57 protein-coding genes are annotated in these 55867 nt (G+C 61.4%); 44 read left to right on the forward strand and 13 right to left on the reverse strand.

Going from position 1 to position 55867, the window contains the following annotated elements; translation table 11 throughout:
• Positions 1-863: 863 nt before the first annotated feature.
• The 4 genes from AB4Z20_RS21255 to AB4Z20_RS21270 all read right to left on the reverse strand — a co-directional run bounded on the left by AB4Z20_RS21255 (position 864) and on the right by AB4Z20_RS21270 (position 4255).
• Positions 864-1133 (reverse strand): DUF3613 domain-containing protein, encoded by a 270-nt coding sequence (locus AB4Z20_RS21255; RefSeq protein WP_013694011.1) that lies wholly within the window; start codon positions 1131-1133, stop codon positions 864-866.
• A gap of 22 nt (positions 1134-1155) precedes the next feature.
• Positions 1156-1869: a tetratricopeptide repeat protein gene (locus tag AB4Z20_RS21260; protein WP_214509698.1), complete on the reverse strand. Its 714-nt coding sequence runs from the start codon at positions 1867-1869 to the stop codon at positions 1156-1158.
• A 56-nt stretch (positions 1870-1925) separates the two neighbouring features.
• Complete coding sequence (locus tag AB4Z20_RS21265) at positions 1926-3149, reverse strand: type II and III secretion system protein family protein (protein ID WP_253476892.1); 1224 nt, start codon at positions 3147-3149, stop codon at positions 1926-1928.
• A gap of 479 nt (positions 3150-3628) precedes the next feature.
• Positions 3629-4255, reverse strand: coding sequence for an alanyl-tRNA editing protein (locus AB4Z20_RS21270; RefSeq protein ID WP_253476889.1), 627 nt, complete (start codon positions 4253-4255; stop codon positions 3629-3631).
• Between the two features lie 90 nt (positions 4256-4345).
• Here AB4Z20_RS21270 and AB4Z20_RS21275 point away from each other — a divergent pair, with 90 nt between their 5' ends.
• Positions 4346-5344, forward strand: coding sequence for a LysR family transcriptional regulator (locus AB4Z20_RS21275; RefSeq protein ID WP_253476886.1), 999 nt, complete (start codon positions 4346-4348; stop codon positions 5342-5344).
• A 643-nt stretch (positions 5345-5987) separates the two neighbouring features.
• On the opposite strand, the gene AB4Z20_RS21280 is transcribed toward AB4Z20_RS21275, so the two are convergent.
• Complete coding sequence (locus AB4Z20_RS21280) at positions 5988-6395, reverse strand: PA2817 family protein (protein ID WP_018604120.1); 408 nt, start codon at positions 6393-6395, stop codon at positions 5988-5990.
• Between the two features lie 103 nt (positions 6396-6498).
• Complete coding sequence (locus AB4Z20_RS21285) at positions 6499-8946, reverse strand: acyl-CoA dehydrogenase (protein WP_442090541.1); 2448 nt, start codon at positions 8944-8946, stop codon at positions 6499-6501.
• Between the two features lie 260 nt (positions 8947-9206).
• On the opposite strand from AB4Z20_RS21285, the gene AB4Z20_RS21290 reads away from it, so the two are divergent.
• The 4 genes from AB4Z20_RS21290 (at position 9207) to AB4Z20_RS21305 (ending at position 12385) form a co-directional block, all read left to right on the forward strand.
• Complete coding sequence (locus AB4Z20_RS21290; protein ID WP_442090542.1) at positions 9207-9866, forward strand: transglutaminase-like domain-containing protein; 660 nt, start codon at positions 9207-9209, stop codon at positions 9864-9866.
• 44 nt (positions 9867-9910) lie between these two features.
• A complete protein-coding gene (locus AB4Z20_RS21295; RefSeq protein WP_320389267.1) occupies positions 9911-10534 on the forward strand; it encodes a glutathione S-transferase family protein in 624 nt (207 codons plus the stop codon).
• A gap of 136 nt (positions 10535-10670) precedes the next feature.
• Entirely contained in the window at positions 10671-11603 is a 933-nt protein-coding gene (locus AB4Z20_RS21300) for an ABC transporter ATP-binding protein (RefSeq protein ID WP_442090543.1), read from the forward strand.
• 2 nt (positions 11604-11605) lie between these two features.
• Entirely contained in the window at positions 11606-12385 is a 780-nt protein-coding gene (locus AB4Z20_RS21305; RefSeq protein WP_003204300.1) for an ABC transporter permease, read from the forward strand.
• A 93-nt stretch (positions 12386-12478) separates the two neighbouring features.
• Here the strand turns inward: AB4Z20_RS21305 and AB4Z20_RS21310 are convergent, their stop codons facing one another.
• Complete coding sequence (locus tag AB4Z20_RS21310) at positions 12479-12994, reverse strand: DUF2062 domain-containing protein (RefSeq protein ID WP_003204298.1); 516 nt, start codon at positions 12992-12994, stop codon at positions 12479-12481.
• Positions 12995-13138: 144 nt separating this feature from the next.
• On the opposite strand from AB4Z20_RS21310, the gene AB4Z20_RS21315 reads away from it, so the two are divergent.
• From AB4Z20_RS21315 to AB4Z20_RS21370, 12 genes are all read left to right on the forward strand, one after another.
• Entirely contained in the window at positions 13139-15385 is a 2247-nt protein-coding gene (locus AB4Z20_RS21315; RefSeq protein ID WP_442090544.1) for a DNA internalization-related competence protein ComEC/Rec2, read from the forward strand.
• Between the two features lie 95 nt (positions 15386-15480).
• Positions 15481-16116, forward strand: coding sequence for a MotA/TolQ/ExbB proton channel family protein (locus AB4Z20_RS21320; RefSeq protein ID WP_170845976.1), 636 nt, complete (start codon positions 15481-15483; stop codon positions 16114-16116).
• On the forward strand, positions 16113-16541 hold the full coding sequence (locus AB4Z20_RS21325) for an ExbD/TolR family protein (protein ID WP_214509707.1): 429 nt from the start codon (positions 16113-16115) through the stop codon (positions 16539-16541). The genes AB4Z20_RS21320 and AB4Z20_RS21325 overlap by 4 nt, the downstream gene beginning before the upstream one ends.
• Positions 16541-17551, forward strand: coding sequence for a tetraacyldisaccharide 4'-kinase (lpxK, locus tag AB4Z20_RS21330; RefSeq protein WP_442090545.1), 1011 nt, complete (start codon positions 16541-16543; stop codon positions 17549-17551). Before AB4Z20_RS21325 ends, lpxK begins: the two co-directional genes overlap by 1 nt.
• A gap of 23 nt (positions 17552-17574) precedes the next feature.
• Complete coding sequence (locus tag AB4Z20_RS21335) at positions 17575-17760, forward strand: Trm112 family protein (protein ID WP_003174668.1); 186 nt, start codon at positions 17575-17577, stop codon at positions 17758-17760.
• Positions 17757-18521 carry a 3-deoxy-manno-octulosonate cytidylyltransferase gene (kdsB, locus tag AB4Z20_RS21340; protein ID WP_442090546.1) on the forward strand — a complete coding sequence of 255 codons (765 nt, stop codon included), beginning with the start codon at positions 17757-17759 and terminating at the stop codon, positions 18519-18521. The genes AB4Z20_RS21335 and kdsB overlap by 4 nt, the downstream gene beginning before the upstream one ends.
• The gene (locus AB4Z20_RS21345) at positions 18521-18985 is read left to right on the forward strand and encodes a low molecular weight protein-tyrosine-phosphatase (protein WP_014339516.1); all 465 of its coding nucleotides are present in this window, start codon (positions 18521-18523) and stop codon (positions 18983-18985) included. Before kdsB ends, AB4Z20_RS21345 begins: the two co-directional genes overlap by 1 nt.
• On the forward strand, positions 18982-20001 hold the full coding sequence (murB, locus tag AB4Z20_RS21350) for a UDP-N-acetylmuramate dehydrogenase (RefSeq protein WP_442090547.1): 1020 nt from the start codon (positions 18982-18984) through the stop codon (positions 19999-20001). Before AB4Z20_RS21345 ends, murB begins: the two co-directional genes overlap by 4 nt.
• Positions 20002-20267: 266 nt before the next feature.
• Positions 20268-20738, forward strand: coding sequence for a (2Fe-2S)-binding protein (locus tag AB4Z20_RS21355; RefSeq protein ID WP_003204280.1), 471 nt, complete (start codon positions 20268-20270; stop codon positions 20736-20738).
• Entirely contained in the window at positions 20735-23050 is a 2316-nt protein-coding gene (locus AB4Z20_RS21360) for a molybdopterin cofactor-binding domain-containing protein (protein WP_442090548.1), read from the forward strand. The genes AB4Z20_RS21355 and AB4Z20_RS21360 overlap by 4 nt, the downstream gene beginning before the upstream one ends.
• The gene (locus AB4Z20_RS21365; protein WP_253476861.1) at positions 23050-24021 is read left to right on the forward strand and encodes an XdhC family protein; all 972 of its coding nucleotides are present in this window, start codon (positions 23050-23052) and stop codon (positions 24019-24021) included. Before AB4Z20_RS21360 ends, AB4Z20_RS21365 begins: the two co-directional genes overlap by 1 nt.
• Before the next feature lie 20 nt (positions 24022-24041).
• Entirely contained in the window at positions 24042-24632 is a 591-nt protein-coding gene (locus AB4Z20_RS21370) for a nucleotidyltransferase family protein (protein WP_442090549.1), read from the forward strand.
• Positions 24633-24977: 345 nt separating this feature from the next.
• Here the strand turns inward: AB4Z20_RS21370 and rne are convergent, their stop codons facing one another.
• The gene (gene rne / locus AB4Z20_RS21375; protein WP_442090550.1) at positions 24978-28178 is read right to left on the reverse strand and encodes a ribonuclease E; all 3201 of its coding nucleotides are present in this window, start codon (positions 28176-28178) and stop codon (positions 24978-24980) included.
• Between the two features lie 699 nt (positions 28179-28877).
• Between rne and rluC the strand changes: the two genes are divergently transcribed.
• The 3 genes from rluC to sppA are packed head-to-tail and all read left to right on the forward strand — an operon-like array spanning position 28878 to position 31496.
• Complete coding sequence (gene rluC, locus AB4Z20_RS21380; protein ID WP_214509714.1) at positions 28878-29834, forward strand: 23S rRNA pseudouridine(955/2504/2580) synthase RluC; 957 nt, start codon at positions 28878-28880, stop codon at positions 29832-29834.
• Positions 29824-30486 carry an HAD-IA family hydrolase gene (locus AB4Z20_RS21385; protein ID WP_253476843.1) on the forward strand — a complete coding sequence of 221 codons (663 nt, stop codon included), beginning with the start codon at positions 29824-29826 and terminating at the stop codon, positions 30484-30486. Before rluC ends, AB4Z20_RS21385 begins: the two co-directional genes overlap by 11 nt.
• Before the next feature lie 20 nt (positions 30487-30506).
• Complete coding sequence (gene sppA, locus AB4Z20_RS21390; RefSeq protein ID WP_442090551.1) at positions 30507-31496, forward strand: signal peptide peptidase SppA; 990 nt, start codon at positions 30507-30509, stop codon at positions 31494-31496.
• A gap of 151 nt (positions 31497-31647) precedes the next feature.
• Here the strand turns inward: sppA and AB4Z20_RS21395 are convergent, their stop codons facing one another.
• Entirely contained in the window at positions 31648-32226 is a 579-nt protein-coding gene (locus AB4Z20_RS21395; RefSeq protein WP_258689024.1) for a Maf family protein, read from the reverse strand.
• A gap of 105 nt (positions 32227-32331) precedes the next feature.
• On the opposite strand from AB4Z20_RS21395, the gene AB4Z20_RS21400 reads away from it, so the two are divergent.
• The 23 genes from AB4Z20_RS21400 (at position 32332) to araH (ending at position 52698) form a co-directional block, all read left to right on the forward strand.
• Positions 32332-32859 (forward strand): YceD family protein, encoded by a 528-nt coding sequence (locus tag AB4Z20_RS21400; protein ID WP_018613526.1) that lies wholly within the window; start codon positions 32332-32334, stop codon positions 32857-32859.
• Positions 32860-32872: 13 nt separating this feature from the next.
• On the forward strand, positions 32873-33055 hold the full coding sequence (gene rpmF / locus AB4Z20_RS21405) for a 50S ribosomal protein L32 (protein ID WP_003179396.1): 183 nt from the start codon (positions 32873-32875) through the stop codon (positions 33053-33055).
• Between the two features lie 4 nt (positions 33056-33059).
• Positions 33060-34070 (forward strand): phosphate acyltransferase PlsX, encoded by a 1011-nt coding sequence (gene plsX / locus AB4Z20_RS21410; RefSeq protein WP_214509718.1) that lies wholly within the window; start codon positions 33060-33062, stop codon positions 34068-34070.
• Positions 34071-34193: 123 nt separating this feature from the next.
• Positions 34194-35132, forward strand: coding sequence for an ACP S-malonyltransferase (gene fabD / locus AB4Z20_RS21415; RefSeq protein ID WP_258689022.1), 939 nt, complete (start codon positions 34194-34196; stop codon positions 35130-35132).
• A gap of 15 nt (positions 35133-35147) precedes the next feature.
• Complete coding sequence (gene fabG / locus AB4Z20_RS21420; RefSeq protein ID WP_018613558.1) at positions 35148-35891, forward strand: 3-oxoacyl-ACP reductase FabG; 744 nt, start codon at positions 35148-35150, stop codon at positions 35889-35891.
• A 191-nt stretch (positions 35892-36082) separates the two neighbouring features.
• Complete coding sequence (gene acpP / locus AB4Z20_RS21425; RefSeq protein ID WP_003175607.1) at positions 36083-36319, forward strand: acyl carrier protein; 237 nt, start codon at positions 36083-36085, stop codon at positions 36317-36319.
• A 108-nt stretch (positions 36320-36427) separates the two neighbouring features.
• Positions 36428-37672 (forward strand): beta-ketoacyl-ACP synthase II, encoded by a 1245-nt coding sequence (gene fabF, locus AB4Z20_RS21430; protein ID WP_253476834.1) that lies wholly within the window; start codon positions 36428-36430, stop codon positions 37670-37672.
• The gene (gene pabC, locus AB4Z20_RS21435) at positions 37672-38487 is read left to right on the forward strand and encodes an aminodeoxychorismate lyase (RefSeq protein ID WP_320389261.1); all 816 of its coding nucleotides are present in this window, start codon (positions 37672-37674) and stop codon (positions 38485-38487) included. The genes fabF and pabC overlap by 1 nt, the downstream gene beginning before the upstream one ends.
• Positions 38488-38490: 3 nt before the next feature.
• The gene (gene mltG, locus AB4Z20_RS21440; RefSeq protein WP_442090552.1) at positions 38491-39651 is read left to right on the forward strand and encodes an endolytic transglycosylase MltG; all 1161 of its coding nucleotides are present in this window, start codon (positions 38491-38493) and stop codon (positions 39649-39651) included.
• Between the two features lie 19 nt (positions 39652-39670).
• Positions 39671-40303 (forward strand): dTMP kinase, encoded by a 633-nt coding sequence (gene tmk, locus AB4Z20_RS21445; protein ID WP_253476830.1) that lies wholly within the window; start codon positions 39671-39673, stop codon positions 40301-40303.
• On the forward strand, positions 40296-41282 hold the full coding sequence (locus AB4Z20_RS21450; protein ID WP_253476829.1) for a DNA polymerase III subunit delta': 987 nt from the start codon (positions 40296-40298) through the stop codon (positions 41280-41282). Before tmk ends, AB4Z20_RS21450 begins: the two co-directional genes overlap by 8 nt.
• A 42-nt stretch (positions 41283-41324) precedes the next feature.
• Positions 41325-41681: a PilZ domain-containing protein gene (locus AB4Z20_RS21455; protein WP_253476826.1), complete on the forward strand. Its 357-nt coding sequence runs from the start codon at positions 41325-41327 to the stop codon at positions 41679-41681.
• Positions 41682-41692: 11 nt separating this feature from the next.
• On the forward strand, positions 41693-42487 hold the full coding sequence (locus tag AB4Z20_RS21460; RefSeq protein WP_077505178.1) for a TatD family hydrolase: 795 nt from the start codon (positions 41693-41695) through the stop codon (positions 42485-42487).
• Positions 42488-42871: 384 nt separating this feature from the next.
• The gene (locus AB4Z20_RS21465) at positions 42872-43510 is read left to right on the forward strand and encodes a TetR/AcrR family transcriptional regulator (RefSeq protein ID WP_003204240.1); all 639 of its coding nucleotides are present in this window, start codon (positions 42872-42874) and stop codon (positions 43508-43510) included.
• A 153-nt stretch (positions 43511-43663) separates the two neighbouring features.
• On the forward strand, positions 43664-44632 hold the full coding sequence (locus AB4Z20_RS21470; RefSeq protein WP_072344211.1) for a GTP 3',8-cyclase MoaA: 969 nt from the start codon (positions 43664-43666) through the stop codon (positions 44630-44632).
• Between the two features lie 256 nt (positions 44633-44888).
• On the forward strand, positions 44889-45494 hold the full coding sequence (locus AB4Z20_RS21475; RefSeq protein WP_442090553.1) for a DUF4823 domain-containing protein: 606 nt from the start codon (positions 44889-44891) through the stop codon (positions 45492-45494).
• A 16-nt stretch (positions 45495-45510) separates the two neighbouring features.
• On the forward strand, positions 45511-46071 hold the full coding sequence (locus AB4Z20_RS21480) for a DUF1285 domain-containing protein (protein WP_442090554.1): 561 nt from the start codon (positions 45511-45513) through the stop codon (positions 46069-46071).
• Positions 46072-46245: 174 nt separating this feature from the next.
• Positions 46246-46992 carry a FadR/GntR family transcriptional regulator gene (locus AB4Z20_RS21485; protein ID WP_003204233.1) on the forward strand — a complete coding sequence of 249 codons (747 nt, stop codon included), beginning with the start codon at positions 46246-46248 and terminating at the stop codon, positions 46990-46992.
• Complete coding sequence (locus AB4Z20_RS21490) at positions 46989-47864, forward strand: SMP-30/gluconolactonase/LRE family protein (protein ID WP_442090555.1); 876 nt, start codon at positions 46989-46991, stop codon at positions 47862-47864. The genes AB4Z20_RS21485 and AB4Z20_RS21490 overlap by 4 nt, the downstream gene beginning before the upstream one ends.
• A 236-nt stretch (positions 47865-48100) precedes the next feature.
• The gene (locus AB4Z20_RS21495; protein ID WP_442090556.1) at positions 48101-48919 is read left to right on the forward strand and encodes an SDR family oxidoreductase; all 819 of its coding nucleotides are present in this window, start codon (positions 48101-48103) and stop codon (positions 48917-48919) included.
• Between the two features lie 175 nt (positions 48920-49094).
• The gene (locus AB4Z20_RS21500; RefSeq protein ID WP_442090557.1) at positions 49095-50099 is read left to right on the forward strand and encodes a substrate-binding domain-containing protein; all 1005 of its coding nucleotides are present in this window, start codon (positions 49095-49097) and stop codon (positions 50097-50099) included.
• A 75-nt stretch (positions 50100-50174) separates the two neighbouring features.
• Positions 50175-51719: an L-arabinose ABC transporter ATP-binding protein AraG gene (araG, locus tag AB4Z20_RS21505; RefSeq protein ID WP_253476814.1), complete on the forward strand. Its 1545-nt coding sequence runs from the start codon at positions 50175-50177 to the stop codon at positions 51717-51719.
• Positions 51720-51729: 10 nt separating this feature from the next.
• Positions 51730-52698, forward strand: coding sequence for an L-arabinose ABC transporter permease AraH (gene araH, locus AB4Z20_RS21510; protein ID WP_442090558.1), 969 nt, complete (start codon positions 51730-51732; stop codon positions 52696-52698).
• Positions 52699-52981: 283 nt separating this feature from the next.
• Here the strand turns inward: araH and AB4Z20_RS21515 are convergent, their stop codons facing one another.
• From AB4Z20_RS21515 to AB4Z20_RS21525, 3 genes are all read right to left on the reverse strand, one after another.
• On the reverse strand, positions 52982-53362 hold the full coding sequence (locus AB4Z20_RS21515; RefSeq protein WP_442090559.1) for a Rho termination factor N-terminal domain-containing protein: 381 nt from the start codon (positions 53360-53362) through the stop codon (positions 52982-52984).
• Positions 53363-53394: 32 nt separating this feature from the next.
• Positions 53395-53739, reverse strand: coding sequence for a hypothetical protein (locus AB4Z20_RS21520; RefSeq protein ID WP_258689010.1), 345 nt, complete (start codon positions 53737-53739; stop codon positions 53395-53397).
• Between the two features lie 84 nt (positions 53740-53823).
• Positions 53824-54480 carry an HD domain-containing protein gene (locus tag AB4Z20_RS21525; protein WP_442090560.1) on the reverse strand — a complete coding sequence of 219 codons (657 nt, stop codon included), beginning with the start codon at positions 54478-54480 and terminating at the stop codon, positions 53824-53826.
• A gap of 117 nt (positions 54481-54597) precedes the next feature.
• Here AB4Z20_RS21525 and AB4Z20_RS21530 point away from each other — a divergent pair, with 117 nt between their 5' ends.
• Positions 54598-55080, forward strand: coding sequence for a GNAT family N-acetyltransferase (locus tag AB4Z20_RS21530; RefSeq protein WP_442090561.1), 483 nt, complete (start codon positions 54598-54600; stop codon positions 55078-55080).
• A 5-nt stretch (positions 55081-55085) separates the two neighbouring features.
• Here AB4Z20_RS21530 and AB4Z20_RS21535 read toward each other — a convergent pair whose 3' ends face one another.
• Positions 55086-55718 carry a glutathione S-transferase family protein gene (locus AB4Z20_RS21535; RefSeq protein WP_214509731.1) on the reverse strand — a complete coding sequence of 211 codons (633 nt, stop codon included), beginning with the start codon at positions 55716-55718 and terminating at the stop codon, positions 55086-55088.
• Positions 55719-55867 lie beyond the last annotated feature (149 nt).

Raw genomic sequence — 55867 nt, forward strand, 5'->3', positions numbered from 1 at the left:
GCCGCGAAGGGCCATCCATGGCCCAGCGCGGCTATCCCGGCATCCATGCCGGGATGCCCACTGCGCAATGCCTGCGTTCGGCCAGCGTGGTTAACGGGGCGCCCGAGATCAACGTCCACCGCGAGGCGGCCTAGTAGCCGACCTGGCTCTCCCGGTCGTACACCCCACAGATCTGTGGGAACCATCAGATCTGTGGGAGCAAAGCTTGCTCGCGAGGCGGCCTGACAGCCGACCTGGTTCTCCCGGTCGTACACCTTATCAGATCTGTGGGAACCATCAGATCTGTGGGAGCAAAGCTTGCTCGCGAGGCGGCCTGACAGCCGACCTGGTTCTCCCGGTCGTACACCTCATCAGATCTGTGGGAGCAAAGCTTGCTCGCGAGGCGGCCTGACAGCCGACCTGATTCTCCCGGTCGTACACCTCATCAGATCTGTGGGAGCCATTAGATCTGTGGGAGCAAAGCTTGCTCGCGAGGCGGCCTGACAGCCGACCTGGCTCTCCCGGTCGTACCCMGATCCATTGTGGGAGCGAGCCTGCTCGCGATAGCGGTGGGTCAGCTTGCATGGATGTTGGATATGAAGGCCTCTTCGCGAGCAAGCTCGCTCCCACAGGTGATCTGTGATGTTCATGGGTTTTGTGTTCACTGCAGACCCCATGTGGGAGCGAGCTTGCTCGCGATGGCGGTGGGTCAGTCAATGAAGGTGTTGAATGTCAGTCCGCCTTCGCGAGCAAGCTCGCTCCCCCAGGTTTACGCCTTTAGTCAGCCGACCGTTCAAGCCAAAAGACCGCAGCCTCCGGAAGTACCTACATCGGATCAAATGTAGGTACTTCCAGAGGCTGCGGTCTTTCGTTTGCCGCGTGTTTCATTTGCTGCTGGTGATTTCTCCTGCCGAGTCCTGGTCAAAGAATTCCGGGATCGGGTAGTTGAAGCTGTTGAGCCAACGCTGCATGGCCATCTCGCGTTCGGCGGCCGAGGCGGTTTGCAGGTTGGTGGAGGCCACCACGCCGCGAATCTGCAGTTGCATCCAGCTCTCGGTGCCTTGCTGTGCGGGCGAAGAGGGGCCCGGGTCAATGGCCCAGGCGCTGCTGGAAAGGCTCACCATGCATGCAATCATCAATTGTTTGGTCATCATTTCTTGGACTCCTCGTAACGCTCTACTTGACCGCGCCAGTTGAGGCGTCGACAACCTCGGTCAGGCGGTTGGCTTGTGACGTCACGGCGTTAGCGGCCGAACCCCTGATTTTTTCCGCACGGGCTTGGGCATCTGCCACTTGTTGGGGGCTCAGCTTGGCCATGTTCGCGAGCTCGGCGGCCTGCTTCCAGTTGTCCTGGTAGATCAGCAGGGTCACCATGTTGAGCGCTGCCAGCGTGTCTGACTGCTGGAGCTCCATCGCGGTCATGAACTCGAAGCGGGCTTCTGAAATGCGTCGTTGGTTGAGGTAGACGACCCCCAGGTCGTTGCGAATCTTGCCTTCGGTCGGGGCCATTTTCGCTGCGCGTTCGAGGTATTGCGTAGCCGTCGCATTGTCATTTCTGGCAGCCGCCAACTGCCCAAGACCATGTTCACCGTCTGCGGCCAGGCATGTCCCGAGCAGGCTTTTGTACAACGGTTCGGCCTCGTTGCGACCCATCAGGCGCAGCACCCGAGCCTTGCGCAGGCGGACCTGGACCAAGTCATCGGGCAAGCGTTCGAGGTTCGCCAGGCTGGCGTACAAACGACCTTCGTTGGCCATGTCTTCGGCCATGTTCAGGGCCAGTTCCTGGTCGGATTCGGGCTTGGCGCACTGGGTCGAGCGTGAAGCCACTACGCCGTTGCTGGCACAGCCGGCGAGCATCAAGGTCGCCGCTATTGCGATCACTGCTTTCATTGAATGCCCCTTGGCAAGCCGTTGGACAATAGGTGCTTCGCACGTCTGGCGCCGGCTCATTGGGAAAGCCCGCTGCGGTTGTCGAACTCGCCATGTTCGAGGAAGTACATGCGGTAGAAATTCGGGTCGTAATTACGCAGTTGCTCGCCCGGCAACGTTGGCAGTTGCGCGTCGGCGGCCAACGGTTGGACCAGGTGCGGCGTGACGATCATCAGCAGCTCGCGCTCTTCGCGGTTGATGGAGTTGTCGCGAAAGAACGCGCCGAGAATCGGTATATCGCCCAGCCCCGGAAACTTGTTCACCTGGGAGCTGTTGCGGGTGCTGATCAGGCCGCTGATGACGAAGCTTTCGCCATCGGCCAAGGCGATGCTGGTGTCGGTACGACGCACCGTGAGTGCAGGCACCAGTGTCCCGGCGATGTTCACCGCGTTGGTGAAGTCCAGCTCACTGACTTCCGGCGCCACCTTCAGCGCGATGCGATTCTTGCCGATGACGGTGGGGGTCAGGGTCAGGCGAATACCGAATTCCTTGTACTCGATGGACACGTTGTCGCTGCCGGCACTGGGCACCGGGATCGGCACTTCGCCGCCAGCCAGGAAGCTCGCACTCTGACCGCTGAGGGCCACCAGGCTCGGCCGCGCCAGGGTATAGGCGAAACCACTGCCTTCCAGTGCGTTGATCATCAACAGCGTTTTACCGGTGGCAAAAGACAGGTTGAACATGTCGTTATTGACCGGCAATGAAGGCCGGACAATACCGCCGACGGTGGGCAAGGTCCTCGGCGAGCCGAACAGGAAGTTGCCACGGCTGCCAAAAATCGACGTCGAGGCTTCCTTGAGTTTGGTCCGGCTGACTTCAACGAAACGAATGTCGGTCTGTACCTGGGCAAGCAGCATCGGATCTTCGGACGGGATGCTCGCCGCGCCGGTCAGCGCCTCGGTGGCCCGGCCTTTGACAAAGACCATGCTCTGGCGCGGTATTTTCGAACAGTCGGTCCAGACCATCAGGCTGGTGGCGCCGGGCGCCAGGCCCGTGAGAATAAAGGCATCGTTGCCACTGGGCTGCACATCGGCAATTTTTGGGTCGCCGACGGCCAACTTCGTCACGGGGGCGAGGATGCGCAGTTCGCTCTGGAGCCCTTGGCCGACCTCGAAGGTTGCCGGCAAATTGTCCAGCTGCGAACAATTTGCCGCTGCGGCCTGGGCCGCATCCAAGCCAAGACCCATCCAGAACAGGCCATGAAGGAAATGTTTTAGAACGGGAGCAGTACGATGGGTCATGAAGTGATCCTCGATGAAGAGACCATCCCTAGGCTTAACTATTTGCCGCGGATCACTTAAGAGGCCCGGGCTACCCCTTTCCATCTAACCTGATCGTTCATTGGTTCCGGTTTCAGGCCGCGTCGCTTACCAGCAAACGGGCGCATTTCACCGGCCTGACTGAACGACAGGCTGCTTGCAAACAACGTTTCGGTACCCGGGGGATCCGGGATTTACGAAGGCAAAGACGGTGTCGATCAGGTCGCTTCAGGAGCGTTTTGCCGACCCTGTCATCGCTTCTGTTTGACGGTAGTTCAAGCATGGCAAAGCGCCACGCCTTAAATAAAAAAAATGACTAAAAAGTGACGGAAGGGAAAAACTCGCGCAAGCGGGCGTCAATAATCTGTCTTTTTGTGTTGTGAAGGGGATTTGCAGGAGCCAGACCTGACAGGGGGAGGCGAGGCCTGCGAGCCATTGCGGGTCGCAGGGGCTGGCGGATATCAGGCCACGTGGTAGTGCACTGACAGTGTTCCTTTCTTTTGCGAAAGCGAGGAGATGGTGACGGTTCCCAGTTCCTGCAGGTGCTGCACGTGAGTGCCGCCGCAACCGTAGGCGGCCAGCTCACCGAAACCGACTTCGCGCAGGCCCTCGCGCAACGTGATCAAGCGCGACAGGTCGTTGGCAATCCATTCGTCGATGCCTTGCTGGATGATCGAGATGTCCAGTTCCTGAGGATTTTCCCCTGGCTGGAACTGCACGCGGCTTTCACCGGGCCAATGATGGGCCTTGATCGGCGTCCAGCCACGGGTCTCGGCGAAATGGCCGATCAGATGCCCAGCCGAGTGCAGGCGCGCATTCAACTGTCGGCGCTGCGCATCCACGCGGATCGCAGCCGTGCCCAAGGCCACCGGGCGGTCGACGTAATGGACGATCTGTGGCCCTTCCTGGACCACGCGCAGCACCTGGCTTTCACCAATCCATCCGGTGTCGCAGGGCTGACCGCCACCCTGGGGATGGAACAGCGTGGCGTGCAGCACCACGGCAAATTCATGTTCCCGGGGGCTGCAATCCAGGACTTCCACGTTGGCCTTGAGGTCATCGCTATGGAAAAAGAGGCGAAGCGTCATGTGCCATACCCACATCAGAAATTGTGACGGGATTATAGGTAGGGCATAAAAGGGTGATAATCCGTTCAAATTTCAAAGGACTGTTGCGCCATGAGCACAAATCTACCATTGCCGTTGTTGGCCGAAATGGCCATCTTCGTCAAGGTCGTGGAGACCGGCAGTTTCTCCGAGGCGGCCCGCCAGTCAGGTTCATCACCATCGGCCATCAGCCGCAGTATTTCTCGCCTGGAGAAAGCCCTGGCGACCCGTTTGTTGCAACGTACCACCCGCAAGTTGCGTTTGAGCGATGGTGGGGAAGAGGTGTTCAAGCGCTGTCAGGAAATGGTCGCCGCCGCTCGGTCGGTGATGGAAATCAGCGGGCAGTTCACCCAGGAGGCTGAAGGCCGCATCCGCGTCAGCGTACCCAAGGCGGTGGGGCGTTTCGTGATTCATCCGCACATGCCCGAATTCTTGCGTCGTTATCCGAAGGTCGATGTGGAGCTGTTCCTGGAGGATCGGCAGGTTGACCTGATCGACGATCATGTCGACCTGGCCATCCGGATTACCGATCAACCTCCGGTCGGGCTGGTGGGGCGTCAGTTGCTGACCATTGATCACCTGCTCTGCGCCACGCCGCAATACCTGGCCGAACACGGTACGCCTACGCATCCTCACGACTTGTTGGAACACAGCTGCATTTACCTGGGGGCAACCCCGAACGACGCGCGCTGGAAATTCAAGAAAGGCAGCAAGTCCGTCACCGTCGGCGTGCATGGGCGCTACGCGGCCAATCACACGGGCGTGCGGTTGGGGGCCGTCTTGCAGCACATCGGCATTGGCAGCCTGCCGTACTTCACCGCCCGTCATGCCTTGGAGCAAGGCTTGATCGTGCAGGTATTGGCCGACTGGACGTTCCTGGCTTCCTACCACGGTGGCTTGTGGTTGCTGCATTCACCGACTCGTTACCTACCGCCCAAGCTGCGGGTGTTCATTGATTATCTGGTGGCGTGCCTGGAGAAGGAACCGACCTTGAGCACGGTGGGCGGCGGGAGTGGCCCCAGCCAGGTCGCGACGGGTTATGAGTTGCCGGAGAGTGATGGGTTGTTTTGACCGGCCTCATCGCGAGCAAGCTCGCTCCCACAGAAGCCGCTGCGTACATGAGTTTTATGATCAACCACAAACCAGTGGGGAGCTTGCTCGCGATGGCGGGGTGTCAGTCAACATGGATTTTGTTGACCAGGTACATATCCGTTGCTGCGGTAACGGCTACTTAGGGTTCCGCCCTTACGGCGGCTCACTTTTTTCAGGCGCCAAAAAAGTAAGCAAAAAAGGCTTGCCCCACCACTCGGTGCCTCGCCTAGGCTCGGCATTCCTGAACGAAGGCATTGCTCCGTGGGCCCGCCGCGAAGGGCCATCCATGGCCCAGCGCGGCTATCCCGGCATCCATGCCGGGTTGCCCACTCCACAATGCCTGCGTTCGGCCATCGTGGTTAACGAGGCCTCCAGATCAAAAGCAAAAGCGAGGCGGCCTGATAGCCGACCTGGCTCTTGCGGTCGTACACCCTTCCGATCTGTGGGAGCAAAGCTTGCTCGCGAGGCGGCCTGGCAGCCGACCAGGCTCTCTCAGTCGTACACCGATCCAACTGTGGGAGCGAGCTTGCTCGCGATGAGGCCCGTCCAGGCAACACACTTTGGCAAGGCAAAAAAAAGCCCGCCGGGTTAACCGTGCGGGCCTTTGCATGACGGATCGCAATCAGTGCTTGCTGTCCTGCTCCGACATCGCCAGCAATTGCTTTTCCTGGTTCCAGTCGAAAGGCTCGTCGTTTTGCTCGGCTTCGAAACGACGCTCCTCCAGGGCCTGGTACAGGGCGATTTCTTCGTCGGGCATGTAGTGCAGGCAGTCGCCGGCGAAGTACCAGAGCAGGTCGCGAGGCACCAGGTGGGCGATTTGTGGATAACGGACGATCACTTGGCACAGGAGATCCTGGCCCAGGTACTGGCTTTCGATCGGGTCGACGGGCAGTTGCGCGCGCAACTCGTCGAAGCGCTCCAGAAACAGGGCGTGGCTTTCTTCGGGCACCTGTTCGGCCTCACCCACGGCGACCAGGATGCTGCGCAAGTGGTCAAGCAAGACAAGGTGATCGGCAACGACATTGGACACGAGATAAGTCCTCAAGAGCAAAACGGGCGCAGGAGTATAAAGCCCTTGCGCCGGCTTTTACAGGTGAAGAGCTATAGGTCACGAGCGTAGCCTGTCGTCAGGATCAACGGACCTTGTCCTGCGCCAGCGTCAACTCCTCCTTATCGAAGTCATCCACATCGATGACCTTGCGCCGCGCCGCCTCGGCCGCGCGCAAGGTCTGCGCTTCACCGGCTTGCAGCACACCCGCTTCCAGGGCTGCGTCGATGAGTGGTTCGCCCGGCGCGGGGTTGAGCTGACCCTGCTTGAGCGCCACGTGCAGTTTCTTGTGCAGCGGATGGGCGGCGGCCAGCAGGTCGGCGGCGTGTTGCAGGGCGCCCACCGGATCATCGGCGGATTGTGGGCGATAGCAGCCCTGCAGCAACTCTTCGAGGGTCGGGTCACCCTTGGGCCGACCAATGACCGCCGCCACCTCGGCGTCGAGCCTGTCGCTCGGGCCCTTGTGACGACGACCGAAGGGGAACACCACCAGGCGCAACAGGCAGCCCAGCACCCGGTTCGGAAAGTTGCTCAGCAGTTCATCCAGCGCACGCTCCGACTGGCCCAGGCTTTCCTCCATGGCCCAGGTGAACAGCGGTGTCATGTGGTCCGGCGAGTCCAGGTCGTGATAGCGCTTGAGCGCTGCGGACGCCAGGTACAGGTTGCTCAATACGTCGCCCAGGCGGGCCGACAAGCGTTCCCGGCGTTTGAGTTCACCCCCCAGCAGCATCATGCTCAGGTCCGCCAGCAGGGCGAACGCCGCAGCCTGCCGGTTGAGGGCGCGGAAATAACCCTGGCTCAAGGCATTGCCGGGAGCCTTCTCGAAATGCCCCAGGCCGAGGTTGAGCACCAGGGTGCTGGCGGCGTTGCTCACGGCAAAACCAATGTGCTTGAGCAGCAAGGCGTCGAACTCGACCAGCGCCTGGTCCTTGTCTTCACGGCTTGCCAGGGCCATTTCCTTGAGTACGAACGGATGGCAGCGAATGGCGCCCTGGCCAAAGATCATCAGGTTGCGCGACAGGATGTTCGCGCCTTCGACCGTGATGAAGATCGGCGCACCTTGCCAACTGCGACCCAGGTAATTGTTCGGGCCCATGATGATGCCCTTGCCGCCATGCACGTCCATGGCGTGGCTGATGCACTCGCGGCCGCGTTCGGTCAGGTGGTACTTGAGAATGGCCGACAGCACCGAAGGCTTTTCCCCCAGGTCCACGGCGTTGGCGGTCAGCATGCGCGCAGCATCCATCATCCAGGCGTTGCCACCGATGCGCGCCATGGCTTCCTGGATACCTTCGAACGCCGACAACGGTACGTTGAACTGTTCGCGCACCTGGGCGTACTGGCCCGTCACCAGGCTGGTGAACTTCGCCGCACCGGTGCCCACCGCCGGCAGGGAAATCGAGCGCCCGACCGACAGGCAGTTCATCAGCATCATCCAGCCCTTGCCGAGCATGTCCTGGCCGCCAATGAGGAAGTCCAGCGGGATGAACACGTCCTTGCCCCAGTTCGGCCCGTTCATGAACGCGGCGCCAAGGGGCAGGTGACGGCGGCCGATATGCACGCCAGGGGTGTCGGTGGGAATCAAGGCGAGGCTGATGCCCAGGTCTTCTTCCTCACCCAGCAGGTGGTCGGGGTCATACGCCTTGAAGGCCAGGCCCAGGAGGGTGGCTACCGGACCGAGGGTGATGTAGCGCTTTTCCCAGTTCAGGCGCAGGCCCAATGTTTCCTGGCCTTCCCATTCACCCTTGCAGATGATGCCGGTGTCGGGCATCGCCCCGGCGTCGGAACCGGCCAGCGGCCCGGTCAGGGCGAAGCAGGGAATATCGTCGCCACGGGCCAGTCGCGGCAGGTAATGGTCGCGTTGCTCATCAGTGCCGTAGTGCAACAGCAGTTCTGCCGGGCCAAGGGAGTTGGGGACCATCACGGTGGAGGCCAGGTCGCCGCTGCGCGTGGCCAGTTTCATTGCCACCTGGGAATGGGCGTAGGCAGAAAAGCCTTTGCCGCCGTATTCCTTGGGAATGATCAACGCGAAGAACCCGTGCTCCTTTATATGAGCCCAGGCTTCAGGCGGCAGGTCCATGGCCTGGCCGATCTGCCAGTCGCTGACCATTGCGCAGAGGGCTTCGGTGGGGCCGTCGAGGAACGCCTGCTCCTCCTCGGTCAGTTGCACCTTGGGGTAGGCCAGCAGCAAGTCCCAGTCCGGGCGGCCGCTGAACAGTTCGCCGTCCCACCACACCGTGCCGGCGTCGATGGCGTCGCGCTCGGTCTCGGACATGGGCGGCAGGGTTTTCTGGAACCACTCGAACATCGGTGCACTGAAGTATTTGCGGCGCAGGTCCGGTAGCAGCAGCGGGGCGGCGACAGCCGCGAGTACCACCCAGAGGATCAGCAGCAGCCAGCCGGGCGCATGGCTGAAAATGCCCATGGCCAACAGATAGACCGCGACGATACCCAGCGCGGGCAGCGGGTCGGTGCGCCGATGCGCCAGCCAGGCGATCCCGACGACCAGGACCAGTATCCACAACAACAGCATATGTAATCCTCCGTGAACCAAGGCAAAACCGACCTTCAGAGCTTAGACGGCATCTGCAAAACCGGCGGTCAGCGCGATGTGATTGATTTCGTGGGAAACCCTGGGTGCATTGCGCCAGTCTGGTTGGCAACAGCCGTGGGAAATCGTTCGTTAACAAGGTGAGAAAACGCCATTGTTTGGCCGGAATGCCGTTATCGTTGGCTGAGGGCTGTGGATAAACTCGAGGCAAGCGGTGATGTTTCTCCAGAGGCCTTCCTTTTATGCAGCAATACCTGAACCCCGGCCCCTTCATCGACAGCGATCACCTCGCGGTCATCGACTTCGCCGAAACCCACCGCGGCACCGACCGCGACCCGCTGGCCCAGGCGGTCAGCCTGTATTACGCCGTGCGCGAGGCAGTGCGCTACAACCCCTACACTTTCAGTCGCGACCCGGCGACCCTGCGCGGCAGTTACGCGCTGGCTGTCGGCGAAAGCTATTGTGTGCCCAAGGCCACCTTGCTGGCCGGCTGCGCCCGGCATTGCGGCATCCCGGCGCGCATCGGCCTGGCGGATGTCCGCAATCACTTGTCCACACCGCGCTTGCTGGAATTGCTCAGGAGCGACGTGTTCGCCATGCACGGTTATACCGAGCTGTACCTGAACGACCGCTGGGTCAAGGCAACGCCGGCATTCAACCAGGGGCTGTGCGAGTTGTTCGACGTGGCCCCGCTGGAATTCGACGGTCGCCACGACAGCGTGTTCCACCCGTTCAATCGGCAAGGGGCAAAGCTGATGGAGTACATCACTGACCACGGCCAGTTCGTCGATGTGCCCGAAGCGTTCTTCTTCGAACACCTGGAGAAATGCTACCCGCACCTGTTCGGCGCGCAGGTGCCGCGCTTGCTCGGCGACCTGCAGGGCGATTTGAGTCGCGCCTGATCCGGCGTATGCTGCTGCGGCATTTATCCATCGAGGACGCCGTGATGCTGAAGATATGGGGCCGGAAAAATTCATCGAATGTGCGCAAGGCGTTGTGGTGCGCAGAAGAGTTGGGGCTGGCCTACGAGGCCATTGATGCGGGCGGGGCATTCGGTGTGGTGGACACGCCCGAGTACCGTGCGAAAAACCCCAATGGCCGGGTGCCGATGATCGAAGACGACGGCTTCGTGCTCTGGGAATCCAACACCATCGTGCGTTACCTGGCTGCTCGCCATGCGTCGGGTTCGGCCTGGTATCCCGCTGACGTACAGGCACGTGCCCAGGCTGAAAAATGGATGGACTGGACCACCTCCAGTTTTGCCGCACCGTTTCGCACGGTGTTCTGGGGCGTCTTGCGCACCCCGGCCGAGCAACAGGACTGGGCGGCCATCGACGCGGCGATCAAAGAGTGCGACGGCTTGCTGGCGATGGTCGAGCAGACCTTGAGTGAGCAGCCCTACCTGTCGGGTGCTGAAATCGGCATGGGCGACATTCCCCTGGGCAGTTTCATTTATGCCTGGTTCGAGATGCCCATCCAGCGCGCCGAGCTACCTGGCGTGCAGGCCTGGTACGCGCGGTTGCAGGAGCGTGCGGCCTACCGCAAGGCTGTCATGACCGCGTTGACTTAATACTTACTATCGACACACTTGACTGTACTTGTGCGGCGACGCCAAGCACCATTGCCTTCGTGCGCCGTGGTTGCATTGCTCGCCGCCCGCCCTTATCTATTCTTTTCCTCCCTCCCTTCTTGGTGCGTAATCCGATATGAGTTCCGCTCTGTCCATCCGGCAGCTAACCAAAACCTACGGCAACGGTTTCCAGGCCTTGAGTGGTATCGATCTGGACGTCGCCGAAGGTGACTTTTTCGCCTTGCTCGGCCCCAACGGTGCCGGCAAATCCACCACCATCGGTATTCTTTCCACGTTGGTGAACAAGACCAGCGGCACGGTGAATATCTTCGGCCATGACCTGGACCGCGAGCCTGCCGCCCTCAAGCGCTGCATTGGCGTGGTGCCCCAGGAATTCAACTTCAACCAGTTCGAAAAGACCTTCGACATCGTCGTGACCCAAGCCGGTTACTACGGCATCCCGCCGAAGATCGCCAACGAGCGCGCCGAGCAGTACCTGACCCAGCTGGGCCTGTGGGATAAGCGCGACGTGCCGTCCCGTTCATTGTCCGGCGGCATGAAGCGTCGCCTGATGATCGCCCGCGCGCTGGTGCATGAGCCGCGTCTGCTGATCCTCGACGAACCGACTGCCGGCGTGGACATCGAACTGCGTCGTTCGATGTGGACCTTCCTCACCGAGCTGAACCAGAAAGGCATCACCATCATCCTCACCACCCATTACCTGGAAGAGGCTGAGCAGTTGTGCCGCAACATTGGCATCATCGACCACGGCACCATCGTCGAGAACACCAGCATGCGCCAGTTGCTCAGTCAACTGCATGTGGAAACCTTCCTGCTGGACCTGAAAAACGACCTGGCGACGGTACCCCAGCTCATGGGTTATCCGGCCCGCCTGGTAGACAGCCACACCCTGGAAGTCCAGGTGGACAAGGCCGTGGGGATCACCGGGCTGTTCGCCCAACTGGCCCTGCAGAACATTGAAGTGCAGAGCCTGCGCAACAAAACCAATCGCCTCGAGGAGTTGTTCGTGTCCCTGGTGGAGAAAAATCTGGCGAAGGTGGCGGTATGAGCATGAGTTCCGAATTGCGCCCCAACCTCATCGCCCTCAATACCATCGTTTACCGTGAGGTTCGGCGTTTCATGCGGATCTGGCCGCAGACGCTGCTGCCGCCCGCCATCACCATGGTCTTGTACTTCGTGATCTTCGGTAACCTGATCGGCCGGCAGATCGGCGATATGGGCGGCTTCACGTACATGGACTACATCGTGCCGGGGCTGATCATGATGTCGGTGATCACCAACTCCTACGGCAACGTGGTGTCGAGTTTCTTCGGCAGCAAGTTCCAGCGTTCGATCGAAGAACTGATGGTCTCGCCGGTGTCCCCCCATACGATCCTCATCGGCTACACCCTGGGCGGTGTGCTGCGCGGCCTGGCGGTGGGTCTGATCGTGACCCTGCTGTCGTTGTTCTTCACCCATTTGCAGGTGCATCACCTGGGGGTGACGGTATTGGTGGTGGTGCTTACGGCCACGATCTTTTCGCTGCTGGGTTTCATCAATGCCGTGTTTGCGCGCAACTTCGATGACATCTCCATCATCCCGACGTTCGTGCTCACGCCGCTGACCTACCTGGGCGGGGTGTTCTACTCGATTTCCCTGCTGCCGCCGTTCTGGCAGACCGTGTCCTTGGCCAACCCGGTGCTGCACATGGTCAACGCCTTTCGCTATGGCATTCTCGGGGTGTCGGACATCAAGATCAGCATCGCCATTACCTTCATGCTGGTGGCGACCTTGGTGCTTTACATCGGTTGCGCGCGGTTGCTGGTCAGCGGGCGCGGGATGCGTACCTGACCCCATCCCCCTGTGGGAGCGAGCTTGCTCGCGATGGCGTCAGTACGAACTCCACAAAAAAAGGCCTCCATTCCCAGGAGGCCTTTTTGCATTTCACATCCGGCTTTTCTTGCGCCGCTTCCACTGTCGGGCCACCCACCAGCGCCAGTAACTCATGGTGACGAAGTAGGCGAGGGCGCCGAGTACCAGGCCGGTCACAACCGAGCCGAGCAGGAACGGCTGCCACAAGGTGGACAACTGGCCGCTGATCCATTCCCAGGTCAGCTCTTCGGGTAGCGTCCGGGCGGGCACGTCCATCAGCCAGGCGCCGGTCTGGTAAGTGCAGAAGAACACCGCCGGCATGGTGATCGGATTGGTCAGCCACACCAGGCTCACCGCAATCGGCATGTTGCCGCGCACCGTGATGGCCAGTGCGGCGGCCAGCAACATTTGCAACGGGATCGGCAAGAAGGCGGCAAACAGGCCAACAGCCATCGCCCGGGCGACCGAGTGCCGATTGAGGTGCCAAAGGTTGGGATCGTGCAGCAGGGTGCCGAGAAAACGTAAGGATTTATGTTCCCGAATGCTCTCTGGGTCTGGCATGTAACGTTTGAAAAGGCGCCGGGGCATAAGGCTTCTCGGTCGGTTCAACGCAGTAAGGCCGCAAGTATGTCCGGATTCTACGGCTGACAGATTCAGACTTTGTGACAATTGATAACGCCAGCGGTGCCGTAGACCGTCTATGCCTGAAGAGGGCACTCTCAAGGACGGGTTATGCGCACAGGGTTAGTCGCGCTTGCACTGGGGCTGTTGGCCCCGATTTTTTTGCCGGCACTGCCGCCGTTGTGGCTGATTGCAGCCATGCCGGTGCTGGCGCTGATGGCGTTGCCGTTTCGAACCTATCCGCTGGGTTTTTTCCTGTTCGGGCTGGCCTGGGCCTGCCTGTCGGCGCAGTTTGCGCTGGACGACCGGTTACCCATCGCGCTCGACGGCGAAACCCGCTGGGTCGAGGGGCGAGTGGTCGGTTTGCCGCAACAGGGCGAAGGCGTGGTGCGCTTCGAACTGGCCGATGTCCATTCACGCCGTAGCCGTCTACCGACGGCGATGCGCCTCGCCTGGTTCGGTGGGCCGCCGGTCAACAGCGGCGAACGATGGCGATTGGCGGTGAAGCTCAAGCGGCCCAGTGGGCTGCTGAACCCGCACGGTTTCGACTATGCCGCCTGGTTGTTGAGCCGCGGCATCGGCGCGACTGGTACGATCAAGGATGGCCATCTCCTGCAAGCGGCCCGGGGGGCCTGGCGCGATGAGGTGCGCCAGGCCCTGGCACAGGTCGATGCCCACGGCCGCTCCGGTGCGCTGGCGGCACTGGTCCTGGGCGACGGCGGCGGGTTGAGTCGCGAGGATTGGCAGGTCCTGCAAGACACCGGCACCGTCCACTTGCTGGTGATCTCCGGGCAACACATCGGCCTGCTTGCCGGCCTGGTGTACCTGTTGGTGGCCGGTGCGGCGCGTTATGGCCTGTGGCCGGTGGGTCTGGCCTGGTTGCCTTGGGCCTGTGGGCTGGCCTTCTGTGCCGCCCTGGGCTACGGCTTGCTCGCCGGCTTCGAGGTGCCGGTGCGGCGGGCCTGCGCGATGATCGGCCTGGTGTTGCTGTGGCGCTTGCGTTTCAAACAGCCAGATCCGTGGTGGGCATGGCTGCTGGCCTTCGTCGGGGTGCTGGTGTTCGACCCGCTTGCCAGCTTGCGGCCGGGGTTCTGGTTGTCGTTTGCAGCCGTGGCCATATTGATGTTCACCTTTGGCGCTCGCCTGGGGCCCTGGCGCTGGTGGCAAACCTGGACCCGTGCCCAGTGGCTGGTTGCGCTTGGCCTGTGTCCGTTGTTGTTGATCGTGGGCTTGCCGGTCAGCCTCAGCGGGCCGTTGGTGAACTTGCTGGCGGTGCCCTGGATCAGCCTGTTGGTATTGCCGCCAGCGCTGCTTGGCACGGCATTGTTGCCGGTGCCGTTCATGGGCGAAGGCCTGCTGTGGATCGCCGGCGGGCTGCTCGATCTGCTGTTCAAGGGGCTGACGCTGGTTGCCGGACGAATGCCAGCCTGGGTTCCTGCCGCGGTTCCGCCTTGGGCCTTGGGTATCGCCGCCTTCGGTGCTTTTTTGCTGCTGTTGCCCAAAGGTGTGCCGCTACGCGTACTGGGGTGGCCGATGGTGTTGCTGATGGTTTTTCCACCGCAAGAACACCTGCCGCAAGGGCACGCCGAGATCTGGCAGTTGGACGTGGGCCAAGGGCTGGCGGTGCTGGTGCGGACCCGGCGGCACAGCCTGCTTTACGACGCCGGGCCGCGCTTTGGCGAGGCTGACGCGGGCGAGCGGGTCGTACTGCCGACCTTGCGCAAACTGGGTGTGCGCCGCTTGGACCTGATGTTGCTAAGCCATGCCGACGCCGATCACGCTGGCGGTGCCCGCGCCGTGCGCAATGGGCTGCCGACGATGGAGGTGATCAGCGGCGATCCCGACGCGCTGCCCGCCGAGCTGCTGGCCGGGCCTTGCGACAGTGGCAGACGCTGGGAATGGGACGGGGTCAGGTTCGAGCTGTGGCGGTGGGCCTCTGCTGTCGAGAGCAACCAGAAGTCCTGCGTCTTGCTGGTGGAGGCCGGCGGTGAACGCCTGCTCCTGACCGGCGATATCGACACCCCGGCCGAGCGCGCCTTGCTCGACGAGGTCCTGGCGGTGCCGATCCAGTGGCTGGCCGCGCCGCATCACGGCAGCCGCAGTTCGTCGTCGATGGCGTTGCTGTCGCGTCTCCAGCCGCATTCGGTATTGATCTCCCGAGGGCAGGGCAACGCGTTCGGCCACCCTCATCCCCAGGTGATGGCTCGGTATCGACGCTCGGGCCTGGCGGTCTACGACAGCGCCGAGCAGGGCGCCATTCGTCTGCAACTGGGCGCTTTCGAACTGCCGCGCACCGAGGCCGGGCATCGCCGCTACTGGCGTGATCCGCCAGCCGTCGGGCCAGCGGGGCAATATTGATCCAGCGCAATCGGCTGATGCGCTTATCGGTGGGGCGGGTCTGCAAGGCGAGTCTGTGTGATAAAGTGGCGCACTTTTTCGAGGGGGCAGTCACTGTGTGGGAATTGGTCAAATCCGGCGGCTGGATGATGTTGCCGATCATTCTGAGTTCCATCGTGGCACTGGGTATCGTTGCCGAACGCCTGTGGACCCTGCGGGCCAGCCGCGTGACCCCGGAGCATCTGCTCGGGCAGGTCTGGGTCTGGATCAAGGACAAGCAGCTGAACAAGGACAAGCTCAAGGAGCTGCGAGCCAGTTCGCCCTTGGGGGAAGTCCTCGCCGCCGGCCTGGCGAACTCCAAGCATGGTCGCGAGATCATGAAGGAGTGCATCGAGGAGGCTGCCGCGCGGGTCATCCATGAGCTGGAACGCTACATCAATACCCTGGGCACCATCGCCGCCATGTCCCCGCTGCTGGGCCTGCTGGGTACGGTGCTGGGCATGATCGACATCTTCAGTGCGTTTACCGGCTCCGGCATGACCACTAACGCCGCAGTACTGGCGGGGGGTATTTCCAAGGCTTTGATCACCACCGCCGCCGGCCTGATGGTGGGTATTCCGGCCGTGTTCTTCCATCGGTTCCTGCAACGCCGCGTCGACGAGTTGGTGGTCGGCATGGAGCAGGAAGCGATCAAGCTGGTCGAGGTGGTGCAAGGTGACCGTGACGTGGACCTGGCTGGGGGCAAGAAGTGAAATTCCGCCGCAAGCCACGGGAAAACATCGAGATCAACCTCGCGTCGCTGATCGACGTGGTGTTCATCCTGCTGCTGTTTTTCGTCGTGACCACTACGTTCACCCGGGAAACCCAGCTCAAGGTTGAATTGCCGCAGGCCATCAGCGGCTCGCCGGCCGAAGACCAGCAACTGAAGAACCTGGATATCACCATCAGCGCCGAAGGGGCGTTCTCGGTGAACAACCAATTGCTGCCCAAGAGCGACCTGGCGAGCCTGATCGATGCCTTGCAGAAAGAGTCTGGCGGCGACACCAGCCTGCCGCTATCCATCAGCGCCGACGGCAAGACCCCTCATCAATCAGTGATCACTGCCATGGACGCGGCCGGCAAGCTCGGTTTCAGCCATCTGCGCATGACCACGGTCGAGGCGGCCCCCGCACCCTGATGGCCATGTCCGATCGATTGCTTGCCGCGTGGTATGAAGGTCACCCGGCGCTGACCTTGCTACGGCCGCTGGAGTGGTTGTACCGCCGGGTGGTGGTGGGCAAGCGCGAGCGTTTCCTGGCGGGTGAAGGCCAGATCTACCAGCCTCCCGTGCCGTTGGTCGTGGTCGGCAATATCACGGTTGGCGGCACCGGCAAGACGCCGTTGATCCTGTGGATGATCCAGCACTGCCAGCGCAGTGGCCTGCGGGTCGGGGTGGTCAGCCGGGGTTACGGCGCCAAGCCGCCGCAACTGCCTTGGCGGGTAACGGCCGAGCAGGGCGCCGACGTCGCGGGTGATGAACCGCTGTTGATCGTCCAGCGCACCGGTGTGCCGTTGATGATCGACCCTGATCGCAGTCGCGCGATCCAGGCGCTGCTGGAGGCCGAGCCGCTGGACCTGATCCTGTCCGACGACGGCATGCAGCATTATCGGATGGCCCGCGACCTCGAGCTGGTGTTGATCGACAACGCCCGTGGCCTGGGCAACCGCCGTTGCCTGCCTGCAGGGCCATTGCGCGAGCCGGTCGAGCGTCTGCAATCGGTCGACGCCGTGCTGTACAACGGCGCCAGTGCCGACCGCGAAGACGGTTTCGCCTTCCAATTACGCCCCACCGCGCTGGTGAACCTGGCCAGCGGCGAGCGGTGCTCCCTTGAGCATTTTCCACCCGGCCAGGCCCTGCATGCCGTGGCCGGAATCGGCAATCCCCAGCGTTTCTTCAAGACCCTCGAAACGCTACACTGGCGGCCAATACCGCATGGGTTTGCCGACCACGCCGAATACAACGCCCAGGCCTTGAATTTCACGCCATCGCTGCCGGTGGTCATGACGGAAAAGGACGCAGTCAAATGCCGTGCCTTCGCCGCACCCGACTGGTGGTACCTGGCGGTAGACGCCGCGCCGTCGCCGGCCTTCGCGGCCTGGTTCGATACGCAGTTGATGCGCCTGTTGCCGGATCGGCTTTTGCCTTAAAACCTTTTATCCAGGGGAATTCCATGGACACCAAATTGCTCGATATTCTGGCCTGCCCGATCTGCAAAGGCCCGCTCAAGCTCAGCGCCGACAAGACCGAGCTGATCAGCAAGGGTGCCGGCCTGGCTTACCCGATTCGCGACGGCATCCCGGTGATGCTCGAAAGCGAAGCTCGCACCCTGACCACCGACGAGCGCCTGGATAAATGACCGCAGCCTTTACCGTTGTCATTCCGTCGCGTTTCGCTTCGACGCGCCTGCCCGGCAAGCCGTTGCTGTCGATTGCTGGCAAGCCGATGATCCAGCATGTCTGGGAGCAGGCCTGCAAAAGCAGCGCCCAGCGTGTGGTGGTGGCGACTGACGATGCGCGCATCGTCGAGGCCTGCAAAGGCTTTGGCGCCGAAGTCGTGCTGACTCGTGAAGACCATAATTCCGGCACTGACCGCCTGGCTGAGGTCGCGGCGAAACTCGGTCTTGCCGCCGACGCTATCGTGGTCAATGTGCAAGGTGACGAGCCGTTGATCCCGCCGAGCGTGATCGATCAGGTCGCCGCCAACCTCGCGGCCCACACCGAGGCGCGCATGGCCACCCTGGCCGAGCCTATCGAGGATGTGCAGACCCTGTTCAACCCCAACGTGGTCAAGGTGGTCAGTGACCTCAATGGCCTGGCGTTGACCTTCAGCCGCGCGACGTTGCCCTGGGCGCGGGACGCATTCGCCCAAAGCCGTGACGTGATGCCGGAAGGCGTGCCATACCGCCGCCACATCGGCATCTATGCCTACCGCGCCGGCTTCCTCCAGGACTTCGTCGCCTGGGGCCCGTGCTGGCTGGAAAACACTGAAGCCCTGGAACAGCTGCGGGCCCTGTGGCACGGCGTGCGGATCCACGTCGCCGATGCGCTGATCGCCCCGCCGACCGGTGTCGACACCTCCGAAGACCTCGAGCGCGTTCGTCGCCTGCTGGAGGCTTGATGCGGGTCCTGTTTGTCTGCCTCGGCAACATCTGCCGCTCGCCCACCGCCGAAGGTATCCTGCGCCACAAGTTGCGTGAGGCCGGGCTGGCCGGGCAGGTGGAAGTCGCTTCCGCCGGCACCGGTGACTGGCACGTCGGCAAGGCCCCGGACAAGCGCAGCCAGGCGGCGGCCCTGAAGCGTGGCTACGACTTGTCGGCCCAGCGTGCGCAACAGGTGACCCGCGCTGATTTCGCTGCCTATGACCTGATCCTGGCGATGGACAGCAGCAACCTGCGCAACCTCAAGGCCCTGCAACCGGCCAATGGCAGGGCCGAGCTGGACCTGTTCCTGCGGCGCTACGAAGCCGAGCTCGACGATGTGCCGGACCCGTACTACGACGGCGAACAAGGCTTCGAGCAAGTGCTGGACTTGATCGAACGCGCTACTGATCGCCTGGTGATCGAATTGAAGGGGCGGTTATGACCTTGCAGGTTCGGGCGGGCGTCAGCCTCAAGCCCTTCAACAGTTTCGGTGTGGACGTCACTGCCCGGTTGTTCGCCGAAGCCCGTAGCGATGGTGATGTTCGCGAGGCGTTGGCTTATGCCACCGAACATGCCGTGCCATTGTTGGTAATCGGCGGCGGCAGCAACCTGCTGCTGACCGGCGACATCGACGCGCTGGTGCTGCGCATGGCCAGCCACGGTATTCGCCTGCTCAGCGATGACGGCGAATGCGTAGTGGTCGAAGCCGAAGCAGGGGAGCCGTGGCACCCGTTCGTCCAGCACACGCTGGCGCAGGGCTGGTCCGGGTTGGAGAACCTCAGCCTGATCCCCGGCACTGTGGGCGCGGCACCGATGCAAAACATCGGCGCCTACGGTGTGGAGATCAAGGACGTCTTCGCCGGCCTCACCGCACTGGATCGCCAGACCGGTGAACTGCGCGATTTCAGCCTTGAAGACGGTCGGTTCGCTTATCGCGACAGCCTGTTCAAACAGCAAGCGGGTCGCTGGTTGATCCTACGGGTGCGCTTCGCCCTCAGCCGCGCCGCACACTTGCATCTGGAGTACGGTCCGGTTCGCCAGCGGTTGACCGAGCAGGGCATCGAGCAGGCGACACCCACCGATGTGAGCCGGGCCATTTGCAGCATCCGCAGCGAGAAACTCCCGGACCCGGCCGTGCTGGGCAATGCCGGCAGCTTCTTCAAGAACCCGCTGGTGCCGGCCGCGCACGTAGCACACCTCAAGCTGCAATACCCTGACCTGGTGGCTTATCCACAGCCTGAAGGGCAGATGAAAATCGCTGCCGGCTGGCTGATCGAGCGCGCCGGCTGGAAGGGCTTTCGCGAAGGTGATGCCGGGGTGCACAAGTTGCAGGCGTTGGTGCTGGTCAACTACGGCAACGCCACGGGCCCGCAACTTCTGGACCTGGCCCTGCGCATCCAGAAAGACATTGCCGAGCGTTTCCAGGTCGAGCTGGAAATGGAACCCAATCGGTACTGAGCGACTTTCACGCAAGCGTCTGAAAAAACGCCCTGCACACCCTGCACACAAGCATTTGTGCAGGATTGTGCAGGGCGTTTTGCGTGATCCTGGGTTAATTTAGCTTCCTAACGATGCGACCATTGCATCCTAAAGGCCCGATGCAGACGCCTGCGTGCGCCGGCATAAGAGAGCCCGATCAGCCTGAGCCAGTCTGCGACAACCGAACCGTCAACCCGGCGGCAGATTGCTCGACCCCATAACTCGATCACTATGCGGGCGTGCCCATGATTACCCTGAAACTCAATGGAAAAGACCATCAACTGGATGTGACCGAGGACATGCCGCTGCTGTGGGCTATCCGGGATGTGGCCGGTTACAACGGCACCAAATTCGGCTGCGGCATGGGCCTGTGTGGCGCCTGCACCATCCACATCGACGGCGCCCCGGCGCGCAGTTGCATTACGCCAATCGGTTCTGTGAATGGGCAAAATGTCAGCACCATCGACGAACTTCATGTCGATCCGGTTGGGCAAATCGTCCAGAAGGCCTGGCTCGACACGGCGGTGGCCCAGTGCGGTTACTGCCAGGGCGGGCAGATCATGTCGGCGACCGCCTTGCTCAAGACCAACCCCAACCCGAGTGATGAGCAGATCGAAGAAGCCATGGTCGGCAACATCTGCCGTTGCGGCACCTACAACCGGATCAAGACCGCGATCCGCCAGGCCTCCACTCACCTGAAGGAGGCCAAGGCATGAGCCGCTTGCCCAATGATTTTGTCCTGAGCAACCTCAGCCGTCGCGGCTTCCTCAAAGGCGCGAGTGCCACCGGTGTGCTGGTGCTGGCGGCCACGTGGGGCCTGCCGGAGGCCTTTGCCGAGGAAAAGAAATTCGGTGCCGAGGGCATGCCCCATGGCGCGGTCGACGACCCGAAGGTGTACGTCAGCATTGCCGCCGATGGCAGCGTGACCGTGATCTGCAACCGTTCGGAAATGGGCCAGGGTGTGCGCACCAGCCTGAGCATGGTCGTGGCCGATGAGCTGGAGGCCGACTGGGCGCGTGTGAAGGTGCAACAGGCGCCGGCCGATGAGGCGCGCTTCGGCAACCAGGACACCGACGGCTCGCGCAGCATGCGTCATTGGTACGAGCCGATGCGCCGTTGCGGTGCCGCTGCGCGGACCATGCTGGAACTGGCCGCCGCTGCGCAGTGGAAGGTGCCAGTGAGTGAATGCCATGCCCAACTGCACAAAGTGCTGCACCAGCCTTCGGGGCGTGAACTGGGCTATGGCGAATTGGCCGCTGCTGCCAGTGCCTTGCCGGTACCGGGGCGTGACAGCCTGCGCCTCAAGTCGCCATCGGAGTTCCGCTACATCGGCAAGGAGGCGAGCCGGGCCATCGATGGCGCGGACATCGTCAATGGCCGTGCTGTGTTTGGTGCTGATGTGCATTTCGACGGCATGCTCTATGCCGTCATCGCGCGTCCGCCGGTCTATGGTGGCAAGGTCAAGAGCGTGGACAGCAGCGCGGCGCTGAAAGTACCGGGTGTGGTCAAGGTGGTGCAGATCGAAGGGCGCCCGCTGCCCTCGGAATTCCAGCCGTTGGGCGGCGTGGCGGTGGTGGCGAAGAACACCTGGGCGGCGATCAAGGGCCGCGAAGCACTGAAAATCCAATGGGACGACGGCCCGAATGCCGGTTATGACTCCATTGCCTATCGCAAGGAGTTGGAAGCGGCGGCCCTCAAGCCCGGAAAAGTCGTGCGCAGCAGCGGCGATCTCGACGACGCGCTGGCCAAGGCTGATTCGACGTTGGAAGCATCGTATTACCTGCCGCACCTGTCCCAATCACCGATGGAACCGATGGTTGCCGTTGCCCGCTTCAAGGACGGCCAATGCGAGGCCTGGGCACCGAGCCAGGCCCCGCAGGTAACCCGTGAACGTGTCGCTGAACGCCTGGGCATTCCTTTCGAGAAGGTCACGGTGAACATTACGCTGCTGGGCGGCGGTTTCGGACGCAAGTCCAAACCCGACTTTGTCGTCGAAGCGGCGGTGCTCGCCAAGGAGTTTCCTGGCCAGGCCGTACGGGTGCAGTGGACCCGCGAGGACGACATCCATCACTCGTATTTCCACACCGTGTCGGCCGAATACCTCAAGGCCGGCCTGAACCAGGACGGTATGCCGTCCGGCTGGTTGCACCGCACCGTAGCGCCGAGCATCACCGCACTGTTTGCGCCGGGCATGACCCACGAGGCGCCGTTCGAAATAGGCATGGGCGTGACCAACATGGCCTACGCCATCCCGAACCTGCGCCTGGAGAATCCCGAAGCGGTGGCCCATGCCCGGGTGGGTTGGTATCGCTCGGTGTCGAACATCCCCCATGGTTTCGCGATCCAGAGTTTCATCGACGAATTGGCCCACAAGGCCGGCCAGGATCCGCTGAAGTACCAGGTCAAATTGCTCGGGCCGGACCGTAAGATTGATCCGCGTACCTTGAGCGAAGAATGGAACTATGGCGAATCCCCCGAGCGTTATCCGATTGATACCGCGCGGATTCGCACGGTGCTGGAAACCGCTGCCAAGGCCGCCGGTTGGGGGCGGGAGCTGCCCAAGGGCCGTGGCCTGGGGTTGGCGGTGCACTACAGCTTCGTCACTTACGTGGCGGCGGTGATCGAAGTGGAGGTCAAGGACGACGGCACGGTGATCGTGCACAAGGCGGACATCGCCGTGGATTGCGGTCCGCAGATCAACCCAGAGCGCATCCGTTCCCAGTTCGAGGGCGCCTGCGTCATGGGCCTGGGCAATGCCATGGTAGGCGAAATCAGCTTCAAGGACGGCAAGGTGCAGCAGGACAATTTCCATATGTACGAAGTGGCGCGCATGTCCCTGGCGCCCAAGGAAGTGGCGGTGCATCTGGTCACGCCGCCGGGTGAGGTGCCGTTGGGCGGTGTCGGCGAGCCGGGCGTGCCGCCGATTGCGCCTGCGCTGTGCAACGCGATTTTCGCCGCCACTGGCAAGCGTATTCGTAGCCTGCCTGTGCGCTATCAGCTGCAGGGCTGGCAGCAGGCGAAGGCCTGATGGACAGCGTTGATCTGAACGTCCTGCGCAGCGTGCTCGAGTGGCGCCGCGCCGGGCAGCGGGTGGTGCTGTTCACTGTGGTCCAGACCTGGGGCACAGCGCCAAGGCCGCCGGGGGCGATGCTGGCCCTGCGCGAAGATGGCGTGGTGATTGGTTCGGTGTCGGGCGGTTGTGTCGAGGATGACCTGATCGCCCGGCTGCACGACGGTCGCATTCCGGCGGACGGTCCGCCGGTGCAACTGATCACCTATGGCGTCACCCGCGAAGAAGCGGCGCGCTTCGGCCTGCCGTGCGGCGGCACCCTGCGCCTGACCGAAGAGCGGGTGGGCGATCCACACTGGGTTGCGCAATTGCTGGAACGTTGCGAAGCCCATGAGATTGTTGCCCGTGAGCTGACGGTGACCAGCGGCAACGTGGTCCTGACCCCCGCCAGCAAGACCGACGCCCTGGTGTTCGATGGGCAGGTCCTGCGGGCCATATACGGTCCACGTTGGCGGCTGCTGCTGATCGGCGCCGGGCAACTGTCGCGCTACGTGGCGGAAATGGCCCGGTTGCTGGATTTCGAAGTGTTGATCTGCGATCCGCGCAAGGAGTTTGTCTACGGTTGGGAAGAGCAGCATGGCCGCTTCGTCTCGGGGATGCCCGACGAAGCGGTGCTGAGCATCCAGACCGACGAGCGCACCGCCATTGTGGCCTTGACCCATGACCCACGCCTGGACGACATGGCGCTGCTCACGGCCCTGGACTCCAGGGCTTTTTATGTCGGTGCCCTGGGCTCGCGAGTCAACAGCCAGAAGCGCCGGGATAACCTGGCTCAGCTAGGCTTGTCAGCAGAGGCCATTGAACGCTTGCATGGACCCATCGGCTTGCACATTGGCAGCCACACCCCGGCGGAAATCGCGTTGTCGCTGCTGGCCGAAATCGTGGCCATCAAGAATGGCGTTGAACTGCGGCAGAAAAAGTCGCTGTAAGCCGTGGGCGAGGAGGGCGTATGAGTGAGTCGATTGGCGTGATCATTCTGGCGGCCGGATCGGGCAGCCGTTTCCGCCGTATTGCAGGTCCGGACAAGGATAAATTGCTGGCTGATTGCACAGGGCGTGACGGTGCCGTGCGGTCGGTGATCGAGCAGGTGCTGGTGAATCTGCCTGCCTCCCTGGAAAAGCGCGTGCTGGTGACGAGCAGGGACCGGCCGCAAGCCATTCGCATGGCCCAGGCCTATGGCTGCGATTTCGTGGAACTGGACTCGCCCGGCCTGGGCGACAGCATTGCCGTAGGCGTCCAGGCCTGCCCGGACCTTGATGGCTGGCTGATGGTGTTGGGCGACATGCCCTTCATCCTGCCGTCGAGCATCGAACAGGTGGTGGCGGGGATCCGTGCGGACGGCATCAGCGTGCCGGTCCTTGCAGGGGAATACGGGCATCCGGTGGGATTCGGTCGTGGGTTTGGGCCGAAACTGATGGCATTGACCGGGGATCGCGGCGCTAAGGTACTGTTTGCCGGGGCGCAGGTAGTCGAAGTACCCGTGGATGACCCGGGCGTGACGTGGGATGTCGATGTGCCTGAGGCTCTAACCTTCAAATAACAGACGACGCAGAACCCTGTGGCAGCGAGCTGGCATTCAACACTGATGCAAGCTGACCCGGCGCCTTCGCGAGCAAGCCCGCTCCCACACTGGATCTTCAGCGGGCATAAAACTTGTGCCCGCCCCCAGATCCAGTGTGGGAGCGAGCTTGCTCGCGAAAGCGGTCTGACATTCACCATTGATGCAAGCTGACCCGGAGCCATCGCGAGCAAGCTCGGCTCCCACATTGGATTTTCAGTTGGCATAAGTCTTGTGCCTGGGCTCAGACCCACTGTGGATAAGTATGAAGGCATAAAAAAGCCCCGCCTGGCATGACCAGGCGGGGCTTTTTACTGGGCGGTGGAATTAGGCGTGAGGTTTAGGCTCGTGCTCTTTTTCCAGGGCTTCAGTGTGACGCGGCGCGACTTCTTCAGCGGTGTGCTGAGGTTCGTCGAATGTCGGAGTCGATTCAGTCGAGGTCTCGGCGACCGGGGCAGGGGCTGCCTCGGCGACTTCTTCCACGGCTGGAGCTGGCTCGGCAGCAGGCGCTTGAGCGGCAGCTTGTTCGGCTTCCTTCTGCAGACGCTCGGCTTCACGCTTGCGACGACGCACTTCACGCGGATCGTTCGGCGCGCGGCCATTCGCGGTCAAGGCGCTGGCAGGTTCTGGCTCTTCAACCTGGGCAGGTGCTTCGACAACCACGGGTGCCTCGACCACTGGAGCAGGCTCGACCACTTCAGGCTCGACCGCTTTCACGGGTTCTGGTGTCGGTTCTGGCTCGACAACAGGTGCCGGTGCAGCTGGCTCGGCGGTCCAGTTGAACGCAGTCTGCTCCTCGCGGGCAGGCTCTGGGGCCTTTTCCTCGGTCGGTGCTTCGAAGGCCGGCTCAGCGGCTACCACTGGCTGCTCGACGACCGGTGCAGGCTCGGCGACCACTTCAGTTTCAGCAACCTGGGCTTCACGGGCTGGGGCGACTTCCACTTCTGGCGAAGCAGTGGCTTCTACCGGGGTAGTGGCTTCGACCACAGGCGCTTCAACCGGCGCGCTTTCCACCGCCGCGGTAGCGCGTTCGGCTTGTTCGTGAGCCTGGGCTTCGGCCGGGGCACTGATTGCGCTGCTGGCAACGGCCGCAGTCACAGCCAGGCCGGCGGCCAGGTCCGCAGCGCTTGGCGCTTCGGCGTTCTCGGTTGACTCGGACTCTTCCGAACCTTCGATCACGTTGCCGTTGGCGTCGCGCTGACGCTCACGACGGTTGCTGCGACGACGCTGGCCACGGGAGCGGCGGCGTGGACGATCGCCTTCGGCGGTGTCCTGGCCGTCTTCCTGCAACTGCTCTTCGGTGCTCAGCACTTCTTCTTCGCTGGCAGCGGCGGCTGCCTGCTCGGCGCGTGGCTGGCGCTCTTCACGTGGCGGACGCGGTGCACGTTCTTCACGAGGCTGGCGGGCCGGACGCTCTTCAGCGGTGGCAGTGGCAGTGGCGGCAGCAGCAGCCGGGGCGGCATCCAGTGGCTCGCGCAGTTCGCGAACACGTTCTTCACGCTCGCCACGTGGCTTGCGATCTTCACGCGGTGCGCGCGGCTGACGTTCTTCACGCGGCGGACGTGGTGCACGTTCTTCGCGGGCTACGGCTGGCGCTTCCTCACGGGCTTCGCGCGGCTGACGCTCTTCACGCGGCTCACGTGGCGCACGTTCTTCACGCGGTGCACGTTCTTCGCGAGGCTTGCGTTCTTCGTCGCGACGACCGTTGCGGTTGCGGGTCTGCTGGCGACCGTTACGGCGTTCTTCGTTGCGGGCAGGGCGCTCGGTCGTGGCAGGCTTGGCGACGACGGCCGGGGCAGCAGGTTCTTCCTTGGTGGCGAACAGGCTGACCAGCGACTTCACCAGGCCTTTGAACAGGCTTGGCTCTGGTGCAGCGGCCGGGGCGGCAACCGGAGCGGCCACTTCGGTCGGAACCGGAGCGTTGGCGCGGGCCGGAGCGGTCTTGACCGCGGCTTCCTGGCGAACCAGGGTACGAGTGGCGGCGGCGGCCGGCTGGACTTCTTCCACTTCGGCAGCGGCAGCAGCGATTTCGTAGCTGGACTGGTTGGTGTGGGCTTCCGGGCTGTCATCGCGCAGGCGCTGCACTTCGAAGTGCGGCGTCTCGAGGTGATCGTTCGGCAGGATGACGATACGGGCACGGGTGCGCAGTTCGATCTTGGTGATCGAGTTGCGTTTTTCGTTGAGCAAGAACGCGGCCACCGGGATCGGCACCTGGGCGCGAACTTCGGCGGTGCGGTCTTTCAGGGCTTCTTCTTCGATCAGGCGCAGGATCGCCAGGGACAGCGACTCGACGTCACGGATGATGCCAGTGCCGTTGCAACGCGGGCACACGATGCCGCTGCTTTCGCCCAGGGATGGACGCAGGCGCTGACGGGACATTTCCAGCAGACCGAAGCGCGAGATGCGACCGACCTGTACGCGGGCACGGTCGGCTTCCAGGCATTCACGGACCTTTTCTTCCACGGCGCGCTGGTTCTTGGCCGGCGTCATGTCGATGAAGTCGATGACGATCAGGCCGCCGATGTCGCGCAAGCGCAACTGACGGGCAATTTCTTCGGCCGCTTCAAGGTTGGTCTGCAGGGCGGTTTCTTCGATGTCGCTGCCTTTGGTGGCGCGGGCCGAGTTGATGTCGATGGACACCAGGGCTTCGGTCGGGTCGATGACGATGGAGCCGCCGGACGGCAGTTCGACGACGCGCTGGAAGGCGGTCTCGATCTGGCTTTCGATCTGGAAACGGTTGAACAGCGGAACGCTGTCTTCGTAGAGCTTGATCTTGCTGGCGTACTGCGGCATCACCTGGCGAATGAAGGTCAGGGCTTCGTCCTGGGCTTCGACGCTGTCGATCAGCACTTCGCCGATGTCCTGGCGCAGGTAATCGCGGATGGCGCGGATGATCACGTTGCTTTCCTGGTAGATCAGGAACGGCGCGGAGCGATCCAGCGAGGCTTCTTTGATGGCGGTCCACAGTTGCAGCAGGTAGTCGAGGTCCCACTGCATTTCTTCGCTGCTGCGGCCCAGGCCGGCAGTGCGCACGATCAGGCCCATGTCAGCCGGGGCAACCAGGCCGTTCAGGGCTTCACGCAGTTCGTTGCGCTCTTCGCCTTCGATGCGGCGGGAGATGCCACCGGCGCGAGGGTTGTTCGGCATCAGGACCAGGTAACGGCCGGCCAGGCTGATGAAAGTGGTCAGGGCGGCGCCCTTGTTGCCACGTTCTTCTTTTTCGACCTGAACGATGACTTCCTGGCCTTCGCTCAGGACGTCCTTGATGTTGACGCGGCCTTCAGGGGCCTTCTTGAAGTATTCGCGGGAGATTTCTTTGAGGGGCAGGAAGCCGTGGCGCTCGGAGCCGAAATCGACAAAGGCAGCCTCAAGGCTTGGTTCGATGCGAGTAATCCGGCCTTTATAGATGTTGGCCTTCTTCTGCTCGCGTGCACCGGATTCGATATCCAGGTCGTAGAGGCGCTGGCCGTCTACCAGTGCAACACGCAACTCTTCGGGTTGAGTTGCGTTAATCAGCATTCTTTTCATGTAGTACCGTCGGTTTCCGGGCTGCCGGAAACGGCGTTCGGCACACACGACTTCTCACGGTCGGTGTCAGGTGCGTCCTGGAGATGGCAAGGCCACTCCAGTGTCCAGCGAGTTCGACCCAATGATGGCGAAGTCGCGACGGACGCGTCCTGCTTGCTGGTACTCAAGCACTCAGTCAGGAGGAGGAATCAACCGGCGTCTGTGGACGAGATGAAGCGTCTAAATATAAGCCTAGTGCTACACAGTCCGACGGTTGTACATCTCCACCCTACACGTATCCCTGATAATTCGGGTGCTGCCGCGCGCAGAATCCGCAGCGGGTTGGCATTTACCGTGAGCTCCGGAAGGGGAGGTCACGCATCATGGCTAATTTAGGCGTTGTTTCCGAAGCATTCGCTCGGGGTCGTCCGCAGCTGACTGCACTTTGTGAACTGGCCGTGAATGTGGCGCGCAAGGCGAGTCAAAACTCTGCTTTGCGGCGTATTTCAGGCCTCATGTCACCTGCGCTCGTTACACCTGAAAACTCTACCGTTACGTAGCGAAAGCCCCGTAGGACGGCCTCTCGTCCTCGTGAATTGCGTTGGTCAGGGCCGGTTTTTGACCGTTAGTCCACTGGCCAGCCACTTTTGGCGGCGTTCGCGACTATAGCAGCAATGATTAAGTGCTTCAATTCCATAAAAAATTGTTATGATCGCCGCCATGACAACTACTGCCCCTTCGACCCCTGGCGTTCAACTGCTCGAGGTCTCGCCGGAATATGCCGGCCAACGAATCGATAACTTCCTGCTGGCCCGGCTCAAAGGCGTGCCCAAGACCTTGATCTACCGCATTTTGCGCAAAGGCGAAGTGCGGGTGAACAAAGGTCGGATCAAGCCCGAGTACAAGCTCCAGGCCGGTGACATCGTGCGCGTGCCGCCGGTTCGCGTGCCCGAGCGCGATGAGCCGGTGCCCCTGGCCCAGGGTCTGCTGCAACGCCTTGAAGCCTCGATTATCTATGAAGACAAAGCCCTGATCGTGATCAACAAGCCCGCGGGCATTGCGGTTCACGGCGGCAGCGGCCTGAATTTCGGTGTGATCGAAGCCTTTCGTCAGTTGCGTCCGGACGCCAAGGAGCTGGAGCTGGTCCATCGCCTCGACCGCGACACCTCCGGCCTGCTGATGATCGCCAAGAAACGCAGCATGTTGCGCCACCTGCACGAGCAATTGCGCGGCGACGGCATCGACAAGCGCTACATGGCGCTGGTGCGTGGCCGCTGGGAAACCTCCATCAAGCAAGTCCGTGCGCCGTTGCTCAAGAGCAACCTGCGTTCCGGCGAACGCATGGTCGAAGTCAACGAGGAGGGCAAGGAGGCGCTGACGGTGTTCAAGGTGCTGCGCCGCTTCGACGACTTCGCCACCCTGATCGAGGCCAAGCCCGTGACCGGGCGTACTCACCAGATCCGTGTCCACACCTTGCATGCCGGGCATTGCATTGCCGGCGACAGCAAATACGGCGATGACGATTTCACCAAGGAAATCCGCGATCTGGGCGGTAAGCGCCTGTTTCTCCATGCTTACATGCTGACTGTGCCACTGCCCGATGGTGGCGAGCTGAAATTGCAGGCCCCGGTGGATGACATGTGGGCCAAGACCGTGGAGCGGTTGAGTGCATCCTGACTACAAACTGCTGATTTTCGATTGGGACGGCACTCTGGCCAACTCCATTGGTCGGATCGTGGAGGCGATGCATGTCGCCTCGGACCGCATGGCGTTTGCCCGGTGCGACGACTTGGCAGTGAAGGGCATCATCGGTCTCGGGTTGCCAGAAGCCATTCGCAGCCTGTATCCGGAAATTGACGACAATGAGCTGGTGGTTTTTCGCCAGCATTACGCTGATCACTACATCGCACTGGACGCCGAGCCTTCACCGTTGTTCGATGGCGTGGCGGGTACGCTGGAGGCTCTGCGTACCGAGGGCTATCACCTGGCTGTCGCGACCGGCAAGGCTCGTCGCGGGCTGGATCGAGTGCTCAAGTCCCATGGTTGGGAGGATTATTTCGATATCACCCGTGCTGCGGACGAAACCGCCAGCAAGCCGCACCCGTTGATGCTCGAGCAGATCCTGGCGCACTGCAACGTGCGACCGGAGCAGGCGCTGATGGTGGGGGATTCGTCATTCGACCTGCAGATGGCGCACAACGCCGGCATGGGGTCGGTGGCGGTCAGCTACGGCGCTCAACCGATCGAGGCGCTACGGGCATTCGAGCCGCGACTGGCCATTGATCATTTTCCTGAGTTGCACGCCTGGCTGAGCCAGCGGGCTCTTTAAGTTTTGCTGGGGATTCGCGCATGACCGATGAATGGAAAGCACCTGTCAAGGCGAGCGCCGAGAGCGGGGATGACAAAAGCTGGAAGCTGTTGGAGAAAACCTTGCTCGCCAGCGTGCAGGAACAGCGTCGCTCCCGTCGCTGGGGTATTTTCTTCAAGTTGCTGACCTTTACTTATCTCTTTGTTGCGTTGGCGTTGTTCACGCCGCTGATGGACATGGAGAAAAGCGCTGTCGCCGGCTCGGCGTACACCGCCTTGATCAATATCGAGGGCATGATCGCCGACAAAGAGCCTGCCAGCGCCGACAACATTGTCGGTAGCCTGCGGGCTGCTTTCGAGGACTCGAAGGTCAAGGGCGTGGTGCTGCGCATCAACAGTCCCGGTGGTAGCCCGGTGCAATCGGGATACGTTTACGACGAGATCGTGCGGTTGCGCGCATTGCACCCGGATATCAAGGTGTATGCGGTCATTTCCGATCTCGGTGCTTCCGGTGCCTATTACATTGCCAGTGCGGCGGACCAGATCTATGCCGACAAGGCCAGCCTGGTGGGTTCCATTGGTGTGACAGCGGCCGGCTATGGCTTTGTCGGGACCATGGAGAAGCTGGGCGTGGAGCGTCGGGTGTATACCTCCGGCGAGCATAAATCCTTCCTTGATCCGTTCCAGCCGCAAAAGCCTGAAGAAACCGCTTTTTGGCAGAGCGTGCTCGACACCACTCACAAGCAATTCATTGCCAGCGTCAAGAAAGGTCGGGGCGAGCGCCTGAAGGACAAGGAGCATCCTGAGTTGTTCTCCGGGCTGGTCTGGTCGGGGGAGCAGGCGTTGCCGCTGGGCCTGATCGACGGCTTGGGCAGTGCCAGTTCGGTGGCGCGGGATGTGATTGGTCAGAAGGATCTGGTGGACTTCACGATCGAAGAGTCGCCGTTCGATCGCTTCTCGAAAAAGCTGGGGGCAAGCATCGCCGAGCATCTGGCGATGTGGGTGGGCTTCCAGGGGCCTGCGTTGCGCTGATCGTATTGGGAGCTTCAATGCAGGGGGCGGCTGGTGCTGGCCCTTGTGGCGAGGGAGCTTGCTCCCGCTGGGCTGCGAAGCGGCCCCAAATTTTTGCGGTCGCTGCGCAACCGAGCGGGAGCAAGCTCCCTCGCCACGGATGATTCTCAGGTCAGGGAATCTGCACGCCCTCGGCCAGCAACATATCCACAAGACGAATCAGCGGCAGGCCGATCAGGCTGGTGGCGTCTGGCCCTTCGGTGCTCTGGAACAGGCTCACGCCAAGTCCTTCGGCCTTGAAGCTGCCGGCGCAGTCGTAAGGCTGCTCGGCCCGCAGGTAGCGTTCGACGCGCTCTGGGTCCAGGGTGCGCATGGTGACGGTAAACGGAATGCAGTCGACCTGACAGGCGCCGGTCTGGCTGTTGAGCAGTGCCAGGCCGGTCAGGAACGTGACCTTGGTACCGCTGGCAGCCAGCAGTTGCTCGCGAGCGTTCTCGAAGGTGTGAGGCTTGCCCAGGATGCGTTCGCCGAGCACGGCGACCTGGTCTGAACCGATGATCAGGTGTGCCGGGTGGCTGTCGGCCAGTGCCAGGGCTTTTTCCCGGGCCAGGCGCTTGACCAGTTCAAGGGCGAGCTCGCCGGGGCGATGGCTTTCGTCGATGTCGGGTGAGCAGCAGACGAACGGCAGTCCCAGGCGGGCAAGCAATTCCCGGCGATAGACCGAGCTTGAGGCAAGTAATAAAGGCAGCATGGGCGGCTCCAAAAGGCAGGTGCGAATTCTAGCGAGGCGCGCAAGTGACGGACAGGGCTGAATTTCCTTTGACATGGCCGGGGGCATCCCTATAATGCTGCGCCTATGTTGAATGACCCGATTCCACCTCACGTTGACCCGCGCAAATTGGCTGACCGTGGCACCACCCTTCAAGGTGAACTGCTGCTGGCCAATTTGAAGAGACTCTGCGACCCGCTTTCCGACGATGTCGGTACGGTCCAGGCCAAATTCGTTTTTGAACGAGATGAACGTAAATCTGTGGTAATCCACAGTTTTATCGACACTGAAGTCAAAATGGTTTGCCAGCGTTGTCTTGAGCTGGTCACCCTGCCGATCCACAGCGAATGCAGTTACGCCGTGGTGAAGGAGGGTGCGAATACCCAGTCGTTGCCGAAAGGTTATGACGTGCTGGAACTGGGCGAAGATCCATTGGATCTGCAGTCACTGATCGAGGAGGAGCTTCTGCTCGCCTTGCCCATTGTGCCTGCTCATCATCCGGAAGAATGCCAGCAGCCGGCGGGAGCAGATGAGCCCGAACCGAGCGAGGACGAGGTAACGCGGTCCAACCCGTTCAGTGTATTGGCGCAGTTAAAGCGTGACCCAAACGTTTAGGAGTTAATCAATTATGGCTGTTCAGCAGAACAAAAAATCCCGCTCTGCCCGTGACATGCGCCGTTCGCACGACGCTCTCGAGGCTAGCACCCTGTCCGTAGAAAAAACCACTGGTGAAGTTCACCTGCGTCACCACGTATCGCCAGAAGGCGTATACCGTGGCCGTAAAGTGATCGACAAGGGCGCTGACGAGTAATCACTTGTCCGCTCAAGTCATCGCGATTGACGCAATGGGCGGGGACTTCGGTCCCCGCAGCATTGTTCAGGCCAGCCTTGCTTGTCTGAATGCTACGCCCTCGCTGCACCTGACCCTCGTCGGTCAACCCTCCCTCCTGGAAGAAATGCTCAGCGGCCAATCGGCTGTCGATCGCGCGCGCCTGACGATTGCTCCGGCGTCCGAAATCATCACCATGGACGAAAAGCCGGCCCAGGCCCTGCGCGGCAAACCTGACGCCTCGATGCGGGTAGCCCTTGAGCTGCTGCGCGATGGCAAGGTCCAGGCATGCGTCAGCGCTGGCAATACCGGTGCGCTGATGGCGCTGTCGCGCTACGTACTCAAGACCTTGCCGGGTATCGACCGGCCCGCGATGGTGGCGGCGATCCCGACCCAGCGTGGGTTTTGCCAGTTGCTCGACCTGGGGGCCAACGTCGATTGCAGTGCCGAGCATTTGCTGCAATTTGCGGTGATGGGCTCGGTCGCGGCAGAAACCCTGGGCATCGTGCGTCCTCGTGTGGCGTTGTTGAACATCGGCACTGAAGACATCAAGGGCAACCAGCAGGTCAAGCTGGCGGCCACGCTGCTGCAGGGCGCGCGCGGCATCAACTACATCGGCTTCGTCGAAGGCGATGGCTTGTACCGTGGCGAGGCCGATGTGGTGGTGTGCGATGGCTTCGTTGGCAATATCCTGCTCAAGTCCAGCGAAGGCCTGGCGACCATGATCGGCCAGCGCATCGAGGCCTTGTTCAAGCAAAGCTTCGCCTCGCGGGCAGTCGGCGCACTGGCGCTGCCATTGATGCGTCGGTTGCAGGCCGACCTGGCACCGGCGCGGCACAACGGTGCGAGTTTCCTCGGGTTGCAGGGGATCGTGATCAAGAGCCACGGTTCGGCGGGCGTGCAGGGTTTCCAGAGCGCGATCAACCGGGCGGTGATCGAGATCCAGGAAAACCTGCCGGAGCGCCTGCACGGTCGCCTCGAGGATTTGTTAACTTAGGCGTTTTCGTCCGACAATGCTTAAATGTGACCGGTCGGTTCAAGCCGCCATCCAACTTTCAGTTTGCTAACGCCCCCAGGGGCGTCAATTTTTGACGACAAGATCATTAGGGGCTTTGTTTTCATGTCTGCTTCCCTCGCATTCGTCTTTCCAGGACAGGGCTCGCAGTCCCTCGGCATGCTGGCCGAGTTGGGCGCGCAATACCCGCTGATCCTCGAAACATTCAAAGAAGCTTCCGATGCGCTCGGCTATGACCTCTGGGCGCTGACCCAGCAAGGGCCGGAAGAGCGCCTCAATCAAACCGATAAAACCCAACCAGCCATCCTGACCGCCTCGATCGCATTGTGGCGCCTGTGGCTGGCTGAAGGCGGCGCGCGTCCGGCATTCGTCGCCGGTCACAGCCTGGGCGAATACAGCGCCCTTGTAGCCGCTGGCAGCCTGAGCCTGGGCGACGCGGTGAAACTGGTGGAGCGTCGTGGCCAGTTGATGCAGGAAGCGGTTCCGGCCGGGCAGGGCGGCATGGCCGCGATCCTCGGCCTGGAAGACGCCGATGTGCTGGCCGCCTGTGCCGAAGCGGCGCAAGGCGATGTGGTCAGTGCGGTGAACTTCAACTCCCCGGGCCAAGTGGTCATCGCCGGCGCCAAGGCTGCTGTCGAGCGCGCCATCGAGGGCTGCAAGGCCCGTGGTGCCAAGCGCGCCATGCCACTGCCGGTCAGCGTGCCGTCGCACTGCGAGCTGATGCGTCCGGCTGCCGAGCGCTTTGCCGAATCCATTGCCGCCATCGACTGGAAGGCCCCGCAGATCCCTGTGGTGCAGAACGTCAGCGCCAACGTGGCGCCGGATCTCGAGACCCTCAAGCGTGATCTGCTGGAGCAACTCTACAAGCCGGTTCGCTGGGTCGAATCGGTGCAGGCCCTGGCGGCCAAGGGCGCGACCGAGCTGGTCGAATGCGGCCCTGGCAAAGTGCTGGCAGGCCTGAACAAACGCTGCGCCGAAGGCGTGTCGACTTCCAACCTCAACACCCCAGACGCCTTCGCTGCCGCCCGTGCAGCGCAGGCCTGAACAGGAGAAGCTTGCATGAGTCTGCAAGGTAAAGTTGCACTGGTGACCGGTGCAAGCCGCGGCATCGGCCAGGCCATCGCCCTGGAACTGGGTCGTCAAGGCGCCATCGTTATCGGCACCGCGACTTCCGCTTCGGGCGCCGAGCGTATCGCTGCGACCCTGAAGGAAAACGGCATCCAAGGCACCGGTCTTGAGCTGAACGTCACCAGCGACGAATCCGTTGCGGCGGTGCTGGCAAGCATTCAGGAGCAGTTCGGTGCGCCGGCGATCCTGGTCAATAATGCCGGTATCACCCGCGATAACCTGATGATGCGCATGAAAGATGACGAATGGTTCGACGTCGTCGACACCAACCTGAACAGTCTGTACCGGCTGTCCAAGGGCGTTTTGCGTGGCATGACCAAGGCTCGCTGGGGTCGAATTATCAGTATCGGTTCGGTTGTGGGTGCCATGGGCAACGCAGGCCAAGTAAACTATGCTGCGGCGAAGGCCGGTCTGGAAGGTTTCAGCCGTGCGCTGGCGCGTGAAGTGGGTTCGCGCTCGATTACGGTAAACTCGGTTGCACCGGGTTTCATCGACACCGACATGACCCGTGAACTGCCAGAAGCACAGCGTGAAGCCTTGTTGACGCAGATTCCCCTGGGTCGTCTGGGGCAAGCTCAAGAAATCGCGTCCGTGGTCGCTTTTCTTGCGTCGGACGGTGCGGCATACGTGACCGGGGCTACAATCCCGGTAAACGGCGGGATGTACATGAGTTAAATGTGACGGATTGCTTCAAAAAAATGTCATACGAGCTGTCTAAAATCCGTTATAAAGCTGCAATCAATTTATAGACGGCGGGCCGCAGGGTTTGAGGAGTGAAGCTTTCGGTTGAAAAACCGAAAAGTTCTTCTATACACTTACCCACCGGCCAGCTGCCTGAATTTGTCCATTAGGAGTGAAAACAAGGTATGAGCACCATCGAAGAGCGCGTCAAGAAAATCGTTGCCGAGCAACTGGGCGTTAAAGAAGAAGAAGTTGTGAACACCGCTTCCTTCGTTGAAGACCTGGGTGCCGACTCCCTTGACACTGTTGAGCTGGTGATGGCTCTGGAAGAGGAATTCGAGACCGAGATTCCTGACGAAGAAGCTGAGAAGATCACTACTGTACAAGCTGCTATCGACTACGTTACCAGCCACCAGGCGTAATCGTTTTTAGTCGTCGCTAGCTGTCATGGAAAAACCGCACTGCCATCACGGCGTGCGGTTTTTTCTTTAGGCCTGATGCAAAGTCGTCATTAGAAAAAGGAGAGTGCTGTGTCGCGTAGACGCGTCGTAGTCACCGGTATGGGTATGTTGTCGCCACTGGGCACGGATGTGCCGAGCAGTTGGCAGGGCATTCTGGCTGGCCGCAGTGGCATTGGTCTGATCGAACACACCGACCTTTCTGCCTATTCCACCCGTTTTGGCGGCTCGGTAAAGGGCTTCAATGTCGAGGAATACCTGTCGGTCAAGGAAGCTCGCAAGCTTGACCTGTTCATTCAATACGGCTTGGCAGCCGGTTTCCAGGCAGTGCGCAACGCCGGGCTGGAAGTCACCGACGCCAACCGTGAACGCATCGGCGTGGCCATGGGTTCGGGTATTGGCGGCTTGACCAATATCGAAGAAACCAGCCGCACGCTGCACGAATCGGGGCCGCGACGGATTTCTCCGTTCTTCGTGCCGGGCTCGATCATCAACATGATTTCCGGTTTCCTGTCCATCCACCTGGGTGCCCAGGGACCTAACTACGCCATTGCCACGGCGTGCACCACCGGTACCCACTGCATCGGCATGGCCGCGCGCAACATCATGTACGACGAAGCCGACGTGATGATTGCCGGTGGCGCCGAGATGGCGGCTTGCGGCCTGGGCATGGGTGGCTTTGGTGCTTCCCGTGCGCTGTCGACCCGCAACGACGAGCCCGCCCGCGCGAGCCGGCCGTGGGACAAGGGTCGCGATGGCTTCGTGCTGTCCGACGGTGCCGGTGCGCTGGTGCTCGAGGAGCTGGAGCACGCCAAGGCGCGCGGCGCGACCATCTATGCCGAGCTGATCGGCTTTGGCACCAGTGGCGATGCGTACCACATGACGTCGCCACCGGCCGATGGCGCCGGTGCTGCCCGTTGCATCGCCAACGCCCTGCGTGATGCAAAGCTCAACGGCGAGCAGGTGCAGTACATCAACGCCCACGGCACTTCGACCCCGGCCGGCGACCTGGCCGAAGCCCAGGCGATCAAGACCGTGTTCGGCGAACACGCCTACAAGCTGGCGATCAGCTCGACCAAGTCCATGACCGGTCACCTGCTGGGTGCGGCTGGAGCGGTGGAAGCGATCTTCAGCGTCCTGGCGATCAACAGCCAGACAGCGCCGCCGACCATCAACCTCGATGAGCCGGACGAAGGCTGCGACCTGGACTTCGTGCCGCACACTGCCCGCAGCATGGACATCGATGTGGTGCTGTCCAACTCCTTCGGCTTTGGCGGGACCAACGGTTCGCTGGTGTTCCGCCGGTTCGCTGGTTGATGGAAAGCTGGGTCGACGGTCAGCCGGCCGACGTCCTGTCGCTGAAAGATCGCGGCCTGGCTTACGGCGATGGGTTGTTCGAGACCCTCGCCGTGCACGATGGCGCGCCAGTGTTGCTGGAGCGTCACCTGCAACGCCTGGAAACCGGTTGCCAGCGGTTGGCGCTCAACGTCGACATGAGCGCGTTGAGCACCGAGTTGAATGCCTATGCCCGCTGCCTGGGCGCCGGCGTGCTGAAGCTGATCGTGACCCGTGGTGACAGTCTGCGCGGTTATGCCGCAGATCCCTCGACCCCGGCCCGACGCATCTTGCAAGGGAGCCCACCCGCCGCTTATCCCGCCGCCCATGCCGAACAAGGCGTTCTGCTGTTTCCCTGCAGCGTGCGGTTGTCCGAGCAGCCCTTGCTCGCCGGCCTCAAGCACCTCAATCGCCTGGAACAAGTGCTGGCCCGTGCCGAATGGAACGATGGGCAGTACGCCGAAGGCTTGATGCTGGATACGTCCGGACGTGTGATCGAAGGTGTGTTCAGCAACCTGTTCCTGGTGCGCGATGGCGTGTTGTTCACGGCGGACCTGAGCCGTTGCGGCGTGGCCGGCGTGATGCGTGCAGAATTATTGTTTCAAGCCAAGTCCCTGGGCATCGCCACGCAAATCACGGACATCAGTCTCGAACAGCTGCACCAGGCTGATGAAGTCTTCGTCTGCAACAGCGTTTATGGCGTGTGGCCGGTACGCGGATGCAGTTCGGCGCGCTGGTCGGTTGGCCCGCTCACCCGTAAACTGCAAACCCTTGCCCGTGCGCTATTGGATGTTTGATTCGTGAGACGTAAATTCTTGCTGCTGCTGGAGACCGGACTGGTTCTGGCAGGGCTGTTGTTGGGCGCTTCGGCCTGGAAGATTCATTCGGCGCTGCAACAGCCGCTGAACATCACCCAGGAAGAATTGCTGGACGTGCCCAACGGGACCACCCCGACCGGAACCCTCAAGCGCCTCGAAGCCGATGGCCTGATCAAGGACGCCTTCTGGCTGCGGATCTATTGGCGCTTCAATCTTGCCGACCAGCCACTGCATTCCGGTGAATATCGGATGGTGCCGGGCATGACCATGGAGGGCCTGATCGGCGTCTGGAAACGCGGCGAAGTGGTGCAGTACAGCGTGACGCTGGTGGAGGGCTGGAATTTCCGTCAGGTGCGCGCCGCGCTGACCAAGGATGAAAAGCTCCAGCAGACCCTCACCGGCTTGAGCGACGCCCAGGTCATGGACCGTCTTGGTCACTCCGGGATATTTCCCGAAGGCCGGTTTTTCCCTGACACCTATCGCTTCGTGCGCGGCACCTCGGATGTCGACCTGCTGCAAAAAGCCTACGACCGCTTGGAAGACGTGCTCGCCAAGGAGTGGGCACTGCGTGCCGCCGATGTGCCTTACACCCAGCCGTATCAAGCGTTGATCATGGCGTCGTTGGTGGAGAAGGAAACCGGCGTACCCCAGGAACGCGGGCAGATTGCCGGCGTCTTTGTGCGGCGCATGCGCCTGGGCATGCTGCTGCAGACCGATCCCACGGTGATCTATGGCCTGGGCGAGCGCTACACCGGCAAACTCACCCGCGCCCATCTGAAAGAAGAAAACCCCTATAACACCTACCTGATCCCGGGCTTGCCGCCGACGCCGATTGCGATGGTGGGGCGCGAAGCGATTCATGCGGCATTGAACCCGGCGTCGGGCAATGGCCTTTACTTCGTCGCGCGCGGTGATGGTAGCCACGTGTTTTCCGATGACCTGGAGTCGCACAACAACGCGGTGCGCGAATTCCAACTCAAGCGCCGTGCCGATTACCGCTCCAGTCCGGCCCCGGCAACACCGGACGAGCAGGCACCCATTCCCGCGGCATCACCCGACACGGCGCCGGAAGCCGTGCCCCAGGTGCCGCCCCAAGTGCCTGCTCCCGAACCGGATGCCAGCGAGCCGCCGAGCCCGCAATGACTTTGATTAAGGATCGCCTGTGACTGGCTTGTTTATAACGCTGGAAGGCCCGGAAGGCGCCGGCAAGAGCACTAACCGCGAATACCTGGCCGAACGCCTGCGGGCTGCCGGCATCGAGGTGGTGTTGACCCGCGAGCCGGGCGGTACGCCGCTGGCCGAGCGAATTCGCGAGGTGCTGCTGGCTCCCATTGAAGAGGTCATGAACCCCGACACCGAGCTGTTGCTGGTGTTCGCGGCCAGGGCGCAGCATCTGGCCGAGGTGATTCGCCCGGCGCTGGCCCGTGGCGCCGTTGTGCTCTGCGATCGCTTTACCGATTCGACCTATGCCTACCAGGGCGGCGGCCGGGGCTTGTCCGTGGAGCGCATCGCCGCGTTGGAAACCTTCGTCCAGGGTGACCTGCGACCAGACCTGACCCTGGTGTTCGACCTGCCGGTGGAAATCGGCCTGGCCCGCGCCAGTGCCCGTGGTCGCCTGGATCGTTTCGAGCTTGAGGGCCAGGCTTTCTTCAATGCCGTGCGCAGTGCCTTCCTGAGTCGCGCCAAGGCCGATCCGGCACGTTACCTGCTGATCGATGCCGCGCAACCGCTGACCCAGGTCCAGCAGTCCCTGGACGGCTTGCTGCCGCGTTTGCTGGAGCGTGTCCGTGGCTGAAGCCTATCCCTGGCAAGACAGCCTCTGGCAGCAACTGGCCGGTCGTGCCCAGCATGCCCATGCCTATCTGTTGCACGGCCCGGCCGGCATCGGCAAGCGGGCACTGGCCGAGCGCCTGATGGCCAGCCTGCTGTGCCAGCGCCCGGGTGTCTCGAATGCCTGCGGCGAGTGCAAGTCCTGCCTGCTGCTCAAGGCGGGCAGCCATCCCGATAATTACGTGCTGGAACCGGAAGAAGCGGACAAGGCGATCAAGGTCGACCAGGTTCGGGACTTGGTCAGCTTCGTGGTCCAGACCTCGCAGATGGGCGGGCGCAAGGTGGTGCTGATCGAACCCGTCGAATCGATGAACATCAACGCTGCCAACGCCTTGCTTAAAAGTCTCGAAGAACCTTCTGGCGACACCGTGCTGTTGCTGGTCAGCCACCAGCCGAGTCGCTTGCTGCCGACCATCAAGAGTCGCTGCGTGCAACAGGCCTGCCCGCTGCCGAGCGAGGCGATGAGCTTGCAGTGGCTGGCCCAGGCCTTGCCCGACAGCAGCGACGAAGAGCGTGTCGAGCTGCTGACCCTGGCGGCCGGCTCGCCCCTGGCGGCTGTCAGCCTTCAGGCCCAGGGCGTGCGGGAGCAGCGAGCTTTGGTGGTGGACGGGGTCAAGAAACTGCTCAAGCAGCAGCAATCCCCCACGCAACTGGCCGAGGGTTGGAACGCGATCCCGTTGCTCTTGCTGTTTGACTGGTTCTGCGACTGGTCGAGCCTGATCCTGCGTTACCAATTGACCGAGGACGAGACAGGCTTGGGGTTGGCGGACATGCGCAAGGTGATCCAGTACCTGGCGCAAAAAAGCAGCCAGGATAAAATCTTGAACATTCAGGACTGGATTCTTGCCCAACGTCAGAAGGTGCTGGGCAAAGCGAACCTCAACCGGGTGCTGTTGCTCGAGGCGCTGTTGGTGCAGTGGGCGAGTTTGCCTGGTCGAAACTGACAGGTACCGCCTAAACTCAGCTCAATCGCAGCGGAGATCAGCATGAACGAACCTGTCAGTCCCGGGCCACGCAACGGCATCCTGTCCCTGACCATCAAGGACAAGTCGGTGCTCTACGCCGCCTACATGCCCTTCATCAAGAACGGCGGCCTGTTCATTCCGACCAACAAGAATTATCGCTTGGGTGATGAAGTGTTCATGCTCTTGAGCCTGATGGATGAGTCGGAAAAGATCCCGGTCGCCGGCAAGGTGATCTGGATAACCCCCAAAGGCGCCCAGGGCAACAGGGCCGCCGGCGTCGGCGTGCAATTCAGCGACGGCGACAATTCCGCCCGCAATCAGATCGAAACCCACTTGGCCGGCTCCCTGAAGTCCGACCGTTCCACTCATACGATGTAGCCCGGCCTTTTATGCTTGTAGATTCCCATTGTCACCTTGACCGTCTCGACCTCGCTGCCCATGGCGGCTCCCTGGATGCTGCGTTGGACGCGGCTCGTGAGCGGGGTGTCGGTCATTTCCTGTGTATCGGCGTCAGCGTCGACAACGCCGCCGACGTCAAGGCCCTGGCCGAACGTTATGCCGATGTCGATTGCTCGGTCGGTGTCCACCCGCTGGATGTCCAGCCCGACGCTGCGCCGGCGCTCGATTGGCTGTTGCGTGAGCTGGACCATCCACGGGTAGTCGCCATCGGCGAAACCGGCCTGGACTATCACTACGAACCGGAAGCCGCCGACGTGCAGCAGGCGTCGTTCCGGCTGCACCTGGAGGCCGCCCGGCAAACCGGCAAGCCGGTGATCATCCACACCCGTGGCGCCCGGGCCGACACCCTGGCCTTGCTGCGTGACGCCGCGCTGCCCCAGGCCGGGGTGCTGCATTGCTTCACCGAAGACTGGGACATGGCCAAGGCCGCCCTGGACATGGGCTATTACATTTCCTTGTCCGGGATTGTCACGTTCCGCAATGCCGATGCATTACGCGACGTAGCCAGCAAGGTGCCGGCTGATCGGCTGTTGGTGGAGACCGACTCGCCTTACCTGGCGCCCATTCCCTATCGTGGCAAGCCAAACCTTCCGCAATACGTACGGGAAGTGGCAGAGTTCCTGGCGATGCTGCGCGGTGAGTCCTACGAACGGTTTGCCGAGCAGACGACGGAAAATTTTAAGCAATTATTTCCGCTGGCTCACGTGCGTGCGGCGCAAGCCTGAATTCCATGCAAAAAAAACCCGGGTTCTGGGGGGTGAATCCGGGTTAAGACCATTAGGAGTAAAACAAAGGTACGCGGTCCGTTGGTACCTTCATCAGCGCGTCACTTGGGGGAGATGTCGCGCTGACAGTTCAAGTATTGATCAGTATGCCAACCCGTCCAGTCTGGCCGGGGCGGTTTTTAAACAAATTTGGAATACGCTCGCTTCGGATAAGTTCTCACTGTCGTCAAAGCTCGCAGGCGCGGTGCATTGGCGTGGGAAACGGCGAGCCGGGTGTGTACGGTTTTGTGAAGAACAGTGGCCGAGAACGGATGATCCGTGCATTTTTGCGTAAGTTAGGCATAATACCCGGCTTCGAATTTTGACCCTTCAGACCTTTTTCTTATGCACAAAGAACCCCGTAAGGTCCGTGAGTTTCGCCGCCGCGAGCAGGAAATTCTCGACACCGCGCTCAAGTTGTTCCTCGACCAGGGTGAAGACAGTGTCACCGTCGAGATGATTGCGGATGCCGTGGGTATCGGCAAAGGCACGATTTATAAACATTTCAAATCCAAGGCGGAGATCTACCTGCGCCTGATGCTCGACTACGAGCGCGATTTGAACGAGCTGCTGCACTCGGCCGATGTGGACAAGGACAAGGAGGCCCTGTCCCGGGCCTACTTCGAGTTCCGCATGCGCGACCCGCAGCGCTACCGCTTGTTCGATCGCCTGGAAGAGAAGGTGGTCAAGGGCAACCAGGTGCCGGAGATGGTCGAGGAGCTGCACAAGATCCGCGCCTCGAACTTCGAACGCCTGACCCTGCTGATCAAGGGCCGGATCAGCGAAGGCAAGCTCGAAGACGTGCCGCCTTATTTCCATTACTGCGCTGCCTGGGCGCTGGTGCACGGCGCTGTGGCGCTGTATCACTCGCCGTTCTGGAGCAACGTGCTGGAAGACCAGGAAGGTTTCTTCCAGTTCCTGATGGACATCGGCGTGCGCATGGGCAACAAGCGCAAGCGCGATACTGACGTCCCGAGCAGCTAAGGCCGCACAGGCCAAGACATTCAGCTGTCTTATTGCGCCATGTCCGCTTACATGGCGCAGTGTCCCAGTAATATACTCGGGCTTGGGTCTTGCGAAATCTTGATTTCTAGGTCAATTTTCGTGAGTCCGATTTTTCTCGTGCCGGAGTGATCCATGATCGTTGACCGTCAAGGCAGGCGTTTCCGTAATCTGCGGATAAGCCTGACCTCAGCCTGCAATTACGCCTGTACCTATTGCGTGCCTGACGGCAAGCGGTTGGTGGCTGCGCAGGATGAGCTGTCGGCCGAGGCCATGGCGCGTGGCGTGGCCTATTTGATCGAGGCCGCCGGCATCGAGCGGCTGCGCATCACTGGCGGCGAACCGTTGGTCAGCCCCAAGCTCGAGCGTTTCATGATGGCGGTGGGGCAGATGGGCCTGGAGGACATCAGCCTGACGACCAATGGCCAGTTGCTGGCGAAAAAACTGCCCTTGCTGGTAGACGCCGGTATCCGTCGCATCAACGTTTCCCTCGACACCCTGGACCCTGCCGCGTTTCGCAGTATTGCCCGTGGCGGCGACCTGGCGACTGTGCTCGACGGCATGGAACAGGCCCGGGCTGCCGGGATGAAGATCAAGGTCAACATGGTGCCGTTGCGCGGGCAGAATCTGGACCAGGTGATGCCTTTGCTCGAATACTGCCTGGAACGTGGCTATGAGTTGCGTTTCATCGAGTTGATGCGCATGGGACACCTGGCCAGCGACTCCAACGCCTTCCTGCAACAATTCGTCAGCCTCCAGCAACTGCTCAGCCTGATCGGCGATCAGTACGAATACCTGCAAGCCGATGCGCCGGTAGATGCTACCGCGGTGCGCTATGAGATACCGGGGCTGGGGCACTTTGGCGTGATCGCCAACGAAAGCGTGCCTTTCTGCCGTACCTGCTCACGGTTGCGGTTGTCTTCCACGGGTTGGCTGCATGGCTGCCTGTCGTCGAGTAACCGTCACTTCGTCGGCGATCTGCTGGACAAGCCCCGCCACCAGGCCTTGCCGGCGCTTCAGCGCTTGTTGGTCAAGGCGTTGGGGGACAAGCAGGAAGTGGCATTCTCCGGCGGGGCGACCATCATGAAAATCATCGGCGGCTGACCGACTCGACCAGGTGCACTCTGCTGCAGGAGCTGCAGGAGCTGTAGGAGCTGTAGGAGCTGTCGAGTGCAACGAGGCTGCGATCTTTACCCAAACCATTGAGTCGTGAGTGAACGCCCAGTAGATCAAGATCAAAAGATCGCAGCCTTCGGCAGCTCCTACGGGTTACTGCGCACCTTCATCCTGCAAGCTGGCGCAAAAGCTGCATCCCACGACCATTCGCCGGTTTTCCGACACCGGTTCTTTGGAGGGTAGGATGCGTAGCCTGGTTTTGCTGCTGGCCATTTTGGCGCTTGGTGGCTGCATGAATGTCAGCGACATGGGAGAGGGCGTTCGTTATCACATGAGCGACGCCGGCCTGCTGGACCATAGCGACAGCCGTCGTGTGAACAACCTGCGTATTCAGCCCGACTCGTTCATCTACATCGCCCAGGGCTCCTTCGCTCCGCCAGGCAGTGCTTATCCGCGTCCCAACGTCGTGGCCGAGGAAGCCTTCAATGGCTTCATCGAATATTTCCCCATGGTCCGTCGCGCCCGCGTTCCCGAAGGCCTCGACCAGGCCATGGGCGAGGCCCGTTCCGCCGGCGCTCATTATTTGCTGTACACCCGCTTCGCCAAGGCTGACAACCGCATCGGCAACACTGACGAATGGCAGGATGAAGAAGCCTTGGATCGCTTGGGTGTCGATACCAGCGTGATTCAAATCATGTTGATCGAGACCAGCACCCAGTATTTGATTGATACTGCACGGATCAAGAGTCGTGGCGGTTTACTGACGTTGCACGACAAGCAGCCACAAGACCTCATCGCCACGCCTTTGCGTGAATATGCCCGTAGCCTGCTGGGGATGAGCGACGAATAAATAATCAGGAGTCACCATGAGCGGACCGCAAAAAGCCAATGACTTGCTGGGGCAGATCCCCAAGACCAAAGGCCTGCCGCCGGTCCACTTGTGGAATCCCGACTTCTGCGGCGACATCGACATGCGCATCGCCCGGGACGGCACCTGGTACTACCTGGGTACGCCCATCGGGCGGAAGCCGATGGTCAAGCTGTTCTCCACCATCATCCGCCGCGACGGCGATGATTACTTCCTGATTACCCCTGTGGAAAAAGTCGGCATCAAGGTCGATGACGCGCCGTTCGTGGCCGTGACCCTTGAGGTCGAAGGGCAGGGGGAAGGGCAATTGTTGCGCTTCACCACCAATGTCGAGGAAACCACCGAGGCCGGTACCGAGCATCCGCTGCGGGTGGTGATCGATCCCCAGACCCAGGAACCTGCGCCCTACGTGCATGTGCGCAGCAATCTCGAAGCGCTGATCCATCGCAATGTCTTCTACCAACTGGTGGAGCTGGCGGTCAGCCGCGAGATCGACGGGCAGCGCTGGTTGGGCGTGTGGAGCAGCGGCGAATTTTTCCCGATAGGCCTGGAACCATAACCCCTGTGGGAGCGAGCCTGCTCGCGATGACGCCGGCACATCCAACATCTCCTTAACTGACCCACCGCTATCGCGAGCAAGCTCGCTCCCACAGGGGTATGCAAAATTCAAATTGACACTCAATCGTATGATGATTAGCGTGGGCCTCCAATAAGAGTGGCCCGCGGGGTTTTCATGTCCAGCAGTTTTCATGCATCGACCGTCGATTGGCTGGGGGGCTGGATAGCCGCCGGCCAGGTCAAGCCTGGGCAAACCATCAAGGTCGAAGCGGACTTGGGCGAGCAACTGGGCGTCAGTCGTACGGTGATTCGCGAGGCGATCAAGACCCTGGTGGCCAAAGGCATGCTGGAAGTCGGGCCGAAAGTCGGCACGCGGGTATTGCCGGTGCGGCGCTGGAACCTGTTCGACCCCCAAGTGGTTGGCTGGCTGTCACGCAGCGGCCTGCCGGAAAATTTTGTCGATGACTTGCTGGACCTGCGTCGCACCATCGAGCCGATGGCGGTGCGCTGGGCCTGTGAGCGGGCCACGGCTGATCAGGTGCAGGCGATCCGCCTGGCCTACCATGCGCTGGAGCGCGCCGTGGACAGCGGCGCCGATTACAACCGTGCCGACCAGTTTTTCCATGAGTGCATCCTCGCGGCCAGCCATAATCAGTTCATCGAGCAAATGGTCCCGGCCCTCGGAGCGCTGCTGGCGGTGTCGTTCGAAGTATCGGCGGCCGACCCGGATGAGCTGCGCCGCACTTTGCCCATCCACAAGGACATCGCCGACGCTATCGCCGCCCGTGACGCGGCGCGGGGCGTCTGGGCCTGCATGACCCTGATCGATAACGCTGACCTGGCCATCAAACGCTTTTACCCCAATGTCATGGCCGGTCGAACAGACGCTGCCGGGCAAGCCGGGAACGGGAGGTTTCAATGAAGTGGACGGCTGTGACGGAACACCGGGCGAAGTTGGGCGAAGGGCCCTTCTGGGACGAGCCGACCCAGGCGTTGTATTGGGTCGATATCGCCGGCAAGCAGGCACTGCGGCTGATCGGCGCCAACGTACAGATCTGGCAGATGCCCGAGCATGTGTCCGCTTTCATTCCGACCCAGAGTGGCGACGCCTTGGTGACCCTGAGCAGTGGGGTCTACCGTCTTGATCTCGATTCTCCGGGCCTGGAACCGCGCCTGACGCTGCTGTGCGTGGCCGATCCCCAGCCAGGCAATCGTCCCAACGAGGCCCGTTGCGACGCCCTGGGTCAACTCTGGCTCGGCACCATGCAGAACAATATCGGTGACGAAGGCGAGGACTTGCCGATCGAGCGGCGCTCCGGCGGGCTGTTTCGCGTCGCCGGTGATGGCAGGGTCATGCCCTTGCTGCGCGGGCTGGGTATTCCGAACACGTTGCTCTGGAGCCCCGATGGCACCACGGTGTATTTCGGCGAGAGCCTGGATGGCACGTTGTATCGGCACTTTATCTACGCTGAGGGCAACCTGGCGCCTGCCGAGGTCTGGTTCGGCCCCCATCCCCGTGGCGGCCCGGATGGCTCGGCGATGGATGCCCGGGGCTATATCTGGAACGCTCGCTGGGACGGCAGTTGCCTGCTGCGGCTGAGCCCGGACGGCCAGGTCGATCGGGTGATCGAACTGCCCGTCAGCCGCCCGACCAGTTGTGTATTCGGCGGCGAAGACCTCAAGACGCTGTACATCACCAGCGCGGCGAGCCCATTGGGTCATCCGCTGGACGGTGCCGTGCTGTCGATGCGTGTCGATGTGCCTGGCGTGGCGTGTACAAGGTTTGCAGGCTGAATCCCAAAATATGGGATGTAAATATATATATTGAGATTATTTGATGGCCGGGTTTATAGTCGGCTCCATCGGCAATACGCACTCACACTAAAAAAACAAAACAGGTGAAGTGATGCAACGATCTTTCCCCGTACGCCCCGGTGGCGTACGCCGGCCACTGTTCTTTCAAGCGTCTTTGCGCCGGTCATCCGTGGATGCCCGGTTTTTGTCGTGCCCGCGCGCAGGAGACTTGAAGCATGGCTGAGCCCTTGGTCTTGCCACCCGTGCCGGAGCCACCGAAGGGCGAGCGCCTGAAAGACAAGGTCGTGCTGTTGACCGGTGCCGCCCAAGGCATTGGCGAGGCCATCGTCGCGGCGTTCGCGTCGCAACAGGCCCGGTTGGTGATCAGTGATATCCAGGCGCAGAAGGTCGAGGCGGTGGCCGCCCACTGGCGTGAGCGCGGGGCCGATGTGCAAGCGCTGCAGGCCGATGTGTCGAAGCCGCAGGACTTGCAGGTCATGGCTCGGCGCGCCCTTGAGCTGCACGGTCGCATCGATGTGTTGGTCAACTGCGCTGGCGTCAATGTCTTCCGCGACCCACTGGAAATGACCGAAGAGGACTGGCGCCGCTGCTTCGCCATCGACCTGGATGGCGCCTGGTACGGTTGCAAGGCGGTGTTGCCACAGATGATCGAGCAGGGCGTGGGCAGCATCATCAACATTGCCTCGGTCCATTCGTCCCACATCATTCCTGGCTGTTTCCCTTACCCGGTGGCCAAGCATGGCCTGCTCGGCCTGACTCGCGCCCTGGGCATCGAATACGCGCCCAAAGGGGTACGCGTCAACGCCATCGCCCCGGGTTATATCGAAACCCAACTGAACGTCGACTACTGGAACGGCTTTGCCGATCCCCATGCCGAACGCCAGCGTGCGCTGGATCTGCACCCGCCACGGCGCGTCGGGCAACCGATCGAAGTGGCAATGACGGCCGTGTTCCTGGCCAGTGACGAAGCACCGTTTATCAATGCCTCATGCATCACCATCGATGGGGGACGTTCGGTCATGTACCACGACTGAATATTCCTGGATTGCAGTGGGAAACTTCGCCTGTAATCCAATCATCATACGATATGACTATTCAGGCCTATGCTGTGTAGCAACTTGATGTAACCGCCCAGCCTGCGCATTTCCACCGACGGTGGAGCAGAAACCTGGACGTTTGGCTTTCAATAAAAAAAACAAGGAGTCAACTATGAAACATCGTCGTGGGATCCGTTCCCTGTGTCGCGCCGCCCTGGCGGTTACCGCCGTCAGCCTCAGCAGCCACTTGCTGGCGGCCGAGGCGGTAAAAATTGGTTTCCTGGTCAAGCAGGCCGAGGAGCCTTGGTTCCAGACCGAATGGGCGTTTGCCGAGAAGGCGGCCAAGGATAAAGGCTTCCAGTTGATCAAGATCGCCGTACCCGACGGCGAGAAAACCCTCTCGGCCATCGACAGCCTGGCCGCCAACGGTGCCAAGGGCTTCGTGATCTGCCCGCCGGACGTATCCCTCGGCCCGGCCATCGTGGCCAAGGCCAAGCTCAATGACATGAAAGTGATCGCTGTCGACGACCGCTTCGTCGGTTCCGATGGCAAGTTCATGGAAGACGTACCGTACCTGGGCATGGCCGCGTTCGAAGTCGGCCAGAAGCAGGGCGCCGCCATGACCGCTGAAGCGAAAAAACGCGGCTGGGATTGGAAAGAAACCTATGCGGTGATCAACACCTACAACGAACTGGACACTGGCAAGAAGCGCACCGATGGTTCGATCAAGTCTCTTGAAGATGCCGGTATGCCGAAAGATCACATCCTCACGGCGGCGCTGAAAACCCTCGACGTACCCGGCAGCATGGACTCCACCAACTCGGCCTTGGTGAAGCTGCCAAGCGCCGCGAAAAACCTGATCATCGGCGGCATGAACGACAACACCGTGCTGGGCGGCGTGCGCGCCACCGAAGCCGCCGGGTTCAATGCCAAGAACGTGATCGGCATCGGCATCAACGGCACCGACGCTATCGGTGAATTGAAGAAACCTGACAGCGGCTTCTTCGGTTCGATGCTGCCAAGCCCGCACATCGAAGGCTACAAGACCGCCGAAATGATGTACGAGTGGATCACCACCGGCAAGGAGCCGCCGAAGTACACCGCCATGGACGAGGTGACGCTGATCACCCGGGAGAACTTCAAGCAAGAGCTGGAAAAAATCGGCCTGTGGAACTGACGGCCGGTTGATTCAAAAGCGGCCCTGGTCACTTGGGTGGCGGGGTCGCTTGATCTCTGTAAGTTCGAGGTGGTTATGCAAGCGCAAACAGCGACACGGCAACACAACATCGGTGGCAGCTTGCGATTCAACGGGATCGGCAAGTCCTTTCCCGGCGTGCAGGCGCTGGCCAATATCAGTTTCGTGGCCCATCCGGGGCAGGTCCATGCCTTGATGGGTGAAAACGGCGCCGGCAAGTCCACGCTGCTCAAGATCCTGGGCGGTGCCTACATCCCGAGCAGCGGCGACTTGCAGATCGGCGAACAGACGATGGCGTTCAAAGGCACTGCTGACAGCATCGCCAGCGGTGTGGCAGTGATTCACCAGGAGCTGCACCTGGTGCCGGAAATGACCGTCGCTGAGAATTTGTTTCTTGGCCATTTGCCGGCACGTTTCGGCCTGGTCAATCGTGGCGTGCTGCGCCAACAGGCGCTGACACTGCTCAAAGGCCTGGCCGACGAAATCGACCCCCAGGAAAAAGTCGGTCGCCTGTCCCTCGGCCAGCGCCAATTGGTGGAAATCGCCAAGGCCTTGTCTCGTGGTGCCCACGTCATTGCTTTCGACGAGCCCACCAGCAGCCTCTCTGCCCGGGAAATCGACCGTTTGATGGCGATCATCGGCCGGCTGCGAGACGAGGGCAAAGTGGTGCTCTACGTCAGCCACCGCATGGAAGAGGTGTTTCGCATCTGCAATGCGGTGACGGTGTTCAAGGACGGTCGTTACGTGCGGACCTTCGAGAACATGAGCGAGTTGACCCATGATCAACTCGTCACGTGCATGGTCGGTCGCGATATCCAGGACATCTATGACTACCGTCCTCGGGAGCGTGGCGATGTGGCGCTGCACGTGAAGGGCCTGTTGGGGCCGGGCTTGCGCGAACCGGTGAGTTTCCAGGTGCACAAGGGCGAGATTCTCGGCTTGTTCGGGCTGGTCGGCGCCGGTCGTACCGAGCTGCTGCGCTTGCTCAGTGGCTTGGAGCGTCAGCGCGAAGGAAGTCTCGTCCTGCACGACAAGGAACTGAAACTGCGTTCACCTCGGGATGCCATCGCCGCGGGCGTGCTGCTCTGCCCGGAGGATCGCAAGAAGGAAGGCATCATCCCGTTGGGCAGTGTGGGCGAGAACATCAACATCAGTGCGCGCCCGTCTCATTCCACGCTCGGCTGCCTGTTGCGTGGCGACTGGGAGCGGGGCAATGCCGACAAGCAGATCAAGTCGCTGAAAGTGAAGACCCCGGCGGCCAGCCAGAAAATCATGTACCTGTCCGGCGGCAACCAGCAGAAGGCGATTCTTGGTCGCTGGTTGTCGATGCCGATGAAAGTCCTGCTGTTGGACGAGCCTACTCGCGGCATCGACATCGGCGCCAAGGCGGAGATCTACCAGATTATCCACAACCTGGCAGCCGACGGTATCGCGGTGATTGTGGTGTCCAGCGACCTGATGGAAGTGATGGGCATTTCCGACCGAATCCTGGTGCTCTGCGAAGGGGCCATGCGCGGCGAGCTGCCGCGTGACCAGGCCAACGAATCCAACCTGCTGCAACTGGCGCTGCCGCGCCAACGCGTTGCCGACGCGGCGAACTGAGAGGTAAATCATGACCATTCAAAACAATGCACTGCCAACGGCACACAAACCCCTGGACCTGCGCCGTTTCCTGGATGACTGGGTCATGCTGCTGGCGGCCATCGGCATCTTCGTGCTCTGCACCCTGATGATCGACAACTTCCTGTCGCCGCTGAACATGCGCGGCCTGGGCCTGGCGATTTCCACCACCGGCATCGCGGCCTGCACCATGTTGTATTGCCTGGCGTCCGGGCACTTCGACTTGTCGGTCGGTTCGGTGATTGCCTGTGCCGGCGTCGTCGCGGCGGTGGTGATGCGCGACACCAACAGCGTGTTCCTCGGCGTCAGCGCGGCGCTGGTGATGGGGCTGATCGTCGGCCTGATCAACGGCATCGTCATCGCCAAGCTGCGGGTCAACGCGTTGATCACCACCCTGGCAACGATGCAGATCGTCCGCGGCCTGGCCTACATCTTTGCCAACGGCAAAGCGGTGGGTGTGTCGCAGGAATCGTTCTTCGTGTTCGGCAACGGCCAATTGTTCGGCGTACCGGTGCCGATCCTGATCACCATTGCCTGCTTTCTGTTTTTCGGTTGGCTGCTGAATTACACCACCTACGGGCGCAATACCATGGCCATCGGTGGCAACCAGGAAGCGGCGTTGTTGGCGGGGGTGAACGTTGATCGCACCAAGATCATCATCTTCGCCGTGCATGGTTTGATCGGCGCCCTGGCCGGGGTCATCCTGGCGTCGCGCATGACCTCGGGCCAGCCGATGATCGGCCAGGGTTTCGAACTGACCGTGATCTCGGCTTGCGTGCTGGGTGGTGTGTCGTTGAGCGGTGGTATCGGCATGATCCGCCACGTCATTGCCGGCGTGCTGATTTTGGCGATCATCGAAAACGCGATGAACCTGAAGAACATCGACACCTTCTACCAATACGTCATCCGCGGCTCGATCCTGCTGCTGGCGGTGGTGATCGACCGCTTGAAACAGCGCTAGACGGCAGGATTACCGGCGACTGATCTACCGCCATCGCGAGCAGGCTCGCTCCCACAGGTTTTTGTGCCAGGGCGCAGAACCCCGGCACAGCACAGATCCAATGTGGGAGCGAGCCTGCTCGCGATGGCGTCGGTACATTCAACACTTGCTCACCTGATCCACCGCCATCGCGAGCAAGCTCGCTCCCACAGGTTTTTGTGCCAGGGCGCAGAACCTCGACACAGCACAGAACCCAGTGTGGGAGCGAGCCTGCTCGCGATAGCGTCCTCCCTGACGCCACCAATCACCCCGCCTTGCGCAACGCGTCGATCAGCTGTTGCTTACGCATCCTCGAGCGCCCGGGAATGTTTTTCGCCCGGGCCTCCTTCATCAGGCTGTCCACCGTCTGGGTCGCATGGGAGGCTTTGCTGGTACGCGGGTGACCTTCGCGGGTCTTGGCGGCGCGGCGGGCCGATTCCTTGCGGTCGGTTTTCTTGGCCGTTGCCGGCTTTTCCTTGCCCGAACCACCGGAGCGTTCGCCACCACCGGACTGCTTGTTCACGGTCGCCCAGGCGCGTGCCTCGGCTTCGTTCTCGGACACACCTTTTTTCTCGTAGCTTTTTTCAATGTGTGCGGCCTTGCGCTTTTGCTCGGCGGTGTATTTGTCTTTGCTTCCACGAGGCATGGGATGTTCCTCCTCAAATGTCCGGGCAGAGGCTATTGGCTGGCGGAGCCACCTTCGGAGCCCGAACCACCGGTCGTGGTTTTCGAGCCCACCCCGGTCTCGGCGTTATCAGGCGCTGTCGAGTCCGGTGTATTCATGCCGCCCTGACGACCCGTGTCATTACCCTGCACGCGCGGATCAGTGCCGGTGGCGGGTGGCTGGCCATTGTTCAGGCCGCCGCCGGTACCGTCGGTGTTCAATTTGGGCAGGCCTTGCGTGGCGGGGGAGTTGGGCGCTTGCACGGGATCGGTCGGCCCGGTGCCGGAGGTCGAAGCCGCGAAGGCTACCGAGGACAGCAACGCGGCGAAGGTGAACGCGGTCAGCCTTGAAGTGATCATGGGTGTCGCCTCCATTTTTCAGAATGCTTACCTGATCTTGGGCCTCGCTGGATTTGGGTTGGTGCCTCGGGTGCGACGAATGGTCTAGTCGTCGAGTCCGGCTTCTTCCATGAATTGCTCCATGAAGTTTTTTAGTTTTTCGTGACGGGTCAGCGCCATGTGTTGCCCGGTGGCAGTCTGGAAACCGTCGGCCAGGTGCAACAATTTGGTCTGGAAATGATCGAGGCAGAAACGTCGATCATCGTAGTCCCGGGATTTGGCCTGCGGATCCTGAGGGTCATAGAGCGCACTGCCCATGCGTCCGGCCACATAGAATGTGCGCGCCACCCCGAGCAGGCCCAATGAGTCTAGGCGGTCGGCGTCCTGGAGAATTTTGGCTTCGAGTGTGATTGCTGCGATATTGGCCGAAAAACTGTGAGCCTCGATGGCATGCGCAACGGCGCTGATTTTTTCGTTTGGCCAGTTCAGTGTCGACAACAGTGTCGATGCCTTATCCGCTGCCAGGCGAGAGGCTTGGGCGCGCAGCGGTGAATTCTTTTCCACTGCCACGCAGTCATGCAGCAACGTTGCCGCCAGCAGGATAAGCAGGTCACCGCCTTCATGACGGTGGAGCAAGYGTACGTTGTGCCAGACCCGCTGCAGGTGTGACAGATCGTGAGCGCCATCCTCCGATGGCTCCAGTGCGTGAGGCAGCAACTGGGCAGCGACGGTTTGAAAAGGTGCAAAGACGGCAGCGGTCATGACAGATCCTTTGTATGTCGGTACTTCGTGGGTTCGTGGATGATGTTCATTTTCATATGTGACGAGCGCCCCGTGGCGGCTTAGTATGGCGCTTTCAATTGGCTACAAGGCCTGTTCATGTCCATCGAGATCCGTCCTGCGCAACCCAGCGATGCGCCTCAAATCCTTGCCTTCATCACTGAGCTTGCCGATTACGAAAAGGCCCGCCACGAAGTCATCGCCAGTGTGGCGGACATCGAGCGCAGCCTGTTCAGCGAAGGCGCAACGGCCCACGGGTTGATCTGCCTGCGTGATGACGTGCCAATCGGTTTCGCGGTGTTTTTCTTCAGTTATTCCACCTGGCTGGGCAGCAACTGCCTGTACCTCGAAGACTTGTACATCACGCCTGACCAGCGCGGTGGCGGGGCGGGCAAGACGTTGCTGCGCCATTTGGCGAAAGTTGCCTGTGACAACGATTGCGGGCGTTTCGAATGGAGTGTGCTGGACTGGAACACGCCGGCCATCGAGTTCTACAAATCCCTCGGCGCGCAACCACAGGAAGAGTGGGTGCGCTACCGAATGGACGGCAAGGTGCTACGGGATTTCGCTAACGGCAACTGAGCACTTCATGAGTGCGCGGCGGATGCGTACTCGGCAAACCCCGGTCGCTGTTCGAGGCGTTTGCAGTAGGCCGCCACGGCCGGATAGTCGGGACGCTCCATGGGCGCCTGGCGCCAGCGGTGCACCGACAAGCCGATGAGCACATCCGCAAGGGAAAACGCCGTACCGGCCACGTAGGCGCCGGTGCGGTTCAACTGCTGCTCCAGCAAACCCATCTTCTCGTTCCAGCCTTTGACGCCGGCGGCGATTCGCTGTGGGTCCTGGAAGTCCGGATTCTTGCGTACCAGGGCGTGGAATGCGTAACCCCATGACGGGTTGAGCTCTGTGGCTTGCCAGTCCATCCACTGCTCGACACGCGCCCGTGCGGCAGGTTCGACAGGCAGCAGGTCGTTGCGCCCATGTTTGCCCACCAGATAGCGGCAAATGGTGTTCGACTCCCAGAGCACACCGTTTTCATCAATGATCACCGGCACCTGGGCGTTGGGATTCAAGGCCAGGAAATCCGGGTCTTGGGTCGAAGAAAAACCAATGCCCCAGTCTTCGCGCTCGTAGGCGATTTCCAGTTCCTGGCAGGTCCACAGCACTTTCCTGACGTTGATCGAGGAAGTGCGGCCGAGGATTTTCAGCTGTTGTCCCATCACTTTTTCCCTGAGTTGTTTGGCGTCCGTTCAGAAACGTAGCAGGGTCTTGGACGGATGGCGATTGGCTTTGTGGTTGGTTTACTAGATCCCAATATATGGGAGTGATATTTATATATTGAGATATTGTCGCGCCCAGGTTTATAGTC

The organism is Pseudomonas sp. KB_12, from assembly GCF_052114545.1.
Taxonomy (GTDB): Bacteria; Pseudomonadota; Gammaproteobacteria; order Pseudomonadales; family Pseudomonadaceae; genus Aquipseudomonas; species Aquipseudomonas brassicacearum.

Bases quoted from the DNA above. Each gene is read 5' to 3' on its own strand.
- AB4Z20_RS21360 (WP_442090548.1), top strand. From the start codon at position 20,735: ATGAGCCGCTTGCCCAATGATTTTGTCCTGAGCAACCTCAGCCGTCGC.
- murB (WP_442090547.1), top strand. From the start codon at position 18,982: ATGACCTTGCAGGTTCGGGCGGGCGTCAGCCTCAAGCCCTTCAACAGT.
- AB4Z20_RS21400 (WP_018613526.1), top strand. From the start codon at position 32,332: ATGTTGAATGACCCGATTCCACCTCACGTTGACCCGCGCAAATTGGCT.
- kdsB (WP_442090546.1), top strand. From the start codon at position 17,757: ATGACCGCAGCCTTTACCGTTGTCATTCCGTCGCGTTTCGCTTCGACG.
- AB4Z20_RS21290 (WP_442090542.1), top strand. From the start codon at position 9,207: ATGCAGCAATACCTGAACCCCGGCCCCTTCATCGACAGCGATCACCTC.
- AB4Z20_RS21465 (WP_003204240.1), top strand. From the start codon at position 42,872: ATGCACAAAGAACCCCGTAAGGTCCGTGAGTTTCGCCGCCGCGAGCAG.
- AB4Z20_RS21495 (WP_442090556.1), top strand. From the start codon at position 48,101: ATGGCTGAGCCCTTGGTCTTGCCACCCGTGCCGGAGCCACCGAAGGGC.
- AB4Z20_RS21530 (WP_442090561.1), top strand. From the start codon at position 54,598: ATGTCCATCGAGATCCGTCCTGCGCAACCCAGCGATGCGCCTCAAATC.
- sppA (WP_442090551.1), top strand. From the start codon at position 30,507: ATGACCGATGAATGGAAAGCACCTGTCAAGGCGAGCGCCGAGAGCGGG.
- AB4Z20_RS21295 (WP_320389267.1), top strand. From the start codon at position 9,911: ATGCTGAAGATATGGGGCCGGAAAAATTCATCGAATGTGCGCAAGGCG.
- AB4Z20_RS21475 (WP_442090553.1), top strand. From the start codon at position 44,889: ATGCGTAGCCTGGTTTTGCTGCTGGCCATTTTGGCGCTTGGTGGCTGC.
- AB4Z20_RS21520 (WP_258689010.1), bottom strand. From the start codon at position 53,739: ATGATCACTTCAAGGCTGACCGCGTTCACCTTCGCCGCGTTGCTGTCC.
- AB4Z20_RS21500 (WP_442090557.1), top strand. From the start codon at position 49,095: ATGAAACATCGTCGTGGGATCCGTTCCCTGTGTCGCGCCGCCCTGGCG.
- AB4Z20_RS21270 (WP_253476889.1), bottom strand. From the start codon at position 4,255: ATGACGCTTCGCCTCTTTTTCCATAGCGATGACCTCAAGGCCAACGTG.
- araH (WP_442090558.1), top strand. From the start codon at position 51,730: ATGACCATTCAAAACAATGCACTGCCAACGGCACACAAACCCCTGGAC.
- rluC (WP_214509714.1), top strand. From the start codon at position 28,878: ATGACAACTACTGCCCCTTCGACCCCTGGCGTTCAACTGCTCGAGGTC.
- AB4Z20_RS21455 (WP_253476826.1), top strand. From the start codon at position 41,325: ATGAACGAACCTGTCAGTCCCGGGCCACGCAACGGCATCCTGTCCCTG.
- fabG (WP_018613558.1), top strand. From the start codon at position 35,148: ATGAGTCTGCAAGGTAAAGTTGCACTGGTGACCGGTGCAAGCCGCGGC.
- AB4Z20_RS21355 (WP_003204280.1), top strand. From the start codon at position 20,268: ATGATTACCCTGAAACTCAATGGAAAAGACCATCAACTGGATGTGACC.
- AB4Z20_RS21480 (WP_442090554.1), top strand. From the start codon at position 45,511: ATGAGCGGACCGCAAAAAGCCAATGACTTGCTGGGGCAGATCCCCAAG.
- AB4Z20_RS21260 (WP_214509698.1), bottom strand. From the start codon at position 1,869: ATGAAAGCAGTGATCGCAATAGCGGCGACCTTGATGCTCGCCGGCTGT.
- AB4Z20_RS21515 (WP_442090559.1), bottom strand. From the start codon at position 53,362: ATGCCTCGTGGAAGCAAAGACAAATACACCGCCGAGCAAAAGCGCAAG.
- AB4Z20_RS21485 (WP_003204233.1), top strand. From the start codon at position 46,246: ATGTCCAGCAGTTTTCATGCATCGACCGTCGATTGGCTGGGGGGCTGG.
- araG (WP_253476814.1), top strand. From the start codon at position 50,175: ATGCAAGCGCAAACAGCGACACGGCAACACAACATCGGTGGCAGCTTG.
- lpxK (WP_442090545.1), top strand. From the start codon at position 16,541: ATGGCCATGTCCGATCGATTGCTTGCCGCGTGGTATGAAGGTCACCCG.
- AB4Z20_RS21345 (WP_014339516.1), top strand. From the start codon at position 18,521: ATGCGGGTCCTGTTTGTCTGCCTCGGCAACATCTGCCGCTCGCCCACC.
- AB4Z20_RS21265 (WP_253476892.1), bottom strand. From the start codon at position 3,149: ATGACCCATCGTACTGCTCCCGTTCTAAAACATTTCCTTCATGGCCTG.
- rpmF (WP_003179396.1), top strand. From the start codon at position 32,873: ATGGCTGTTCAGCAGAACAAAAAATCCCGCTCTGCCCGTGACATGCGC.
- pabC (WP_320389261.1), top strand. From the start codon at position 37,672: ATGGAAAGCTGGGTCGACGGTCAGCCGGCCGACGTCCTGTCGCTGAAA.
- AB4Z20_RS21365 (WP_253476861.1), top strand. From the start codon at position 23,050: ATGGACAGCGTTGATCTGAACGTCCTGCGCAGCGTGCTCGAGTGGCGC.
- AB4Z20_RS21310 (WP_003204298.1), bottom strand. From the start codon at position 12,994: ATGCCCCGGCGCCTTTTCAAACGTTACATGCCAGACCCAGAGAGCATT.
- AB4Z20_RS21255 (WP_013694011.1), bottom strand. From the start codon at position 1,133: ATGATGACCAAACAATTGATGATTGCATGCATGGTGAGCCTTTCCAGC.
- AB4Z20_RS21300 (WP_442090543.1), top strand. From the start codon at position 10,671: ATGAGTTCCGCTCTGTCCATCCGGCAGCTAACCAAAACCTACGGCAAC.
- AB4Z20_RS21305 (WP_003204300.1), top strand. From the start codon at position 11,606: ATGAGTTCCGAATTGCGCCCCAACCTCATCGCCCTCAATACCATCGTT.
- AB4Z20_RS21395 (WP_258689024.1), bottom strand. From the start codon at position 32,226: ATGCTGCCTTTATTACTTGCCTCAAGCTCGGTCTATCGCCGGGAATTG.
- AB4Z20_RS21335 (WP_003174668.1), top strand. From the start codon at position 17,575: ATGGACACCAAATTGCTCGATATTCTGGCCTGCCCGATCTGCAAAGGC.
- AB4Z20_RS21315 (WP_442090544.1), top strand. From the start codon at position 13,139: ATGCGCACAGGGTTAGTCGCGCTTGCACTGGGGCTGTTGGCCCCGATT.
- acpP (WP_003175607.1), top strand. From the start codon at position 36,083: ATGAGCACCATCGAAGAGCGCGTCAAGAAAATCGTTGCCGAGCAACTG.
- AB4Z20_RS21275 (WP_253476886.1), top strand. From the start codon at position 4,346: ATGAGCACAAATCTACCATTGCCGTTGTTGGCCGAAATGGCCATCTTC.
- AB4Z20_RS21490 (WP_442090555.1), top strand. From the start codon at position 46,989: ATGAAGTGGACGGCTGTGACGGAACACCGGGCGAAGTTGGGCGAAGGG.
- AB4Z20_RS21370 (WP_442090549.1), top strand. From the start codon at position 24,042: ATGAGTGAGTCGATTGGCGTGATCATTCTGGCGGCCGGATCGGGCAGC.
- AB4Z20_RS21470 (WP_072344211.1), top strand. From the start codon at position 43,664: ATGATCGTTGACCGTCAAGGCAGGCGTTTCCGTAATCTGCGGATAAGC.
- rne (WP_442090550.1), bottom strand. From the start codon at position 28,178: ATGAAAAGAATGCTGATTAACGCAACTCAACCCGAAGAGTTGCGTGTT.
- AB4Z20_RS21535 (WP_214509731.1), bottom strand. From the start codon at position 55,718: ATGGGACAACAGCTGAAAATCCTCGGCCGCACTTCCTCGATCAACGTC.
- AB4Z20_RS21460 (WP_077505178.1), top strand. From the start codon at position 41,693: ATGCTTGTAGATTCCCATTGTCACCTTGACCGTCTCGACCTCGCTGCC.
- AB4Z20_RS21285 (WP_442090541.1), bottom strand. From the start codon at position 8,946: ATGCTGTTGTTGTGGATACTGGTCCTGGTCGTCGGGATCGCCTGGCTG.
- fabD (WP_258689022.1), top strand. From the start codon at position 34,194: ATGTCTGCTTCCCTCGCATTCGTCTTTCCAGGACAGGGCTCGCAGTCC.